This window comes from Vallitalea sp. (assembly GCF_025211055.1).
Lineage (GTDB): Bacteria > Bacillota > Clostridia > Lachnospirales > Vallitaleaceae > Vallitalea.
Map to the genome: position 1 here is coordinate 1 of NZ_JAOARO010000057.1, position 57,671 is coordinate 57,671.

General features: G+C 30.5%; 57 protein-coding genes, 1 pseudogene and 1 CRISPR repeat array (1 of these 59 running past the window's edge). Of the genes and pseudogenes, 5 read left to right on the top strand and 53 right to left on the bottom strand.

Annotated features, from left to right (window positions below):
* Positions 1-266 precede the first annotated feature (266 nt).
* The 14 genes from N4A55_RS07170 to spoIIIAA form a co-directional block, all read right to left on the bottom strand.
* Positions 267-710: a divergent PAP2 family protein gene (locus N4A55_RS07170; RefSeq protein ID WP_293754907.1), complete on the bottom strand. Its 444-nt coding sequence runs from the start codon at positions 708-710 to the stop codon at positions 267-269.
* 10 nt (positions 711-720) lie between these two features.
* A complete protein-coding gene (locus tag N4A55_RS07175) occupies positions 721-1,617 on the bottom strand; it encodes a polyprenyl synthetase family protein (RefSeq protein WP_293754908.1) in 897 nt (298 codons plus the stop codon).
* Positions 1,618-1,656: 39 nt separating this feature from the next.
* Complete coding sequence (xseB, locus tag N4A55_RS07180) at positions 1,657-1,848, bottom strand: exodeoxyribonuclease VII small subunit (protein WP_293754909.1); 192 nt, start codon at positions 1,846-1,848, stop codon at positions 1,657-1,659.
* Positions 1,841-3,061 (bottom strand): exodeoxyribonuclease VII large subunit, encoded by a 1,221-nt coding sequence (gene xseA, locus N4A55_RS07185; RefSeq protein WP_293754910.1) that lies wholly within the window; start codon positions 3,059-3,061, stop codon positions 1,841-1,843. The genes xseB and xseA overlap by 8 nt, the downstream gene beginning before the upstream one ends.
* Before the next feature lie 14 nt (positions 3,062-3,075).
* On the bottom strand, positions 3,076-3,471 hold the full coding sequence (gene nusB / locus N4A55_RS07190) for a transcription antitermination factor NusB (protein ID WP_293754911.1): 396 nt from the start codon (positions 3,469-3,471) through the stop codon (positions 3,076-3,078).
* Between the two features lie 173 nt (positions 3,472-3,644).
* Entirely contained in the window at positions 3,645-4,019 is a 375-nt protein-coding gene (locus N4A55_RS07195; RefSeq protein WP_293754912.1) for an Asp23/Gls24 family envelope stress response protein, read from the bottom strand.
* A 182-nt stretch (positions 4,020-4,201) separates the two neighbouring features.
* Positions 4,202-4,996, bottom strand: a complete 795-nt coding sequence (locus tag N4A55_RS07200; RefSeq protein ID WP_293754913.1) for a SpoIIIAH-like family protein — start codon at positions 4,994-4,996, stop codon at positions 4,202-4,204.
* Positions 4,997-4,998: 2 nt separating this feature from the next.
* A complete protein-coding gene (locus N4A55_RS07205; RefSeq protein WP_293754915.1) occupies positions 4,999-5,601 on the bottom strand; it encodes a hypothetical protein in 603 nt (200 codons plus the stop codon).
* A gap of 46 nt (positions 5,602-5,647) precedes the next feature.
* The gene (locus N4A55_RS07210) at positions 5,648-6,265 is read right to left on the bottom strand and encodes a stage III sporulation protein AF (RefSeq protein WP_293754917.1); all 618 of its coding nucleotides are present in this window, start codon (positions 6,263-6,265) and stop codon (positions 5,648-5,650) included.
* A 27-nt stretch (positions 6,266-6,292) separates the two neighbouring features.
* On the bottom strand, positions 6,293-7,453 hold the full coding sequence (locus tag N4A55_RS07215; RefSeq protein ID WP_293754919.1) for a stage III sporulation protein AE: 1,161 nt from the start codon (positions 7,451-7,453) through the stop codon (positions 6,293-6,295).
* A 47-nt stretch (positions 7,454-7,500) separates the two neighbouring features.
* On the bottom strand, positions 7,501-7,887 hold the full coding sequence (spoIIIAD, locus tag N4A55_RS07220; RefSeq protein ID WP_293754920.1) for a stage III sporulation protein AD: 387 nt from the start codon (positions 7,885-7,887) through the stop codon (positions 7,501-7,503).
* 67 nt (positions 7,888-7,954) lie between these two features.
* Complete coding sequence (spoIIIAC, locus tag N4A55_RS07225) at positions 7,955-8,149, bottom strand: stage III sporulation protein AC (protein WP_293754922.1); 195 nt, start codon at positions 8,147-8,149, stop codon at positions 7,955-7,957.
* A gap of 45 nt (positions 8,150-8,194) precedes the next feature.
* Positions 8,195-8,716, bottom strand: coding sequence for a stage III sporulation protein AB (locus N4A55_RS07230; RefSeq protein ID WP_293754924.1), 522 nt, complete (start codon positions 8,714-8,716; stop codon positions 8,195-8,197).
* A 17-nt stretch (positions 8,717-8,733) separates the two neighbouring features.
* The gene (gene spoIIIAA, locus N4A55_RS07235) at positions 8,734-9,690 is read right to left on the bottom strand and encodes a stage III sporulation protein AA (RefSeq protein ID WP_293754926.1); all 957 of its coding nucleotides are present in this window, start codon (positions 9,688-9,690) and stop codon (positions 8,734-8,736) included.
* 152 nt (positions 9,691-9,842) lie between these two features.
* Between spoIIIAA and N4A55_RS07240 the strand changes: the two genes are divergently transcribed.
* Complete coding sequence (locus N4A55_RS07240; RefSeq protein WP_293754927.1) at positions 9,843-10,964, top strand: YibE/F family protein; 1,122 nt, start codon at positions 9,843-9,845, stop codon at positions 10,962-10,964.
* A gap of 54 nt (positions 10,965-11,018) precedes the next feature.
* Here the strand turns inward: N4A55_RS07240 and N4A55_RS07245 are convergent, their stop codons facing one another.
* The 24 genes from N4A55_RS07245 to N4A55_RS07360 form a co-directional block, all read right to left on the bottom strand.
* On the bottom strand, positions 11,019-11,627 hold the full coding sequence (locus N4A55_RS07245) for an HD-GYP domain-containing protein (RefSeq protein WP_293754928.1): 609 nt from the start codon (positions 11,625-11,627) through the stop codon (positions 11,019-11,021).
* Between the two features lie 411 nt (positions 11,628-12,038).
* The gene (gene efp, locus N4A55_RS07250; protein WP_293754929.1) at positions 12,039-12,596 is read right to left on the bottom strand and encodes an elongation factor P; all 558 of its coding nucleotides are present in this window, start codon (positions 12,594-12,596) and stop codon (positions 12,039-12,041) included.
* 149 nt (positions 12,597-12,745) lie between these two features.
* Positions 12,746-13,813: a M24 family metallopeptidase gene (locus N4A55_RS07255; RefSeq protein ID WP_293754930.1), complete on the bottom strand. Its 1,068-nt coding sequence runs from the start codon at positions 13,811-13,813 to the stop codon at positions 12,746-12,748.
* A 44-nt stretch (positions 13,814-13,857) separates the two neighbouring features.
* Positions 13,858-14,289 carry a type II 3-dehydroquinate dehydratase gene (aroQ, locus tag N4A55_RS07260; RefSeq protein ID WP_293754931.1) on the bottom strand — a complete coding sequence of 144 codons (432 nt, stop codon included), beginning with the start codon at positions 14,287-14,289 and terminating at the stop codon, positions 13,858-13,860.
* An 18-nt stretch (positions 14,290-14,307) separates the two neighbouring features.
* Positions 14,308-14,811 carry a shikimate kinase gene (locus N4A55_RS07265; protein WP_293754932.1) on the bottom strand — a complete coding sequence of 168 codons (504 nt, stop codon included), beginning with the start codon at positions 14,809-14,811 and terminating at the stop codon, positions 14,308-14,310.
* Positions 14,812-14,830: 19 nt separating this feature from the next.
* A complete protein-coding gene (gene aroE, locus N4A55_RS07270; protein ID WP_293754933.1) occupies positions 14,831-15,688 on the bottom strand; it encodes a shikimate dehydrogenase in 858 nt (285 codons plus the stop codon).
* On the bottom strand, positions 15,672-16,190 hold the full coding sequence (locus N4A55_RS07275; RefSeq protein WP_293754934.1) for a YqeG family HAD IIIA-type phosphatase: 519 nt from the start codon (positions 16,188-16,190) through the stop codon (positions 15,672-15,674). Before N4A55_RS07275 ends, aroE begins: the two co-directional genes overlap by 17 nt.
* 129 nt (positions 16,191-16,319) lie before the next feature.
* Positions 16,320-18,029 carry a methyl-accepting chemotaxis protein gene (locus N4A55_RS07280; RefSeq protein ID WP_293754935.1) on the bottom strand — a complete coding sequence of 570 codons (1,710 nt, stop codon included), beginning with the start codon at positions 18,027-18,029 and terminating at the stop codon, positions 16,320-16,322.
* 64 nt (positions 18,030-18,093) lie between these two features.
* Positions 18,094-18,564 (bottom strand): hypothetical protein, encoded by a 471-nt coding sequence (locus N4A55_RS07285; RefSeq protein ID WP_293754936.1) that lies wholly within the window; start codon positions 18,562-18,564, stop codon positions 18,094-18,096.
* A gap of 34 nt (positions 18,565-18,598) precedes the next feature.
* Entirely contained in the window at positions 18,599-19,051 is a 453-nt protein-coding gene (locus N4A55_RS07290; protein WP_293754937.1) for a hypothetical protein, read from the bottom strand.
* A 281-nt stretch (positions 19,052-19,332) separates the two neighbouring features.
* On the bottom strand, positions 19,333-19,536 hold the full coding sequence (locus tag N4A55_RS07295) for a hypothetical protein (protein ID WP_293754938.1): 204 nt from the start codon (positions 19,534-19,536) through the stop codon (positions 19,333-19,335).
* Positions 19,537-19,789: 253 nt separating this feature from the next.
* A complete protein-coding gene (locus tag N4A55_RS07300) occupies positions 19,790-24,718 on the bottom strand; it encodes a DNA repair ATPase (RefSeq protein WP_293754939.1) in 4,929 nt (1,642 codons plus the stop codon).
* Between the two features lie 11 nt (positions 24,719-24,729).
* Complete coding sequence (locus N4A55_RS07305; RefSeq protein WP_293754940.1) at positions 24,730-26,748, bottom strand: flotillin family protein; 2,019 nt, start codon at positions 26,746-26,748, stop codon at positions 24,730-24,732.
* Positions 26,749-26,828: 80 nt separating this feature from the next.
* Positions 26,829-27,434 (bottom strand): OB-fold-containig protein, encoded by a 606-nt coding sequence (locus N4A55_RS07310; RefSeq protein WP_293754941.1) that lies wholly within the window; start codon positions 27,432-27,434, stop codon positions 26,829-26,831.
* A gap of 390 nt (positions 27,435-27,824) precedes the next feature.
* Positions 27,825-28,265, bottom strand: a complete 441-nt coding sequence (locus tag N4A55_RS07315; protein ID WP_293754942.1) for a hypothetical protein — start codon at positions 28,263-28,265, stop codon at positions 27,825-27,827.
* A gap of 173 nt (positions 28,266-28,438) precedes the next feature.
* The gene (locus N4A55_RS07320; protein ID WP_293754943.1) at positions 28,439-29,152 is read right to left on the bottom strand and encodes a hypothetical protein; all 714 of its coding nucleotides are present in this window, start codon (positions 29,150-29,152) and stop codon (positions 28,439-28,441) included.
* Positions 29,152-29,307, bottom strand: a complete 156-nt coding sequence (locus N4A55_RS07325) for a hypothetical protein (RefSeq protein WP_293754944.1) — start codon at positions 29,305-29,307, stop codon at positions 29,152-29,154. Before N4A55_RS07325 ends, N4A55_RS07320 begins: the two co-directional genes overlap by 1 nt.
* Positions 29,304-30,116: an acyl-CoA dehydratase activase gene (locus N4A55_RS07330; RefSeq protein ID WP_293754945.1), complete on the bottom strand. Its 813-nt coding sequence runs from the start codon at positions 30,114-30,116 to the stop codon at positions 29,304-29,306. The genes N4A55_RS07325 and N4A55_RS07330 overlap by 4 nt, the downstream gene beginning before the upstream one ends.
* A gap of 13 nt (positions 30,117-30,129) precedes the next feature.
* On the bottom strand, positions 30,130-31,653 hold the full coding sequence (locus N4A55_RS07335) for a 2-hydroxyacyl-CoA dehydratase family protein (RefSeq protein ID WP_293754946.1): 1,524 nt from the start codon (positions 31,651-31,653) through the stop codon (positions 30,130-30,132).
* Positions 31,650-32,846 carry a 2-hydroxyacyl-CoA dehydratase family protein gene (locus N4A55_RS07340; RefSeq protein WP_293754947.1) on the bottom strand — a complete coding sequence of 399 codons (1,197 nt, stop codon included), beginning with the start codon at positions 32,844-32,846 and terminating at the stop codon, positions 31,650-31,652. The genes N4A55_RS07335 and N4A55_RS07340 overlap by 4 nt, the downstream gene beginning before the upstream one ends.
* Positions 32,847-32,857: 11 nt before the next feature.
* Positions 32,858-33,622, bottom strand: a complete 765-nt coding sequence (locus tag N4A55_RS07345) for an ATP-binding protein (RefSeq protein ID WP_293754948.1) — start codon at positions 33,620-33,622, stop codon at positions 32,858-32,860.
* A gap of 35 nt (positions 33,623-33,657) precedes the next feature.
* Complete coding sequence (locus N4A55_RS07350) at positions 33,658-35,961, bottom strand: oxidoreductase (protein WP_293754949.1); 2,304 nt, start codon at positions 35,959-35,961, stop codon at positions 33,658-33,660.
* 10 nt (positions 35,962-35,971) lie between these two features.
* On the bottom strand, positions 35,972-36,556 hold the full coding sequence (locus tag N4A55_RS07355; RefSeq protein WP_293754950.1) for a TetR/AcrR family transcriptional regulator: 585 nt from the start codon (positions 36,554-36,556) through the stop codon (positions 35,972-35,974).
* A 313-nt stretch (positions 36,557-36,869) separates the two neighbouring features.
* Complete coding sequence (locus N4A55_RS07360; protein ID WP_293754951.1) at positions 36,870-37,286, bottom strand: hypothetical protein; 417 nt, start codon at positions 37,284-37,286, stop codon at positions 36,870-36,872.
* A gap of 462 nt (positions 37,287-37,748) precedes the next feature.
* Between N4A55_RS07360 and N4A55_RS07365 the strand changes: the two are divergent.
* Positions 37,749-37,907, top strand: a pseudogene (locus N4A55_RS07365) (transposase); the annotation flags it as partial.
* Between the two features lie 216 nt (positions 37,908-38,123).
* Here the strand turns inward: N4A55_RS07365 and N4A55_RS07370 are convergent.
* From N4A55_RS07370 to N4A55_RS07415, 10 genes are all read right to left on the bottom strand, one after another.
* Complete coding sequence (locus N4A55_RS07370; RefSeq protein WP_293754952.1) at positions 38,124-38,591, bottom strand: peptidoglycan-binding domain-containing protein; 468 nt, start codon at positions 38,589-38,591, stop codon at positions 38,124-38,126.
* 702 nt (positions 38,592-39,293) lie between these two features.
* Complete coding sequence (locus N4A55_RS07375; RefSeq protein ID WP_293754953.1) at positions 39,294-39,806, bottom strand: GNAT family N-acetyltransferase; 513 nt, start codon at positions 39,804-39,806, stop codon at positions 39,294-39,296.
* The gene (locus tag N4A55_RS07380; protein ID WP_293754954.1) at positions 39,775-43,128 is read right to left on the bottom strand and encodes an amino acid adenylation domain-containing protein; all 3,354 of its coding nucleotides are present in this window, start codon (positions 43,126-43,128) and stop codon (positions 39,775-39,777) included. Before N4A55_RS07380 ends, N4A55_RS07375 begins: the two co-directional genes overlap by 32 nt.
* The gene (locus N4A55_RS07385; protein WP_293754955.1) at positions 43,125-43,301 is read right to left on the bottom strand and encodes a hypothetical protein; all 177 of its coding nucleotides are present in this window, start codon (positions 43,299-43,301) and stop codon (positions 43,125-43,127) included. The genes N4A55_RS07380 and N4A55_RS07385 overlap by 4 nt, the downstream gene beginning before the upstream one ends.
* A gap of 640 nt (positions 43,302-43,941) precedes the next feature.
* Positions 43,942-44,247 carry a transposase gene (locus N4A55_RS07390; protein ID WP_443083825.1) on the bottom strand — a complete coding sequence of 102 codons (306 nt, stop codon included), beginning with the start codon at positions 44,245-44,247 and terminating at the stop codon, positions 43,942-43,944.
* Positions 44,248-44,642: 395 nt separating this feature from the next.
* Complete coding sequence (locus N4A55_RS07395; RefSeq protein WP_293754957.1) at positions 44,643-44,846, bottom strand: DUF3791 domain-containing protein; 204 nt, start codon at positions 44,844-44,846, stop codon at positions 44,643-44,645.
* Between the two features lie 160 nt (positions 44,847-45,006).
* Positions 45,007-45,252 carry a hypothetical protein gene (locus N4A55_RS07400; protein WP_293754958.1) on the bottom strand — a complete coding sequence of 82 codons (246 nt, stop codon included), beginning with the start codon at positions 45,250-45,252 and terminating at the stop codon, positions 45,007-45,009.
* A 469-nt stretch (positions 45,253-45,721) separates the two neighbouring features.
* Positions 45,722-46,927, bottom strand: coding sequence for a hypothetical protein (locus N4A55_RS07405; RefSeq protein ID WP_293754959.1), 1,206 nt, complete (start codon positions 46,925-46,927; stop codon positions 45,722-45,724).
* The gene (locus tag N4A55_RS07410) at positions 46,924-47,562 is read right to left on the bottom strand and encodes a hypothetical protein (RefSeq protein ID WP_293754960.1); all 639 of its coding nucleotides are present in this window, start codon (positions 47,560-47,562) and stop codon (positions 46,924-46,926) included. The genes N4A55_RS07405 and N4A55_RS07410 overlap by 4 nt, the downstream gene beginning before the upstream one ends.
* A gap of 579 nt (positions 47,563-48,141) precedes the next feature.
* A complete protein-coding gene (locus tag N4A55_RS07415; protein WP_293754961.1) occupies positions 48,142-48,948 on the bottom strand; it encodes a serine/arginine repetitive matrix protein 2 in 807 nt (268 codons plus the stop codon).
* Positions 48,949-49,522: 574 nt separating this feature from the next.
* Here N4A55_RS07415 and N4A55_RS07420 point away from each other — a divergent pair.
* From N4A55_RS07420 to N4A55_RS07430, 3 genes are all read left to right on the top strand, one after another.
* The gene (locus N4A55_RS07420; RefSeq protein ID WP_293754962.1) at positions 49,523-50,053 is read left to right on the top strand and encodes an RNA polymerase sigma factor; all 531 of its coding nucleotides are present in this window, start codon (positions 49,523-49,525) and stop codon (positions 50,051-50,053) included.
* Positions 50,054-50,058: 5 nt separating this feature from the next.
* A complete protein-coding gene (locus N4A55_RS07425; protein ID WP_293754963.1) occupies positions 50,059-50,277 on the top strand; it encodes a hypothetical protein in 219 nt (72 codons plus the stop codon).
* Between the two features lie 319 nt (positions 50,278-50,596).
* Entirely contained in the window at positions 50,597-50,890 is a 294-nt protein-coding gene (locus N4A55_RS07430) for a transposase (protein WP_293754964.1), read from the top strand.
* 677 nt (positions 50,891-51,567) lie between these two features.
* Here the strand turns inward: N4A55_RS07430 and N4A55_RS07435 are convergent.
* From N4A55_RS07435 to N4A55_RS07455, 5 genes are all read right to left on the bottom strand, one after another.
* On the bottom strand, positions 51,568-51,825 hold the full coding sequence (locus tag N4A55_RS07435; protein WP_293754965.1) for a hypothetical protein: 258 nt from the start codon (positions 51,823-51,825) through the stop codon (positions 51,568-51,570).
* A 337-nt stretch (positions 51,826-52,162) separates the two neighbouring features.
* Positions 52,163-52,777, bottom strand: coding sequence for a hypothetical protein (locus N4A55_RS07440; protein ID WP_293754966.1), 615 nt, complete (start codon positions 52,775-52,777; stop codon positions 52,163-52,165).
* 51 nt (positions 52,778-52,828) lie between these two features.
* The gene (locus N4A55_RS07445) at positions 52,829-53,353 is read right to left on the bottom strand and encodes a hypothetical protein (RefSeq protein ID WP_293754967.1); all 525 of its coding nucleotides are present in this window, start codon (positions 53,351-53,353) and stop codon (positions 52,829-52,831) included.
* A gap of 137 nt (positions 53,354-53,490) precedes the next feature.
* Complete coding sequence (locus N4A55_RS07450) at positions 53,491-54,222, bottom strand: Fic family protein (protein WP_293754968.1); 732 nt, start codon at positions 54,220-54,222, stop codon at positions 53,491-53,493.
* A 61-nt stretch (positions 54,223-54,283) separates the two neighbouring features.
* Positions 54,284-54,643: a CRISPR direct-repeat array (repeat unit 30 nt; unit sequence ATTTCAATACAACTCTTGTTAAGGTTCAAC).
* A gap of 318 nt (positions 54,644-54,961) precedes the next feature.
* Positions 54,962-57,671, bottom strand: partial view of a cellulase N-terminal Ig-like domain-containing protein gene (locus N4A55_RS07455; protein ID WP_293754969.1) — the 3' portion only. The gene runs 251 nt beyond the window's last position; 2,710 of the gene's 2,961 nt are visible here — the last part of the coding sequence; the start codon falls outside the window, past its right edge — the gene reads right to left on this strand; its stop codon occupies positions 54,962-54,964.

Genomic DNA, 57,671 nt, shown 5'->3' on the forward strand with positions numbered 1-57,671 from the left:
GGGTCCACGCCCACATGCCATTGTGGATCGCCCTTATGTCTTAACTCCCAGCATAAGCCCGCGACTGGGCGTCACCAGCCAACACCAGGAACTTCATCGATATGCCCTTTTACGGATTTTTAGGCCCGTCTTCAAGATTAATGGTACCAACTAGGATACTGCATCTTTAGTATATCCAATAATATATCATATTTAAGAATAAATCAAGTATCATTAATTAACAAATTTATAAATCTATTATTTAATTTTACCATTTTTATTATAATTTAATTGATTAATAGAGCTATAACAATACCTAAAGCAGCTCCAACTAATACTTCCATATATGTATGTCCAAGCAACTCTTTTAACTGTCCATCAATCTTTAATCTGTAAGACCCTAATGCTTCAACAATGTTATTGATTGCTTTTGCTTGCTTCCCTGCGGCCATTCTAACTCCTGCAGCGTCATACATTACAATAAAAGATATTATCATCAATCCTCCGAATACAGGATCATTATACCCTAATAATTCACCAACTGAGAATGTCGCTGCCATAACTGAGGCTGTATGAGAACTAGGCATCCCCCCAGAACCCATAATTCTATCCATTCTAATTTTCCTTGTTTTTATTAGACATGTAAAGAATTTAATACCCTGTGAAACAAACCAAGCAATAATTGCAGCTAATAAAACTCTATTCTCTGTAATAGTATAAAAGTTCTCCACCAAATACACCTCATTTTTTTCTGTTTCTCAGATAAAAAATAAATTCTTTCAAAAATTCTTTTTCACTGCTATCAAAACTATTTAGATTATCTAAGGCTTCTTCAATTAATTCATTAACTATCTGCCTTGATTCATCAATACCTTTTATAGTTACATAAGTATTCTTTCCATTCTTATTATCACTACCAACTTGTTTTCCTAGTTCTTCTGTTGTACTAACAATATCTAGTATATCATCTTGAATCTGGAATGCTAATCCAATACATCTACCAATCTTTCTAAAATTCTCTACTTTTTGCATGCTACCATTAGCAAGTATTGCTCCAACAGTTAGAGAAGCTTCTATTATAGCAGAAGTCTTATGTATATGAATATAATTAATAACATCCATATTAATATTGTTTTGTATAACATCTGCTACTTGTCCACCAATCATTCCTTTTACTCCAGAGGCTTTTCCTATTTCTTTACAAGCCTTTAATTTCTCCTTAGCTTTTAACTTATTATCTTTTAAACAAGCATCAATCATTATTTCATAGGCACTATTAAGAAGACTATCTCCAGCTAGAATAGCTATATCTTCACCATACTTTTTATGACAAGTCAGTATGCCTCTTCTATAATCATCATTATCCATCGCAGGTAAATCATCATGAATCAAAGAATATGTGTGAATCATCTCCATAGCTGCCATAAATGCATCTATCTCTTTTATATTATTACCGCCACATATTTTATATGCCTCCATCATCAATATAGGGCGTATTCTCTTTCCATTAGCCATTAGGCTGTACTTCATTGCATTATAAACAACATGGTCATATGGTGAAGTGTTTTCTGGCATATACTTCAATAATATCTTTTCTACCACTTTCTGTTTATCTTTTAGCTCATTACTAAAATTCATTACTCTGTTCATTTCCTTCCGTAAAAAACATTACACAATCTAGTTTTCGTTTTGTATAACTTCGATTTCTTTCTCTACTTTATCAATCTTATTATTACATTCTTTTAAAAACATCATGCCTTGTTTATATAGTTCTAGACTTTCTTCAAGAGTTGTTTCTCCTGACTCCAATCGTTTAACTATTTTTTCTAGGCTGTCCAAATTCTCTTGAAAAGTTAATTTATTACTCATAGCTACCCCACTTTCCACTTTCTATATTCTTAACTTTAGCCTCTATTTTTCCATCATGTAATTGTATTAATAGAGTCTCTCCCATATTAACATCTGTTATACTTTTTATCTGACCATTAATATTTTCTATATAAGAATAACCTTTTTCTAAATTGGTTATTGGAGATAACACGCTTAATTTATTTTGTAATAGACTTACATAGTTTTTATTATCATTAATTAATTCCTTAATTCTTCTATTCAATCTATCTTCAAATTCTGTTATATATTGTCTTTCCTTTAATACTCTCATTGATGGACTATTAAAGTCAAGTTTTATTTTATTTAGTTGGGTAGCTTTTATACAGGATTCAATTTTATTATTTATAATATTTGTAAGCTTGTAATTATATTTTTCTAATATACCATCTATTTCATCAAATGCTGGTATAGCAAGTTCTGCTGCTGCTGAAGGGGTTGGTGCTCTAAGGTCAGAAGTAAAATCTGATATTGTAAAATCTGTTTCATGTCCTACAGCTGATATTATTGGAGTATTGGCTTCATAAATAGCTTTTGCGACTATTTCTTCATTGAAAGCCCAAAGATCCTCTATAGAACCTCCCCCTCTACCAATAATAATAACATCAACATCAGTAACCCTATCAAGATATTTTATGCCTTTTACAATATTATTTGTAGCTTCCTCTCCTTGAACAAGGGATGGGTATAACACAATTCCTATATATTTATTTCTTCGTTTCGCTACATTGATTATATCACGAACAGCCGCTCCTGTATCAGAGGTTACTATACCTACTCTTCTTGGATATCTAGGTATCATTTTCTTATTATCCGAATCAAAATATCCTTTTATCTGGAGGTTCTCTTTTAATATCTCAAATTTCTTATATAAGTCTCCCATACCATCTGATTTTATTTGCTGTACATAAAGTTGGAATGTCCCAGCTCTTTCATATACTGAGATATAACCTCTAGCAGTAATGTTAATTCCATCCCTTAACTCGCATTCTATAAAATCACGATAGTTTTTAAACACAACACAGGATATTGCACTATTGGTATCTTTCAACGTGAAATATACGTGTCCTGAACCGTGTATCTTGCAATTGGAAACTTCACCTTTTATCCAAATATCATTAATGACATAATCATTTACAAATATTTTCTTAATATAGGCATTAACCTGTGATACTGAAAAAATACTCTTTTTCATTAATATCACCCCGGTTAGTTTACAACTTTGGCGAGAATTCCATTAACAAATGATGGTGAATGATCCCCGCCATATTTCTTAGCAATTTCTATTGCTTCGTTTATTGCTACATTAGTAGGGATATCTTCGTCGAATTCTATTTCATAGATAGCAACTCTTAGAATACTTACATCTACTTTGGACATTCTACTTATGGACCATTTCTCAGCATTCTTATTAATCATTTCATCAATAGATTCTAATTTTTCAAATATAGATATAGCTTTATGTTTTATATATTCTCTAGCAGTATCACTTGTTTCAAGCTCGTTAAGATATACTCCTACTCTATCAGTAAATCTTTCTTCTTCATTAAATTCAATAGCAAATACTAGTTTAAAAATATGCTCTCTCATGATCCTTCTGTTCATAATGTACCTACCTCCTGGGATTAAATATATATTGAATAAATATTTTTATTACATTTTAATACCCTTAAATATAAATATTTAAGGGTATCTTTATTATACTATATTTAGTTAATTGTACAAGCAAATATTTTAAAAATTATAGTTATAACCTGTTATAGTGGTTATAATCCTATCTATTTGCTTTTTTCTACGTTAACACCAGCTACTCTTATGTTAATCTCATCCACTTCAAGTCCTGTCATAGTCTCTACTGCATTCTTAACCTTTTCTTGAACATCATTAGTTACTTCAGGAATACTGCTTCCAAAATCAACTATCAATGAGAGTTCAAGTGAAACATCTTTTTCACCAACATCAACTAAAACACCTTTTGCCAAGTTCTTTTTACCAAGCATCTCAACTAAATCGCCAGTAAAATTACCTACCATACCAGCAACTCCCTCTACTTCTGTAGCTGCTAATCCAGCGATTATAGCAATAACTTCATCTGCAATATGGACTTCTCCGACTTTATCTTTTTCGTGTATTTTAACTGTCTGTCTATCCATTAATTAATCCTCCTATCTCAGCTATATTTTATTATATGAATTCATTAATGCTATTTTTAATAAAACCATTTCTAGGTTAATTATAACAAATCTTATAGGTTTTGCAAATTATTTTTTCTAATAATTTTAGGCTTCCATGTAGTGTTCCTTACATAAAAGCCTAATATGGTTTCTATATATGTTTATTGTGCTTTAGTAACATCTAATAATGTGATTACAATATTTTCTGCGTCAACTCCTGTTTGTCTCCTCACTACATCTTCTACTTTTGCAAGATCTGCTTGTGATAGTTCTTTTGCATTAATTACTACATCAACTTTATCATCAATCATTCTTACAAATACATCTTTGAACCCTTTAGCTTCTAAGATAGATTCGGCAGCAGCTTCTTTTTCAATTCTATCTTGAAGGTCAATCATTTCTTTTACTGCTTCCACTTTATTTTCATCTTTCAGATTTTGATTGTCTATTACTAATAGATATCCTTCTTTTAATTTTGAATAATCTTGTTCCCTATCAATTTTAGCTTGTAAGAAATAACCTGCTTGTAATGTATTACCACTTGTCAAAATAGCTTCTCCTACATTACTATCATTTTTTTCAGTAGAAGTTTCTTTTGCTTCTTCTTTTTTTTCATCCTTATTATCATTTTCTGGAACAGCTGAAGTAGGCTCAGTTGTTTTGTTCTCTCCTTGTTTCTGTTCCTGTTTTTGCTCTGGCTTAATATTATTTGATGATTCTTGTTTAGATACATTATCTGCATTTTCTTCAACTTTTGCATCAGTATTGGTATTCTCACCATTTGGTACTAATGCTTGTGATGTTGTAACATTATCTTTTTTCTTTTCTTCACTTTGATTATTCAATACTTCTTGTGTAGGAGTACCATCATTTTCTGTAAACTGAAGATATCCCGCTATCGCAATCATAATAACCAAAGCAGTTATTATAATTTGATTTTTTTTAAAAGTTTGCATAATTATTCCCCCTTAATTTGAACCATTTTCATTACTTCTATTTTATGCATAGGAACGTCTAATAATACTTTAGCCGCATTAATTAAGTTTTTTTTAACAAGTATATCATCACCGCCTTCAGCTATTATTACAACGCCACTAATCTCTGGTTCAAGCTCTTTTAATATGATTGGTTTAGTAGAACCATCGGAGTTATTAATCAGTACAGTGGCTTCTTTAGAATCTGTTTGAATGTTTTGTCTTGTTCCACCTTCACTATCTACTTCATCGGATTGTGTTTGTGAACTAGGGGTATCTTTATTTATAATTATTTCACCGCTTGTTTTTAACATGATTATTACTTCAACTTTACCCACTCCATCAATATTAGTGAATTCCTTCTCAAGTCTTTTTTCAAGTTTTTCTTCATACGTTTGGGGATTACTTGCCTTATATGTATTAGGTGCAATGATACTATTATCTACCTTCGTATTATTACTTGGTTTAATAAGATTTTTTGAAAATAATAGAAGCAATAATCCTGTCAAGAACATAATGAAGAGAAAGCTTATTCTTTTTTTATCTTTTTCAGCCTTATTGCCTTTTGTAAAAAAATCAAATTTCATCTTTATCCTCCTGTACTTATAGGTTAAAAACAAAGTGTAAAAACAGTTAACATGTCTCTATAGTAATATGTATATTATTAGAGGACAATTTATAGAAGTTTTTAATTATTTTTTTTATTTTTTTTTCTAATAAAATATTTTCAGATGACCTTAATGTTTGATTATTATTAGATTCTCCAATGAGAACTTTTTCTATTTTTACTCTTTCTACCTGCGGATCTTTCTTTTCAATATATTCACTATTCACTGTAAGATCTATTTCTTTTATAGCACCGTAATTTTCATTATTAATATCTTCTTCAATCTCTACTGAAACATTTTTTATAGAGATTTTTTCATCTTCTAGTAGTCCTTTTACATGATTAATTATCTTTTCTTTATAAATTTTCAAGGTTATTTCATTTTGAATTTCTGAGTATTTGTTTTCAGTTCCCTGGGTATCCGTATAATTGATATTAAACTGATTTTTGATAACATCCAAATTGAATTGTTCCATTATCCCATTATATTTGATTATTGGGTTTATTATTATAATTATCAATATAATTCCAGAAAACAATCGAAAATATTTCTTCATATTTCCATCAGGTATTAGATATTCCAATATCTTAGCTAACAATAAAAAAATAACTATGTTTCTTATAAAACTATAGAATGCTTCCATATTTTCATTCCTTCATTTAATAATATTTTATCTTATGTAAGCTGTAATACTTGTTGCATTCAAGATTATCGTTATTGTGATTATAAATAAAAAAGCGGTAATAATAACTATTCCAAGTAATATGAAACATATATCTCCAACATTGGATAAACAATTAACTATACGTTTATCGGATATTGGCTGAATTATGGCAGATGCAAATTTATATAATAAAGTCACAACAAGTATTTTTATTATTGGTATTAGACATATTACAATGATAATTATCAAAGCTACTATACCTATTCCATTTTTAATTAGAACTGCACACCCTAGAACTGTATCAGCTACACCGCTTAATGTAGTTCCCACAAAAGGAATAGCCGATACTGCAACTTTGACAGATTTATTAGCTATACCATCTATAATAGGTGTTGTAAAACTCTGCATGGTAAGAACTGCCGCAAAAACAATGACAAGTACCTTGATCCCCCAGTTAACTATGTTTTTGAATAGTTCCACCATCTTGGATAGAATACTTTCTTCTGTAATGCTGTTAATTATTTCAAGAACAATAATTATATATACAAAAGGCACTACATATTTTAGAATAATGTTTTCTACCATTCCTATTATCATTAGCATTATTTGGCTATAGAGAAAAGTTGAAGTATAATTCCCCGACAAAGCAGTAGCAGCAAATAAGCTAGGTATCAAAGTTTTAATAAAGGTCTGTAGATTAGATATTACTTGAAGCGCTATAGTATTCAATATATTGTAAGATTTCAGTATTATGGTTGACATCAATAAAAAAACAACAAAGTAGCCAACTTCTCCTACATATTTATTATTAAAAGCAGTAGTAAAATTAGTGAATACTGCTGCTATTAAAGCAATGGCAATAAGTTCTATTATTAATTTTATATTGCCTTTTACTTCTATGAAGATATTATCTAACACTAATCCAAACATATCATTGAAATTAAGGTCCAAATCTCCGCTAATAACTTTGTTGAATGTTTCCCTGAAGTTAATCTTCAACCCATTTTCATTACTAAGTATTTCGTCTACTGCTGATTGAATATCATCATACTCAATAACTCTTTCCTGCTCTGCTAATATACTATCTACTTCTGATGAAGCAAATACACTCATAGATGATAATTTTAAAGCTATAACTATTATCAATAACCATCTAATTCTTCTCATAGTATTCTCCTAATTTATTTAAAACTAATTGACCCTTAAGTAGTAATCTATATTAAGATATTAGTTATCATATTAATGATTGATAGTATTACGGGCATGGATATAATTAATATCATTATTTTCCCTGCCATCTCTATTTTACTTGCTATTGCTTGCTGTCCAGCATCTTTACATAATTGTGCACCAAATTCTGTTATGAAGGCAATTCCCAGTATTTGCAGTAGTATCTTTATATATATATCATTTATGTTGATTAAACCTGTAATTCTAGTTATCAAATCCAGTATTACTCCTAACTTATCAATAACAATAAAGAAGATAACTATACTAGCTGCAATACCTATATAAATACCAAATTCAGCATTACTTTTTTTTAGTACAACTATTAATATAGTTGATACAATACCGATAATAACAACTTGTACAGCTTCCATCAAAACATTCCTTTCAGGTTACCTATATACCATCTATACATCCATTTCAATAAGTTCAATGTATTTTCTACAATTGAAACAACGTCTGTATTTTTTCAAATAGTTCACTTATATATTCCACAATCCAATAAAGGACAACAACTAATCCTGCTAATGTAGTTAACATAGCTTGTTCATCTTTTCCTGCTTTCGTTAATAATTGGTTGAGTACTGCAACCACTATTCCAACTGCAGCTATTTTAAAAACAATAGATATATCCATTATTACCCTCCCCTCAGAATAAGGCACATTAAAAATTATCTTTTGCTATATAAAAAGTACAATAACCAATATACCTCCTAGAACTCCAAGACTTCTATATAATTTATTGTACTTAGCATCATCTTCCATCGTAACTTTTATTTCTTCACCTATTTGCTCTAGGAGCAAATTGATATTATTATTCTGCATTTCTTTATCTAGATAGCCTATATTTTCACTGAATATCATAATATTTTTTATATCTGTAGGATTCAAGTAAGTCCTTTTTAATATTTCTTCAGCTTTTTTTTTCCATACTTCTGTTAATGTTTTTCCTGAATTGAGTTTTAGTTCTTCTGATATGGATTTAAAAAAATCAGCTATCTCATGGTCAAATCTTTTACTGATATCCTCTAAGGCTTCGGGCATTGGAGATAATGAGTAATTGATTTCACCTCTTAACAGAATTAGCGCCTTTTTTAATATTCTAAGGTCATTGCTTCTTCTTATGTAACTTTTACTATAATAAAAACCTAAAAGTGAAGATGATATAAGTATTAGAGTAGCACCTAATATTTTTACAACCATGAAATAACCCCCTTTACTTAATTATCAACAACAATACTTATCATTTTGCCCTGCTTATCATATATCTTCTTTACATCACCAACTCCATTTTTACTTTCTAGAACAATAAAACGTTCTATTATATTCTTATCTATCAATTTTTCCAGTATAGGTTTATTCTTGACTTCAACCAGTGATGATCCATGTACAGTACATATCATCTTGCAACCTGCATTGATAACAAAATCTATGGCTTCTATATCTTCACTGCTCCCTATTTCATCTACAGCAATGACTTCTGGAGACATTGACCTTATAAGCATGAGCATACCTTCAGTTTTTGGACATCCGTCAAGTATATCTGTTCTGATTCCTACATCATTTTGTGGTATACCTCTATAGCAGCCTCCTATTTCGGATCTTTCATCAACTACACCTATGGTTATTCCTGTGTTATTACTTACACCATTTGAGAGCTGTCTTACTATATCTCTTAATAATGTTGTCTTACCACATCTAGGAGGAGATATTATTAGAGTATGATATATTCTGTTTTCTTGAAATATGTAGGGTATAACTTTGTTGGCACAACCTTTTATTTCATGTGAAATCCTGATATTTATGCAGGTTATGTTTTTAATAGTCTTTACTCTATTATTCTCTACTACTACCTTTCCTGCCAACCCAACACGATGTCCCCCATCAACGGTTATATAGCCATTTCGCAGCTCGTCCTCAAAGGCATATAACGAATAGTTGCTTATGAATTCCATAGTATCCTTTAAATCTTTTTCAGTTATGATATAAGCTCTTTTGCTACTTGTTACTAACTTATCTTGGTTTAAAAAGTATTCTTTGTTATCTATTCTTATAATAAGAGGTTTATTAACTCTCAATCTGATTTCTTGCAATAAGTCCAACTGCTCTTTCTTTAATAAGCCGAACCATCCTCGAAGATTAGTTGCTAATATTTTTTCAACAGTTTCTTTTTTCATCACTTGTCCACCTTTCTTAAAACAATATATGCTTGGACAAACTTTTTTATGATAAGAATTTTGTTTAATCATAAACAAACTTAATATCTCATATATTATATAAATCAAAGTAACTATCAACAATTCACTACCCGATAAGGAGCAAATATGTTATGAGAATAATCTATTTATTGATGTTATGTTTATTTATAATAAAACCTATTGATGTTAATTGTACTGAAGAAATAAGCTATGAATGGAAGTACATACATGGAAAAGTCATATCCGTTATAGAGGATACTGTTGATAAAGAAAATTGCATGAGATATCAAAAATTACTGGTGAAATTAACAGAACGAGACTTGACAGGTCAAGCAGAGATTGAAAACGTGATTAATACGGCTTCAATTTATAAAATTGTCGTCAAACCAGGGGATGAAATTATTATTGTATGTAATCAGACAGGTAATACCATAGAAAATGGCAGGGTATATTCTTATGCTCGTGATAAGTATCTAATTTACCTTTTATTAGTTTTTATAGGCGCATTATTACTCTTTGGGGGCAAAAATGGATTCTACTCCATTATAAGCTTGACTATATGTGTTTCTTTAATACTTTTTGGCTTCTTTCCATTAATAATGAAATCATATAATCCAATTATAGTGGTCAGTGTTATAAGCATCATATCTACTTTTATTACATTATCTGTTATTGGCGGTCTCAATATTAAGACATATGCAGCTATTATTGGTACTATAGGCGGAGTGATTGCAGCAGGTTTGTTAACATATTATTTTGGGGCTCTAACACATATTCAAGGTATTGGTGATGAAGATGTTGAACTCTTATCATATTTTACTGAAGGGTATAATCTCAATTTTCGAGATTTGTTGTATGCGGGGATTATTATAGGTGCTCTTGGAGCTATTATGGACGTTAGTATGTCTATTGCTTCTTCTATGGGAGAGCTTTATGAGAGTAATCCTAGAATCGGTAAAGACAAACTTTTTTCTGCGGGTATGCGAATCGGTAAAGATATAATGGGAACCATGTCCAACACACTTATATTGGCTTATGCTGGTAATTCTATAAGCATGATTTTAGTATTTTTCTTGTATAACAGGTCACTAGTACAATTTATTAATTCTGACCAGATAGCTGGAGAGATATTAAGGGCATTGTGTGGTAGTATTGGATTAATATTCAGCATTCCAGTAACTTCTATCGCCTTTATATCCATTAGTAAAAAGCGGAATAATTATATTAAACCAAAAGTAGTTTATAGAAAATAATTGAATATGGAATTAAATAAGGGGCTGTGTAATATTTCCACAGCCCCATTCATTTCACAAGCTCTTTTCCCATTTACTCCATAAACTTTCAATACTATTAACTAAATATGGGTCAAATTGTATTCCTTTATTGGATATTACTTCTTTATGGCATTCATTCCAAGATAAACTTTTTTTATACGATCTCTTAGAAATCATAGCATCTATAGAATCACTTATAGCAATTATTCTTGATGCCAATGGTATTTCCTTTTCTTTTAACCCTTCTGGATATCCTTTTCCATCCCATCTTTCATGATGATATAATACTATGATAGCTATGTCTTTAAGATTCTTAGATTTCATCAATATGTCATATCCCATTCTACTATGATTTTTTACAATATTATATTCATAAGGTTGTAATTTACTTGGTTTATTAAGTATATTATCCGGAATACCGATTTTTCCTATATCATGTAAATGACCAGCAAGATGTAAGTCTTCCAATTCTTTTTTTCCAAGCCCATATTTTTTTCCTATATCATATGCCATATGTGCAACCCTATCAGAATGACCACGTGTATATGTATCTTTTGCTTCTAATGCTCCTATTAAACATTCTATAATATCATGATAACGATGGGATCTTTTTTGTCTTAATCTATCAAAAATATCAATCACTTCTTTCTCATTGGTCTAATAACTTATAAAAGATAAAATACTTGTCCAAATAAACTTATCATATAACCTTTTTATATATGTCAGGAATATAATTGATAGTAATTAGCAATTTCAATAATAGTATAGTTTATATTGTTAAATATGTCAATAAATACCAAAATCTCTTACAGATAAATCAGTAATTGATATTACAAGTAAGTCAGAAAAAATGTTTTGTTCTGACTTGGCTTTTGCAAAATAGTATATGTATATGTTGCACTTGAATAATCTTCAATATAATCACAAAACACTTTTTCTTCTAATGGGCAATAACTACTGGCTATATTGTAATTTTTATTACGAAAACCAAAAGGTGTGTAAAGAGCAAAAAAATAAAAGCCTTATTGGCTTTTATCTATAAATCAAGTGATATTATGCTCTTGATAAGTATTCACCTGTTCTTGTATCGATTTTTATCTTATCTCCGATGTTAACAAATAATGGAACGTTAACACTAGCACCAGTTTCAACTTCTGCTGGTTTTGTAGCTCCAGTAGCTGTATCACCTTTTACTCCTGGTTCTGTATGAATTATATCTAATTCTACAAATAGTGGTGGCTCAATTCCGAAAACTTCTCCTTCATGGCTTAAGATTTTAACCATATCATTTTCTTTAACAAATTTTAATGTATCGCCTATTTGATCGCTATTAATCGCTATTTGGTCATATGTTTCACTGTCCATAAAATGGAATAAATCGCCATCAGTATATAAATATTGCATATCCTTCTTTTCAATATGCGCTTTTGGCATTTTTTCAGTTGGTCTAAATGTTTTTTCAATTACTGAACCTGTTTTTAGGTTTTTAAGCTTAGTTCTAACGAACGCTGCTCCTTTTCCAGGTTTTACGTGTTGAAATTCAATAACAGTGTATATTTGATTTTCATATTGAATTGTTAGACCGTTTCTAAAATCTCCAGCTGATACCATATATAATTTCCTCCCTAACTTTTATCTTTTATAGTGTAAACTAATACGGAATTTTTTTCAATAGTTTTATAATAATTATTAAGATTAATCCACAAAACTCTGCTGTGTAATATACTTATATAACTTATTATAGATAGTATATAGTATAATTATACTAATTCAATTAATTGTTTTGGGGACGATACGAAGTTAATTAGTCCATCTTTGGTTACGCATACTAGGTCTTCTATTCTTACGCCACCAAATCCAGGCACATATATTCCTGGCTCTACAGTAACTACCATATTTTCTGTAAATACATTTTCATCACCGTATGAGAATCTTGGCTCTTCATGTATGAATAATCCTACACTATGACCTAATCCATGCCCAAAGTATTCTCCATATCCTTTATCTGTTATAATATCACGAGCTACTTTATCTATATCTTTACCTACACATCCAGCTTTTATAGCTTCTAGGGCTTTTAGCTGAGCTTCAAGTACTATATTGTAGATTTCCTTTTGTTTTTCACTTGCTTTGCCTACAACAAAAGTTCTTGTCATATCAGAGCAGTAACCTTTGTAGATACAACCAAAATCAAGTGTTACAAAATCACCTTCTTCAATCTTTTTATCAGAAGGCTCAGCATGAGGTTTTGATGAATTAAGACCTGATGCTACGATAGTATCAAATGATAAGTTCTCGGCTCCATTTTTCTTCATACAGGTTTCAATTTCTAATGCCACTTCTTTTTCTGTAACTCCTGGTTTAACAAATTTTAGTATGTATTCATAAGCAAGATCACCAATAGAAGCAGCTTTCTCAATACATGTTAATTCTTCTTCGTCTTTAATCATTCTTATTTTTTCAACAGTATTACCAATAGGTAATAGTTCTATATTCTTCAATCCTTTTTCATATGTAACGAATTCCTTATAGGATATTGTTTCGTCTTCAAATCCTATTGTTTTTGCATTATCTTTGTCTATGATATCATTCAATATTTCTAATAACCCACTCTTTGTGTAATCTATTATGTCAAAGTCAGGACTCTGCTTATTAGCCTGTTCAGTATATCTGAAATCAGTTAAAAGTTTTTTCGTGTTTTTTGATATATATATGTATGCGTTAGAACCAGTAAATCCGCTAAGATATCTTCTATTATAATTGTCTCTAATTAGTACCGCATCGATTTCTAAGTCATCTAGGCTGTTTTCTAATTTTTGTAATCTCATTCTTATCTTCCTTCCTATTTTTATCTTTAGCTAAGTTATATAGTCTATAGTGATACTATCTTTTCTAGTGCAATAATATAACCATCAAGACCTTTTCCATATATTTGCTGTACACATACTGGTTCAATTACTGATACATGACGAAATTCTTCTCTTTCATAGATATTGGAAATATGGATCTCTATGGTTTTTATATTAACTGATGCTATAGCATCTCTTATTGCGTAACTATAGTGTGTATAAGCACCTGGATTAATGATAATGCCATCAACTTTATCAAAATAGCATTGTTGAATCTTATCAATAATCTCTCCTTCCGAATTAGACTGAAATACATCCACTTCAATATTTAATGAGTCAGTAGTCTTTTTAATCATTTCTACTAAACCATTGTAGTCTTTACTGCCATATACACTTTTCTCTCTAATCCCAAGAAAATTAAGATTAGGACCGTTAATAACTGTAATTCTCTTCATAGCATCTTCCTTTTTTAATTATAATAGTGTAATTATCTCTTCAGCAATACTTTCTACATCTTTACCAGAAGTCTGGATAATAATATCTGCCGAACTTAAATATTTGTCTTCTCTGGATTCTAACATCTTGGATATCTTTGTGGCATAATCTTCTGTTTGTAACAAAGGTCTAGTATCATCATTTTTTACATTATTAAGAATGTGTTCAACATCTGCATGTAAAAAGATTACTTTACCTATTTTTTTTAAAAGCTCTCTATTATTTTCTCTTAGCACTATACCTCCACCAGTTGATATAATGCAATTATTTTTATCTACAAGTGTTTCCAATAATTTGGATTCAAGATTACGGAAATAGTCTTCACCATCATTATAAAATATATCTTTAATACTTCTTTTTTCTTCTTTTTCAATTTCTGTATCAGTATCTATAAAATCTCTATTAAGTATTTTAGAAAGTCTTTTTCCTACTACCGATTTACCACTACCCATAAAACCTACTAATAAAATATTTTCTTCCATTGATACACTCCTTTTATCCCTATTGATTAATCAAATCAGTCATAACTTCTTTTAATATCTCTTCTTTGATACTGATATCATTCCAAATTTCATATGATTTGACCCCTTGATAGAATAACATTTGAAAACCATTTAATATTTTCATTCCGTTTCTTTCAGCTTCTTCTAGGAATTTAGTCTTACTTGGATTATAAATCAAATCTACGGCTATATGAAATTTTTTATAGAACTTATCATTTGTTATTGGATTATCATACACATTTGGAGACATTCCTATAGGTGTTGTCTGAATAGCAATATCAAAAGGTGATATTTTCTCAATTTCATCTAATCCTAGTACTTCAGTTTCGACATCGTAATATTGTCTTATATTATTAGCAAGTATTTCGCCTTTTATAACAGTTCTATTAATAATAGTTATTTTTTTGCATTTTTCTCTAGCACAAAGCATTCCTACAGCTTTAGCAGCTCCCCCTGCTCCTATTATAACGATTTTACTATTTTTCAGCTGTATGGAATTATTTATTAGAGATATATTAAGTCCTTCTGCATCTGTGTTATAACCAACATATCCACTCTCAGTATATTTCAATGTATTGACTGCTCCTATTTGTTCAGCAAGGGGTGTAATCTTTATTAGATTATCCATTACTTGCTCCTTATATGGAACAGTTATATTGAGTCCTTGAATGTTAAGTGCTCTAGCACCTTCAATTGCCTTATCTAGCATACCGTTATCAACTTTGAAAGGCACATATACATAATTCATATTTAATTTAGTCGCTAAAAGATTATGGATACTAGGTGAAATAGTATGTTCAATAGGATTACCAATCAACCCTAATATTTTGGTATTTCCATTAATGTTTTGATTCATTCTTTTTTACCCTCTTTAAGTAAGCTTTTATGATTTTCTTTTCAGTATTTCTTTTTATTTTTGTTATCCATTCTTCTTTTTCTGCAATAGGTACAACTAGTATGGTTTTTATTTTTATTCGATTACCACCATAGATGTCAGTGAATATTTGATCTCCTACCAAAACTGTATTTTTCTTGTTGGTTTTAATTGCCTGCATGGCTCTTTTAAGATTTCTAGTCATTGGTTTTAGTGCCTTATGAACAGCAAATACCTTTAACTTTTCGTTAAATGTAGTAACTCTGATTTTATTGTTATTAGAAACCAATGCTACTTTAAAACCAATCTTTTTTATATCCTCAAATAAGTCTATTATCTCTTGATTAGGGTGTTCCATATCATATGGAACAAGTGTATTATCTATATCAAATAATATTCCTCTATAACCTTCATCATACAATTTTCTATAATTTATTTGTCTAATTGAATCAGTGTACTCTGATGGAAAGAATCTCTCTAACAATTATATCACCCTTAAATTTTATTGAATTATAGTGTTATATCATTATGATTATATCAATATAAATACAACAATACAAGTTTTTTAAAAATAATCCATTTCTGAAATTATGAAAGACACCCTTAAGGTGTCTTAATCATAAATAGTAAATTCGGTCATTGCATCATCAAGTTCTTTAACTATTTTATTAAGATTTTGTGATTCATGTAAGATTGCTTTTTCTCCTTCATTTACTTGATTAATTTCTTTAGTAATTCCATTAACCGAACTAATTGTACTTGCCATCTCTGAATTAGTTTTTAATATGGCTTTTTCCATCTCCCCACTAGCTTTTGCTTGATTAGATGTCAATAAGGATATATCATTAGATGCATTTGATATAGTTTCCATAGAGGTTAATACTTTTTGTATTTTATTAGCCGTTAAGGAAGATTGTTGATTAGTTTTGTTGGATAGATTAGAATTATCTAGTATTATTTCATTAAATTTAGATAATTCTTCAATTATGGAATTAGATAATGCTGATACATTATCAGCTTCTTTGTTAGTTTCTTCTGATAGCATCCTAATCTCTTCTGCTACTATTGCAAAGCCTTTTCCAGCTTCGCCTGCTCTTGCAGCCTCAATAGAAGCATTAAGTGCTAATAAATTTGTTTGAGAAGCAATATGAGTTATAGTTGTTACAAATTGTTGTATGTTTTGTATATTGCTAGACAAAGCATTGGCTTTTTTAATAAGGTTATCTGAGGAGTCTACTACTTGATTTGATAAATCAAGTGTGGATTCTACATAATCTACTATTTCATTTGCATAAGTAGTAGCAATATGTACTTGCTTTGAAACATTATCAGTTTCAACAGCAGCATCATTAGAACCTTGTGATATTGAATTAATCATAGCCAATACCTCTTCAGTTTGTTTTCCTAAGTGATTTACTTGTACAATAACACTGTTTACATAATCTTCTACGTTATTAATATTTTTACCAGATGAATAGATAATATGATTAAACTTTTCAATACTACTTTTTATATTTGACGTTGTGTCAGACATAGTTATATGATATTTTTCCATAAAAGTATTTAATACATTTTTAATTACTGAAAGTTCATCTTTAGAATTATCTTTAAATCTATAAGAGATATCTAGTTTTTCGCCTACGTTCTTAATATCATTAACCAATTCTTTTAGTGGAACTATAATAGATAGACTTGTGGCAAAGCTAATTATTATAGCAAATATAACTACAAGAATAGTTGAAGCAATTGTATAATTAATTGATAATTCAACACTATCAAAATATATTTTTTTATTAGTTTCAGCAGTTTCTTCACTATATTTTGCTATACTCTCAATACCACTGATTACATTATCGGCTTTAGTTTTTGTATCTTGTTCATTTAAGAACCTAATTATTTCCTTATCTCTTTTACCAGCACGCAATTCTTTAGCAAGCTTATGAATGACTTCTTCGTATTGGACAAAGGCAGTTCTTACTTTTGATAATAATGCTTTATTCTCAGAAGTATTAGCTGTTTTTTCATATTCATTTAATGAATTAGTAACTTTATCACAGTTATCAGTCATAGCTTGAATGAATTTCTCATCACCTGTTGTAGAACGATAGAAATTAATTATTATTTGATGCATATAGAAATTTGCTTTATCAGCTGTCAAAATACCGTTAGTTCCTTCATTAACAATTTTAGTTACTTGTTGGTTTCTGTGTCTATTATTACTTATTTGTAATAATGACATTGCACAATATAATATTGTAAACAGTAAAACAACAATAATAAGTCTGTTCCTAATACTAGTCCTTCTTAAGAAATTAAAATTCATCCTTAGTTCTCCTTTAATCTAATAGTATTTAAATAGAATACAAATAGCACATAATCCTGTTTTTCTAATTGTATTTTTTTGGATATAATTGCAAATCTTTTGTATCGTCACTATTATCCGCATAGACATTTACGTTATTATTATTATCTATACTGATACTAAAATGAGTATAACCACCTTTTTTCATTTTTATTATTGGCAATTGGTTTATTTTAAAACCTTTTAATTCTTTTATTAATGCATTTATAAATCTATCATCTATATCCTCTGAATTTACAATAACTTCTTTATTAACATTCAACTTATCTATAAAATAATTTTTGAATTCATCATTACTTTTTATTATATTCTCAGCTGCATGACCTAAAAGCGTTGCATTAGATATATCTGTATTTCTTTTTAATTTGTATATTTTATTAATCTGTCTAGGAACAAAAATAGCGATAAGTACAGTCAGTATAACTATTACGACTACTGCTTCTACATAAAAATATGTACTTTTATTCTTTAGATAATTACCCAACCGTTTCTTCATATGTAATGTCCTCCATTAAAATTCCCTCCTTATACTATTCTTCAGCAAGAGATATTTTAAATTCTTCAGATTTTCTTCCTAATTCATTATTATATACTACTACCCATAAATATCCAAGACCATCTGAAAATTCTTCTTGTTTTAATATAAACTCTGCTTTATCATCCTCTATAGAGCCTGAAGTTACTAGCTGTTGATATTCACTGTTATCACTTCCTGATGGAACAAAATATACTTCTGCATCTGTTGAATTACCATCTACTGATGCTGTTAATTTGGTATTGTTATAAATAGTTATGAAACCAGATTCATCTTCTAATAATTTATTTCCTGACTCATCTTCAAATAATATGTTTTCTATATCTGGGGGTTGTTGCTCTAGTAATTCTTTGTATAGTGTCATATATTTATCGTTATTATTAGACGAACATGCAGTCAACGATAATACCATAGTTCCTATGGTAACTATTTTTTTTAATGTGTTCATGTACTCTCCTCCTAATAATTCTCATACAGTCCTTAATAACTTATAGAATCCTTAACCTTATATATAATTAATTAACTCCCAACATACTTCAGATTATATTATCAAGTTCATAATAAAATAGTTTTGCCAGTTATTACTGATTTTAATAATAACTGCTATAGTATTATAAAGGATAATATAACATATTTTATAATACTATAGCAGTTATGTCAAATTATGGATTTTAATTTGTATACTTAATTATAGCTTTTATTGCTAATAGCTGGAATTATCTTAATTGTTTATTTATTTATTCCATTATATTTTAGTAACTTTTTTATAATTGATATAGAGTCTACCATCTTATCTTCTGGAACATTCTCTTTTAGTTTATTGATAATAGCTTCCGCATATAGTTCAGTTAATATATTGTTAATTTTTTTTTTGCAATCGTTTTCTTTATTGTCAGGGAATTTCATTATGACTTTGATATCTTTTTTGTTCAAAGAAATACTCCTTGTTTATATGTGTTAATAAATATATATGTGGTAGATAGTGAACTAATTAATAAAATATGATTTACTCACTGCTACATATTCCCATATACTATCTACACTCTGTAGTTCAGATTATATAATATTTAATTTGTTGTATTATAAAATAAAGTGGGGTTGTCGGATAATACATTTTTAGTAACATCCCAAAAAAATATTATCTGACAACCCCTTCTTCTGATGAATCTTTTTTTAATATATTAACTTAATTTATTTTACTTCCAGATAAGATATCTTTAATCATTTCTATGTTGTCTGTAAGATTACTTAAAACTCTTACAGCTTGACCTAATTTGTCATCGCCTTTTATAAGTTTATTCTTGAGGAATATAGATTTTATTTCATCAAGACGTTTTTGTTCTTCACTATTCAGGCAACCGACAATTTCTTTCCACTTGAGCATGTTAGCTTCGGCATCAGAGGTTAGTGTCTGGGAATCATTTTCGTAACTTGCCAGTATTTTATGACTCAATTCTTCGTCATTCATTATAGGTACAATCTTTTCTGCTATTTTATTCATGTTTCTATAAGAACCTTGAAGTTTGAAAGGTGGTTCATTTCTATATTCATCAGCCATAGCTGCAGAATAAATGTATTCCATGTTAACTTTTAGAACTATATCTCTGACTCTAAACAGTTTTTCTATAACACTAGTGTACTCATTAAGTTCATCTATGGAGTAATTGTTCTCAAGATTAACAGTTTCTCTTTCAGCTCCGTTAGCTAACTCAATAAGACCATATATATCTTTTTGACTCCTGCTTGAGAGTTTACTAAGTACAGGATTAGAGGTTAAACTGTTTTCAATGAAACTAAGCTTGAAGGCTTCTTCGTTTTCTCTAAGCATATCTCCAAGATTATAGACATCAGCTCTATTAGAAAGCATATCTGGTATCTTGAATTTTTCACCACTTTCGGTATAAGGATTACCTGCCATTACCACCGCTACTTTCTTACCTCTTAGATCATATGTTTGCCCAATACCATTATATACTCCTTCAATCTTTCTTTGTCCATCACATAATGATATGAATTTCTGTAAGAATTCTGGATTACAGTGCTGGATATCGTCAACATATATCATGACATTATTTCCCATCTTAAGTGCAAGATTGAGTTTTTTGAGTTCATCTCTGGCACTAGTATTATTTGCTTTTCCTGGATCTAATGATGTTACATCGTTACCAAGTGAAGGACCATTAACCTTAACGAGTATAATACCAAGTCTACTTGCTATATACTCCATCAAAGTAGTCTTACCATATCCTGGTGGAGATACTAATAATAGCATTCCCATTAGGTCAGTCCTCTTATTTTCTCCTATGACACCTATCTGCTTAGCAAAATTGTCTCCAATAAGAGGTAAATATACTTTATCAATCAGCTTATTCCTAACGAAAGATGAAAGGACTTTTGGCTTGAATTCATCGAGATTGAGTTCTGTTTTAAATTCTTTGATAAGTTCCTTCTTGATATCTTGGAATTTGATATAGTCATTTACATTAACTTCACTATAGTATTTTAATTTATTCATAAATCTAGTATAAGCTAAATTGTATGTTCCTTCGTTAATTACATAATGGCTACCAACTAATTCGGTTATGGTTATCTTGGAATCCACATTGATAACTCTACCTAAATTAGCATCGTTCTCAATTAATAATACAATTACTTCATCAAGTAACCCTGCCAATTCATCCTCATCTATACCTTCAAATCCATTAGTCTCTATTCCATAGGCATTAACCCATTCTTTTATTAGATAAAAAAGACCTTCTATATCATCTTTACTATTTTTGACAGATAGTTGAAATGTTTCTAGGGCATTTTTCTCTCGTAGATAACTAATAAATCCATCATATGTTTTTTTAGCTTCTCTGCTGACTACGAAATCTTTATTTTTCATGATTTCCTTACAGAGATATTTGGCTGCATCAGGTATATTCTTGCTATCAAACAGTACTACATTGTTATAGGTGTTTTCAAGTTTTTCTACTATATAAGGTATATAGCTCTCCAAATTAGGTGATGTATTAAAATATTCACTGACTTTAGCTAATTCTCTTAACCTTAACGTCAATAGTTTTTTCGTATCAGCATCTATTAACCTATTCCAAAATAATCTAGCCAAAGCCCTAACCTGACTACTATATATTAACAAGTCTATGTTCTGATTAAGTTCAAGTAATGCTTTTAATATCTTAGCTGCATCACTATCATGTACCCCTTTGGTATAGCCTTCTTGATATCGTGGTTCCATATATTTTTGAACAATTTCCACCAATTGAGTTTCACTTTTAGAGTATAGCCCATCCAAGCTTTCATACTGTTTAGTATTTGCTGCTCTAAATACCAAATAAGCAAGGTATTCACCTCTATATACATCTCTATTTTCTGATACAATACTTTGTGAAAAAACATGTTCATATCTACTTATATCCTCATAAACCACTTTATCCCAGAAATCAGTACCTGTTATATGATAATATAATTCATCATCTTTTTGTACAATAGACAAATCAATGGCTGTTGTGTTAACTGAAAAATGATGTTGTCCTAATTTTATAACATTTTCACCATTAACATAAAGTTCTTCTTTATCCTTTAATTGACGGATAGCATCTTCTTTTAATTTTTTCAGTCTTGAACTAATCTCATCTGCCTTGACATTGTCTCCTAATTCTCTTAACTGAGAAATAATATCTCTAACCTTCTCAGCCATAATGTCAGTAGCAAGATATCCATTAATCTTTTCCACTGAATCATAACCACCTAGCCTGTTGGTTATTCCTTTTATGATACGCTCTGAAGAGTTAACAAGTCCTAGTATACGTTTATTCAACTTATCTATCAATGCCTGCTTTTTACTCTCAAAAGCAGTATATAATTCTTCTCGTTTTTCACCTAGCTTATCTATATATTCATCAAACTCAGCGAATTTACCTTCTAATTCTTGTATCTGGACCATAACTTTATTAAGATATTGATCGCATTTTTCTACTGTATCAGAGACATCAAGATAATTAACTACAGCCCTGCTAAGTAATTTCATTTGTGAATTAAACTGAGTAGTCATTTCGCTTTTCGTAAATTGCTCAACTCTGGTTTTTAATCTTGCTTTAGCATTGTTGATTAGAGAAAACAAGGATGAAATTTTATCAATGATTTCTGTAGTCATAGTTGGGTCTTCAATCTTAAAATTACTTACAATATCTATCAAAAGTTCTAATTCAGCACAAGTTTCATCAATCTTTTCCCAGAGTTCTTTTCCCTCTTTTGATTTGTTTACCTTATCAACACTATCTTGTAATTCTTTTACTTTATCAGCGTAAGGTTTAAGACCTTCAGGCTTAATTATGAACTCAACACATTTTTTAGAGAACTCCTCATTCTTCTCTTTAACTTTCACATCTAATGAATCAACGAATGGTATATCTGTATATCTTAGGTCTCTTAGTGAAACAATCTTACCTCTAAGATTTCTAATATCAGCTAATACCTTAACATATTCATTTATACTATCAAATGTACCATATTCCAGTTTTTTGAGAAGTTCTTCTGCCTCATCTGAAACACTGCTTATTTGCTTCTTTGTAGCTTTTTTGATTCTTACTACTTTTTCGAATTCACCAATAGCAAATGTTGATGTCTCCTTTATAGATATAAGTACTTCTTTTAAGTTATATACCTCTTTTTTATCAAGCCAGAAGTAAGAATCTATTAATTGTTCCGATTCTTTTACAATATCAATATATATACTCTGATAGCTCTCGCCTTTTTGAATGAGTTTATATACTATCTTACATTCAGCCATACAGTTTACAATATCCTTATTGCCGATGTTAAATAAGATAGAGTCATTTTTACTCTCACTTACATAATTTTTCCCAACATAAGGCGTTTGCCATATCTGTATCATATGATTTTTTCTAGGCTCTTCTTCATTTTTGAATACTATCATCTCACCATTATTAAAATGTGAGTATCCACTACAGACAATAGGTGTATCTATTGTTTGTTCAATTATGTTATATGAATATACTAGATATATACCGCTATCAATGTTATAAAAGATATACTGATAATCCTCTCCGTTAGATGAGCTAATCATCTGATCAAAAACTGAATTATGTGCTGGTACATCAAATACTTTATATTCACCGTTCTGAAGATAATAACCCTGTGGGAATATAAGACCATGATTTCCAGGCAGGAGCATACATGTATCTTTTATGGAATCAATCCTTACAACATTTTTCAACTTATTGTTGAATATGAAATACCTGTAATCATTCTCCTTGTATGGCTTAATCTTAAGTATTATTATCTGGTCTAAATCCGCATAAAATATTTCAGCATCATCAAGATTCTGGTCCTTATCCTCAACATCTTCAGAATATATCCCTTTACCTGTTTCTGTATTATCTTCTACTTTTATTGTCAAGTCTCCACCGATAGTTTCTACAAAAACTTTATCAAGAATAGAGACATGTGGATGTATACCTGTTCTTTGGTCATCTCGTGATGCTTTAACAAACTTGAATTCGTTTTTCCCAATAAATTTAACTTCATGGTCACTTCTACAATCTACATATGTTAATCTTCCATCTTCTATGAGCCACTTGAATACTTTGATGTCTGTAGCATTTTTCCCGGTCTGGAAAACCATATAGAAGTATGGTTCAATTATAGTGAATTTAGCAAAAAACGTATTCTTATAATACTTGTATAGTTCATCAAAATCTCTTAAAAACTGTTCATCACCTATTAACTCAAGTGTCTGTTTCTGGAATGTACGATCTTTATACTGATAAATAGAAAATACATCACTAAGTTCCACCCTGGATTTTAGTCCGATATGAACATTGTAACCAAAGATAAAGAAGTCATCCACTGGTGCCATATCTCTAGGTATACAATTATTCTCGGTTATAATACGTTCACTTCCAAGAAGCTTTGTTTCAATAGAACCAAAGACTTCTTTTCTAACGGAATTAAGTTTGTGGACACGTTCTTTTAAATCAGTTCCTTGTTTTACAAGCCTGTTCTTAATAACTTCATATGTACCATTTTCCATATCGTTATTATCATTTTTAGTTTTTATATTTATATCTTTATTATCTTTAACATCCAATATCATCTACCTCATTTACGTGTAGTTTCCATCATTTTTGCTGGCAAGTCAGCAACTCCTGCCTTATTAACAGTATCTAATAGTTTACCTAACATTGTTTTGTCTTCACCATTAGCATTTTTCATCATTTTATTAACAGCTCCAGCTATTGATAGATTCTTTAAGTCTTCAGATGATAAGTTAAATCTACCTACTAATTCTTGTAATTGTTTCTTGAAGTAATCTGGGTCTCCTGTTATAAATGTTTCTTTTATATCACTAAGTACTTCACTATTATCAACTAAACGGTCATATGATTTACCTCTTGTAATGGAACCAACAATTTTATCAAAGAACATAGTTTCGCCACCAACAATATCAATCTTAGCTGATTTGAGTGCTTCTGTGATAACAGCTGCTTGTGAACTCGCTATATCTTTTTGGATATTGATATCTGCAAGTGCAATTTCTTTTTCTTTTTCTAGTTTGAGTTTGAACTCTTCATGTTCTTTTCCTACTTCGTCTAATGCTTTCATGCTAGTAGCTTTTTCTTTGATTCCTTCTGCTTCTGCCAAATATTTTTTCTTCAAGATATCTGCTTCAACATTTCCTTCTTTTTCTTTTACATCAATCTTAGCAGTTTCTCCTTTTGCCTGTGCTAAAGCTTTTGCTTCGATAACTTTTGCCTCAGCTATACCACTAGTTGATTCTTCAAGTACCTTAGCATCAACAATTACTTTTATGGATTCTGCTTCTTTTTGTGAAGCTTTTAGTTTTGCGTCTGCATCAATGATTGTTTTTTCTGCAATTCTCTCAGCAGCTTGTTTTGAAGCTTCTGCTGTCTTAACTTTTATAATGAGATCCTTCTCTGATTGCTCTTCTGCCTTTTTGATTGCTACAGTTTTATAACGATCAGCTTCAGCTATTGCACGTGTATCTTTTATCTTCTCTTCTTCAACAACAGTATCTTTCTCAACTGCCACTCTTTCTCTTATAACTGACTGTATGTCTTTCTTTTGAACTTCTACCTCTTTTTCTTTTTCTATAGTTGCAAGTTCAACTAACTTTTCTTTTTCAGTTCTTTCTAGTAATCTTTTTCTATCTACTCTTTCAGCCTCAACCGCTTCTGTACTTTCTTTTGCTTTCATAGCCACAATAACTTGTCTTTCTTTATTTTGTTCAGCAACCTCTATCTCTTCTTCAGTTTTAACTCTTGCCATTTCTGACTTGAATCTCTCTTCTTGGGCTACTTTTTCAGCTTCTGCTGTTTCTCTAGAATTAATAATCGCAATTTCTCTTTTTTGTTTTGCTTCAGCTTCTGCATTTTGTTTCTCAAGTTCTAATATAGCCTCTCTTGCAGAGACATCCTGTTGTTTTATAGTTTTTTGTTTATCTCTTTCTATTTGATTAGCTAAGATTCTTTGTTCTGCTGTAAGTTCAGTTATTTTTTTGATACCTTCAGAATCTAGGATATTATCACTGTTTAGAAGGCTAACATCTGTCTGCTCTAGATAATCTATAGCAGCATCATCCATAACATAACCATTTAGATCTGTTCCTATAATCTGTAGAATTTCATTTTTGAAAGTCTCTCTTTCAGTATATAACTGAACAAAATCAAATTTCTTACCAACTGTTTTTAATGCTTCTGAAAACTTGGCATCAAAGAATTCCATCAAAGTTGTTGGATCAGATGCTTTTTGACAACCTAATAACTGAGCAACTTTCAATACATCTTCACGTGTTTGATTAACTCTAACAAAAAAAGCAACCCTTATATCAGCTCTTAGATTGTCTTTACAAATCAAACCATCTTTTCCTTCTCTTGCTATTTCTACTCTTTTAACTGAGATATCCATTACTTCATATCTATGAACTATTGGTACTACAAAAATACCACCAAAACATACTATTGGACCACCAACACCATTTCGTACTATGACTTTCCCTTGTTCTACTTTGTGATAGAATCTTGAAAATAGTGCAAGTAACCCACCAACAACTATTACTACTACTCCTATAATGGCTAATACAATTTGAACTGAATACATTTTAACACTCCTTATTTTTTACTGAGATATTTTAATTATTGAAACTAATATTCCTTTTAATAGAATTGTAGATTTTTAATTTATAAATCTAACTTGACAATGTAATATATATCTTTATTTGTGTCTTTTCTGCTGACAAATGCAGCTTCATCCTTATTAAATGACTCTTCCTCATACTCCGATTTAACATTAATTATTATTGAAGCACCATCTCTTTTGATTTTAGCTTGACCTAGACGTCCATCATTCACATCGCACATGAGTATGCATAGTTGTTCAAGTACTTGTTTGTCTTTGTTATCTTGCATATTGCTATACTTAAATATACCTTTTAGAGGAATGGTTTCATACTTCGTCAGGAATATACTGATTATCATGGCAGGTATCAGTAATATTCCATTCAACAGACCTCCTACTGCAACAAAAGGTAAGTAATATATCAACATTGATATAATCCAAAAATTCAGTATAAATATGCTTATAATTAACATGAAAGGTAATTCTCCTACATTTAGAAACGCTAAAATTGCATAGAATGGACCTGAATTATCAGCACCTATGTCCATATCAACATCCAGAAAGTCAAAATCAAATGCACCAATAATAACAATAATCCAGTACAACAATACTACTCCTAATAAAGCTGTAGGTATAATATTTACTCCCGTAACAGCATTTTTTAGCAACTCCGTTATAATCCCCCCTTATAGAACTTGTAATCATTACCAAGTTGTTTTTTTTACAACACATGGTCAATTAGATATATTTAAAAATATGTGCGTGTAGAACTAAACACTAATAATATATATTATATATGTAATTCTATTACCAATTCTAGATATAGTCAAGATATAATAGTGAGTTAAAACTTTGTTTAACATATTATTATTGATATTAAATTAATGGAATTTTTGCATTAAGTTAGTATTGTCTTCAAAACTAATTATATATGCTAGATATTATTTTTCTTTTTCACTACTTAATCTTATCTTAGAAAAAAATATAGTATTTATGATAAAATTAAAGCCTACCATAAGGCAGGCTCGTACTAAAGTAAATCTAATTTATCTTTTTTATTAATCCATATCAAAACATAATTCGTATGGTTCTGCTAAATTTCCGCTATCATAATCTACACGTACATATACATAATCATTTTCATCTACATAAGTTCTGTAATTTTCACTACCATCACAATTGGATATTTTTGTTAATATATCCTCTGATGAATCATAGATATAAAAATCTATATCTATATCACTACTAGCTTCATCAAAATAAAGATCTATATCCATCTCTCCAGATGTAGTGGCAACAAGTTTAAAATAATCAGTATCATCATAATCATTTACAGTTCCATAAACATATGTATTACTTTCATAAACATTATATTTATCCGCATTTTCCATAGTATCATTATATTCATCTTCAATATATTCTCTATAAGCTGCATTTGCAATAATTCCTTGTGATAAAATCAAACTTCCAGCTAATAATAAACCTAATACTTTTTTCATTTTATTATCCTCCTTAATTAAATCAACTTTAGTACAATGTATACAATACACTTATTCAACTAAAAAGTCTGTCAAACATTGTATGTAAAGTTCGCAATATTTGACACATTTATATTATTTGTAATATTTATTTTATTTAAGATAATGTACTGTTTTTCATTAAGTTTACTATATTATTTCATATTACTTTTAAAATGTAATTCTCTCATTCCTTCTACTTCATCACAAATTGGTTTCAAATCACAACTGCTACAATCAAGATTCATGTTATTCAGTACATGATTAAGTGTAAGGGTAATCTTATTGATCTTTTTTGCATTCTCAGCAAGTTTTTTATAAATAGGTATATTTAATGTAATAAAAATGATTCTTACAGCCCTAATAAATTTAGCTTGTTTATATTCATTAATAAATGAATTACCAATATTCTTAAATGAAATCCCGTCAGCTACTGCACTTTTTGCAACTCTTACCTGTTCACGATTATCCATTGCTGAAGCTCTCATCATATAGCCTTTTAAGTTCATATTATATTTTATAAATTCTAATTCTTTAATAGCTTTATAGGATGATTCATCATCTCCTAGATTATCTATATCTAAAAAAACTATTCTTGCAAAGGAAATATCTTCTTTTATCTTATTCAAGTCCTCACCATATAACAGAATTTCATCTTTATTAATGAAGTTATTAGATGAAGTTACACATTGATAATTAACTGCTGATTTAAAACTTCCTCCTAATTCAAATTGTGAATCTTTTTTCAAAAGAATTTCATTACTATGTCCTATCTTCCAAGTAAGATCATCTGATACAGTAAATCTTCTAGGGGTATATGGGGTTAGTACATCAATTGTATCTTTGATAATGCTATCATATAATTTCATTATATTTTTGTTTCCTTTTCCATTTTATCAAACCTCTTATTTAATCCTAAATATATATGAGAAACAAGCTTCATATCTAGATTAAAAAAATAGATAATAAAGAGTAATACAATTAATGCAACAAGAATAATTAAAATCACCCCTAATGTATTCATACGAGATTTCCTCCTTTTGCTAAACCTTTTTGACGTGCATATTCTGCCGCCCCTAATGCCCCCATTAGCTGTGGGTCAGTATCTAATTCAATGACTTTAAGTTTCAAAACACGTTCAATGGCACGTTTTAGCCCTTTGTTTTTCGCACAACCACCTGTTAATGTTATACTATCAGTGGCCCCTGCTTTTTTTGCCATAACAAAACAACGTTTTGCAACAGCTAACTGTATTCCCGCAGCAATTTCATCACGAGGTTTACCTTCTCCTACTAATGAAATCACCTCACTCTCAGCAAAAACTGTACATTGGGCAGTTATTGGAATAACATTTTTGGCTGATAGAGATAGCTCAGAGAATTCTTCTAAAGATACCTCAAAAGCATTAGCCATTCCTTCAAAAAAACGCCCTGTTCCTGCTGCACATTTATCATTCATGGCAAATGTTTTTACAGTTCCATCTTCATCAATGGCAATGCCTTTAACATCTTGCCCTCCTATATCAATAATTGCTTTTACATTAGGATTAGTTATATGAACCCCCATAGCATGACAACTTATTTCAGAAATATTCTCTTTGGCTTGTGGTACTTTGTTTCTGCCGTATCCTGTACCGATTAAATATGTTAAATCACTTATCTTACTTAATCCAGCCTTTTCTATTGTCGTATTAAGGCTTAAACTCGCACTTTCTTGTGAGTTTATTTTGCTTTTTATTATACTACTTGAAACAATGTTGCCATCTTCATCAAGAATAACTGACTTTGTATAGGTAGAACCTACATCACACCCGCCAAATAATAATTTTTTCATTTCTATACCACCTTTACCATGTTTTTTCATCATCAAAATCAACCAATGTTTTATCAACTGGCTCTTCTCTAAAAACTGTCTGCATGTATTTATTAACTTTATTTCTCATTTCTTTTCTTGAGACAGTTCTAGGATCCATTAAATCATGGTCAATCCAAATCAAATGGATACCTCGTTCTCTAGCCTGATCTTCAAACAATCCTGTAAGACCCGCCATAGTTTTGCAAGAAATATGTGTAAACATTAGAACTATATCTGCGTTAAATTCTTCACAAACTCTCCATAATTCATCAAGAACATTTACATATCCTCCGTTAGTATGTCTTCTCATTGTCATTCTCTCATAAGTATGTGCCAAATCTTTTAATGATTCCTCTTTGTCTTCAGTATTAAAGAATTTTGTTGAAACCATACTTTCCATATCAATTACTACATTAATACCCCAACAGTTCTCAGCCCAAGTTGAAAGATTACTATAATAATGTGCAGGAGGCGACCATACTACGGCTCTATGTCTCATTTGTGCTGAACATTTTTCTTTTTTCCTATAGGCTTTCATCATAAGTTTATTAACTTTTTCATCAACTTTTAAGAAGTTCCCGTCCATACTTCCTTGTACAAGAAAAGCATACATTCTAAAGAGTGCTAGACTTGCTCCAGTAATCTGTGGATAATCTGTCTTGTTTATTTCCCATTTTTCAAGTTCATATTCAGCTTCTTTATTATATTGCCTCATGCATCTAAAATAATTATCCCAGTCAAACTTTTCCCCTGTATTATCTTCAATAAATTTGATACAATCCTTAAAATCTTGTACTGCGTATGCTTCCACTTCTTTTTCTAAATATCTCACTGGTAGAGCAAGTGGAAATGTAGGAAGTTTAAAATATCTATCTTGAAAAGAACTTGCCATAACTGATCCATCACAAGGCATACTACTTGTAATGTAGCATTTCCCTATGATTGGATATTCATCAACAACAGATACACCCGCTTCACATGCAGGAAGAGGACATACATCAGCAGGCAACCCATAGTTTTCAATAGCGTCAAGATAAGGAATCATACTAAGTTGGTCTATAACTGAACATTGAAAAACTGGTACTAACTGTGATGGAATACCTATTAGATTAGGAAAACCTGCCATTAGGTGCATTGGCATCATCTCATCAAATAATACTATTTTGTCTGATAGGTCATTGGCTCCGAATCTTTTATCTCCTTTAAACATATTTGCAATTATTTTAGTTGTGTTTTTTATGATGGTATTAAAATGTAGATTGTTTATACGAAGTGCGGTTCCTCTTAATCCTAGAGAATGCCTATCTATAAATGCAGGTGTTGTTAAGTAAGATGACATCCATCTATAATTAAATATCGCTTTTGTAATTCGAATAGGGGCACTAAAGAAAAACTTACTTAGATCTTTCCACGTTATAAGCCAACACCAAAAATCATACATAGTATCTTTAAAACCACGCCATTCTCTACGTTTTAGATATATTTTTCCCGTATATAAATTCCCGATTTTTGTCATGATATTCGTCCTTTCCTCCTAATTTTTTTGATTTCAAGACTTTCAACAAATGCTTGAATTCTTGTTCTAAGTTGTCCTGACGTTCTTGACATATATGGGCGGTCTATTGATAATACAGGATATCCATATTCCTTATTCATTACGTGGCTAGAGAGCGCACGTTCATAACCCCAATAGTCACAGAATTTTATTTGTTCATAGATAATACCATCTGCCTTGAATTTCTTGGCATACTCGTCTACCATCTCACGTCTTTGATTAATTTTATCTCTACTCATATATCGTGGACATTGACTTTGTTCCAGATATTGTCTACAAATTGAAGATAGGACATTCTCACCTTCTTGTAGAATAATTTCTTGTCTGCCTGGAAAAGAACCAAAGCAAAATCTATCTGCAACAATAAGAGCTCCTGAATCTTCTATTAGATAAGTAAGAGCTTCATCATCTATTTCACTTCCTACCATAACGACCCTTGCACGAAATTTCTTTTCTTCATCTCTTTCTCTTGTCTTAATTTCTTCAAGTGTCTCTCGAAGCTTATCTATTATAAGATATTTTGGACAACAGTATGTAATAAGATTAAGTATATGAAATTCATAACCAGTTATAGGAGGATTATCTTCTTTTCTGAACTCTCCTATTTCTGTTATAATCCTGCATACTTCATTATGTTTCTTAACTGCTTCTTTTAGGCTCTTATCGGATATATCAATCCCAAATTTTTCTTTTAAAGGATTCAATACTTTTATTGTAATTTGTTGCACATAATGAGCTACTGCTTTTTCGTCCACTTTATAAGGGACATCTACATGAGAGATGAAAAATCTATCTTTTTCAATTAGTTTTTGCACTTCTATATTCTCCAATGCACGATTCATCTGAGCACAAGCATCAACACCTGCAATAGCATCAACAAAATTATACCCTCCTTCCATTGCACGTTCTAATAACGCCCTACAAAACTCACATGTGTAATTAGACATATAATAAGTTGCAATATCTATTGAACCTGTTTTAGGTGCCCTCATACGAGTAGAAATACAATTATCAAGATTCAATAGTACCTCTGGCATATGAAAACAAGTATATCCAATAATTAATTTGCCTTCATTAGAAGCTTGCCTGATCAAATCATTATGAGCATTTTCTAATAGGCCTTCAAAATAATACAAATGTTTTAAATCTTTCACGAGAATCTCCTTTACAATATATTATATTTTTCTAGTGCTTCTCTAGCCCCAATAACTACTTTAGATTTATCGGGAAGGTTAAAAACACTCTTCCCCTGAATATCAAATGATGCTAGCTCTTTATCTTCTTCTATATAAGAAAGAACATCAATACCACTTGTATTTATATATTCTTTTAGAGTCAAATCACCCATTCGATTGACAATAACACCTATTTCATCATACATGACTAATTCATCAGCTACTTTTTTAATTGTCTTAATTACTTGAGTACCCTTCTTACTTGGATCAGTAATTAGTAAAAGATGACTTACCTTCTCCATAACTCTACGATTAATCTGTTCAATGCCTGCTTCACCATCAATAACTACATAATCAAATTCTTCAGAAAGAATACTAATGACTTCTTTTAGGTAAGAATTTATTTTACAATAGCAACCTTTTGATTCTGGACGACCTATTGCAATAAAAGCAAATCCATCTTTTTCAACAATAGTATCAAATATCCTAAATCTAGCCTCTCCTAAAAGTTCAATTGCATCCTTCGTATTTCCCTCTTCAACATTTTCTACAATAGCTTTTCTAATATCATCAAGTGTTGTTTCAGGTTCTATTCCTAAAGCAGTAGATAGTCCAATGGCTGGATCTGCATCAATTGCTAATATTCTGGCTTCTTTATGAGCTTTTACTAGATTTCTAACAATAGACGCGGATATTGAAGTTTTCCCGACTCCGCCTTTGCCTGCTACTGCAATAATCTTTGCTGTTTTTTCCATGATTTATTCTCCTCCTAATATACCCTTATTTAGATTTAAATGTGTGTTGCTAGATTATATGCAGAGCGAGTTGCCTCAAGTACACGTCCTGCACGATAACTATCTCCAATATTATATAGTTCAGTTGCTAAATGCTGTTTTTGAGCTTTGAAGAAAAGATCTTCATCTGCTCTTGTACCTATAGATAGAACAACAAGATCCGCTTCAAGCACTATGTCTTTAGTCTCTTCACCAATTTTTTTAGCTAATGGATTATGTATGTTATTAGGCAATAATGGCTGCCAAGTATTATATGGATTAGGAACACCTTTTGAAACATTCTTTTTAATATTAACTTTTCCTTTTTCAAATGAAATCACCTTAGCACAATTAATTAGTTCTACATTCCCTTTATTTAAATAATGAATTAGATGCCCTCGATTTGCAGTACATACTCCCTGCATTAAGTTTGGTTGCATCTCAACTACTTTCACATTACGGTTATACTCGTATTTAAGCCAAAATGCAGTTTCACAACCCACTACTCCCCCACCTATAACAACCACTTTGTCCGCATCTCCCATAAGATTAGGATTTGATAATAAGTCAGTTGCTTGTACAGTGGTTATCTTTTCAATTCCGGGAAGTTTAGGAAGAATGTTCTTGCTACCATAAGCAAATATTATAGCATCATATTTTTGCTCTTTTAACCACTTAGTATTTACCTCAGTGTTTAACCTAACTTGGAAATTCGGCATTTTTTTAGCTACTTCAACTTCCTCTTGAAGATACTTCAGATAGTTCCAGAAGTCATATTTAATCTTTGCCACACTACCTGGATTAACTTTACCGCCTATTTCACCACTTTTTTCTATCAACTCTATATTATGACCTCGTTTTGCTGCTGTTATTGCAAATAAAATTCCTGCTGGACCTGCTCCTACCACACAGATATTCTTGATTTTTTCTGGTTTACTTGGTATCTTAGGTATTACGTCTTCAAATCCTGTCCGGGGATTAACTGCACATTGTGGATGTCCACCTTCAATGAATTCATTAATACAACCTTCTTGACACCCTATACAAGGAATAATTCTCTCAATTTTACCAGAATAAGCTTTGTTACACCACTCTGGGTCAGAGAGTAATGGTCTGGCAAGCATAACCATATCACAATCCCCATTTTTAATAGCTTTTTCTGCAATATCAGGATATCCAAGCTTCCCTACAGCTACCACTGGGACTTCTATACCCATATTAGATTTAATGTTATTTGCTTCAAAATATTCTTTTACAATACGTGAAATCTCAAGGAAACAACCCGCTGGCATACTTGCTGGTGGATGTGGAAGCCACCAGTTATCATAACAGCCAAGATCCACATCAAATATATCCACCCCTGCTTTAATTAAATTTTCCATATAGATTAATGTATCTTTTATTCTACGTCCATTTATAAATTTACTTAAAGATTTTGTATTATTCATATGACTACCATATGTTTCATTAAGTGCAAGTGAAAGGTCAATACGATACATTATTGGATATTTAGCTCCAGTTCGTTTTCTTATTTCTTTTATGATGTCAATGCCAAATGCCTGCCAGTCAGAATATCTTCCTAATTTCCTACGATTAAATGCTGTATTCGTTAGTTGTTCTAAAAGATATCCTTCATGTCCGTGGAGATATACTCCATCTAGCCCACATTCTTTTGCATCTATAGCTGCTTGCCCGCAGTTTTTTATAATTTTCTTGAGCTTTGAATCTGAGAGTCTCATACAAGGTAGTCTAGGTATATAAAAATTAGGATTGAAGGATGCTGATACGGGAAATTTTTTTTGATTTATTAAACAAGTTGGAGGTCCAACTCTACCAAGTCCCGGAGTAATCTGAACAAAAATTTTACTTCCATATCCATGAACCCCTTGTGCAAGATCACGCCAACCTGCAAGAACAGAACGAGAGCCATCAATGCGAGGGAATACAGTAAGCTTGCGGTTTTCTGTTACAGTATTATCTATCCCATGACTAACTGGTATTAGACCTGTTGTAAGTAGTCCTGTGCCCCCTTTTGCACGTGCAAAGAAATATTGAAGCATTTTATCATTAGGTCTACCTGTTTCATCACACATATTGAGATTACCCATAGGTCCCATTATAACACGATTTTTAATTGTAATATTATTAATATGTATAGGTGAAAATAATTCATCATATGGGAACAACTCTTTTGTCATACGAGCTGTTCCTCCAGCTGTATTTTCACAATCTTCTTTCACCCATCTTCCATAATTATCAACTAGTTTCTGGACTTCATTATCTTTTTTCAAACCGCCAACTCCTTCATCAATAGTATTCATGATAACTTCTTCATGCTTTAAAACATTGCATATGATTAGATATTACCTTATGACAGTATAGTCTTAAATCGTAACTTCCATTATTCTGACACCAATTATAGATTACCCCACGGGATAGCAAGAGTAATTCACAAGTGATATTTTCAATACTATCCCCTTTTGTTATAGCCCCTTTTTGTTGAGCTTCTTTGACTAGATTCTGTAATCCATGAGGCAAACTACGTGAAGATTTTAGAAAGAAAGATGTACCTTCAGTGATTTGTGTCTTATAAACTTCAGTCATCAGATCAATCCCTATATTGAGTGCATATTCCATTTGATAATCAATATATTCAAGTATTCTTTCAATAGGATCTTTGCTTCTTAGTTTACCGATTATTTTCTCTTGAAAGAACTTATCACATTCCCAATACCCTTCAATAATAAGTCCATGCTTACTCTTAAAGTGATGATAAAATGCTCCTACTGATACTCCTGCTTCCTTACAAATCAAATCAACACTTAATTTATCGTAAGTATATTTTTTACATAGCTCTTTTGCTGTTTTCATAATGCGTTCTTTTGTTTCTATAGCTTGTAGTTGTCTTTTGTTCAAATATTATCCTCCTCTATATTATAATTAGATATTTAATTCACATAATTTATTCGCCGAATCTATTATGTATAATAATATCATATTGATATTTTTTTAACAACCTTAATTATAATAATATTAATTTAATTTATTTAATTTCAGTTTATACTTAATATAAGTTTGAGTTTTATGAATTTTATTCATTTAATTTGAACTTAAAGTAAGTATTTGAATAATAGCTTATCTCCTATAAGGAAATAAGCTATTATTGTGTGTACTAATATTATTAAAGTGCATTGTAATTAAAAAGTAATATATAGATTTTTTGTATTTTCTATGATTCATCCACAAAATACTTTTCAAATATAATTGGATTTATTGGATTAACAAGTTTATACCACTTAGTATTATCTCCAACAGTTATTTCAACATATTTATTATCATATATTAATATCCAATTTTCTTGCGTAGAAATACTATAGTAAGTTTTATAAGATTTTTTTTTATTAATAATAAGTCTTCTGACTTTTTTATCTTCTAGATTTTTGAAGATATCATGAACATCTTTTTTTGACGTTATTAATACACTATTAATTTTTGGGTCATACTTTGATAGATAACACTTAACATAGTTCTCTTTATTTATTACTTTGGAAAATGAAGTTTGTTCAATCCAATGAAACAGAACATATGTACCTAATATTGCTACGAATATACTAATAATTAATAAATTAATTTTCCTTTTTCTCATTTTTAACCTCTTAATATACTTTTCCAGCTGCATCTAATTTTTGTGTATTTTCTTCATATATTTTTCCTTTAATTAATTATTATATTTTGGTTTAATTATTAATAGTTTTAAATATTTATATTAAAGCTGCAGCATTAATAACAATTTAATAAATACACTTTATGTTATAATTTAAATATAAATTTAGGTACTTTTATTAATTATACTATTATTTTGTCAATATTTCAATTGTATTATCTATTTTTTTAATTTATCGACAAATATTTCAATATTATATTATTAGTAGATAATAGACTTGTATAAATTGTGAATAATTAGTCTATACCCTTAAAAAAATTATGGAGGATTTAGATTTTTCTAGTTTAACAGCTAGATATTCAACTAAGGGAAGAAAGGCTATATCCTATTATAATGTATGCTGTATTGCTTTATGCAAATATCTTCAAAGATTACATGAAGAAAGATATAAAAGGAAATGATAAATTCAGACGATTTAATTATCGCACTTTAGAAAAAGTATATAAAGAATTTATGCTCTACACAATGGCAAGAAATCTAAATAAATATCATCGTTTTATAATGGGTAAGATTCAAAAATTTGAAGGTAAAACAGTAGCATAGTAAAAAGGTTATCTAAAATAATGGGTAGCTTTTATTGTGATGCGTAAAAATATTTTTAGAGAGAATAAAAAAAGACAAAAAATAAAACCCATAAATTTCATTATCGATTTTAGATTTTGATTTTTATGGGTTTGCTGTTTATTATTTAGAAGTATCGAAAAATGGTATTTTCCGACAGCCCCCTATTGTTTATGTACTAATCAGTGCTATAGTTGTTTAGTTATTAATAAGATAACGCCAAGTTTCTGGACCTACTATACCGTCATTCTTAAGTTTAGGATATCTTTTTTGAAATCTTATTACTGCATCTTCTGTTATTTCATCAAAATCACCATCTTCTTTTATACCTAATTGGCATTGAAGTGCTCTTACAGCATTACTCTCTTCACCCCTTTGTAACGTTACTATTAATTTTAGCCAAGTTTTTTCTCCTACTATACCATCTCTTTTTAATCCTCTTGCTGTTTGGAATCCTTTGATATTTCCCTCTGTTCTTTTACCATAATCACCATCAACTGTTATTCTATATCCTTTAGATTTTAAAAGATATTGAATAGTTTTTACATCAGTTCCCCTATCTCCTTTTTTTACAACTTTCCAAGAAGCTGCATTAATTAAAACGCTACTTGATAATACAGTAACTAAAACTAAAAGTGTACAAATTAATCTTTTCTTTTTTTTCATATTAAATTCCTCCTTGTATTAAATAAATTTATATACTAATTATTTTACTCTTTGCCCAATAAAAAGTCTGTCAATTATTAGCACTAAAATGCGCAAAAAAGGACAAGCTTTTAACTTGTCTCTTAAATAATGCTTTAATATATATTTTTTCCTATTTATGCGGATGAAAGTATTAATATAATATCAATAATAAATATTCTAAATATCAACAACAGCCTTATACTAGCTAGTAGATGTATAAATATTATAGTGTAGTGACTTCAAATTATTCTTAGAATCAACCTAAATGTATTCATGCTTTCTATACACCTACGACCGTCTTGTACAGTATACATTATTTCATTATATTAAGGAATATTTTTCATGAATAAGTCTGATATATAGTTATTACCAGTTATACATTACCTACTTCCATTAAACTCCTTATACAACTTACTAAGAGCCTTCTTCTCAATTCTAGAAACATACCCTACTGTCAAGGAAGGGCTAAAAAATATTAGTGTAAATATTTCTGTATTCCCTAAAAATTTTATTTACCAAGGTACTATTGTTACCGTCTATAATTTTCACATCTAACATATTAATGTAGCAAGATTAAAAAAATCCCACCCCATTCTTCATTACAGTTTATTCAGAAGTTTTACCACAAGCAAAGCTTTATTTCTTACTAGATTTTATATACAAATTCATTCTTTTTATAACTTATAGACATATTTGGTATTGAATTATATACTTTCCTAATTCATCATCAAAGATTTTTTCTTTATAAACCCCTTGATTTTTTTCAATAACACGTATAGACGCTTTATTATCTTTATCACAAGTTAAAAGTACTTTTCGTATTCCAAGTTTATGGGCTTCAACTAAACCAAATTCTAACAGTTTAGTTCCATAGCCTTTTTTTCTACAAGTAGATTTCACTTCATATCCAATATGCCCAAGCTTCATTAAATAATCATTATTAACACGATGTCGTATCCTAATAACCCCAACTACTTCTTCGTATTCATTAATTAACCAGAAACTACTACATGGTACCCATTTCGCTGGAAGATTAATACCTCTACTTTCATTTATAATATTCTGGAGATATTTATCAAAATTTTTTTCGGCTTCTTTATAAAGTTCATATGACTCATATCCTGTCATTTTAACATCAGTAATAAATTTTAAAAACGATTCTTTATAACTTATTGTAGGTTCTATTAACTTCATTTTCACATATCCTCTCTTTCTTGTGAGTAAAATTTAATATATCTCTAACGGACTTTTTAAATAGTTCTGTCAATCTTATTATGGTTTCTCTTTTATATTCAAAAGTATTATAAAAGAAATTAAGTTCAAATTTACCTTCAATTATAGACCCAATAACTTCTAGAGAATAAGGTCGTACTAACTCATCACTAATATTCCTTTTAATTTTGAAATCAGGTTCCACAAATTTATCACTATACCTATTATCACTATGACCTAGCTCACCTAAATAGTTAAAACCTATTTCAGGATTCAAATAATAATTTAATTCTTTCTTTAAATACAAAGGTGTTATGTATTTTAGAATTCCATAACCAATACCATTATCTGGGACTGTGTCTAAAATATTCTCAACAACTTTTATTATATGACTCATGTTATTTGTTTTAGGTAGTTCCAAAATAACTGGAAATAAATTAGTGAAAAATCCAATTGTTCTACTTAAATTAATATCATTAAAAATTTCTTCTCTCCCATGGCCTTCAAATTCTATACAAATTGTTTGTAATTTTTTCCATTCTTTTAATGCTAATCCAAATGCAGTAAGTAGTATAGTTTTTATATTAGATTGATAAAACTGAGAAGAATCTTCTATGATTTGCCTTGTAGTCTTACGCTCAAAAGTTATAGTCACTAACCTAATATTCTTTTTGCGTCTCATATCTTTCTTAATTTGATAATCCTTTGGTAATATATCTATCTTCTGTTCAAGTATATTTCCCCAGTATTTTTTTTCATCTAATAATTTAGTGCTAACTGAATATTCCTTTATTTTATCCATCCATTTCTTAAATGAAGTAGTCTTTTTGGGTAGTTGTATCTTTTGACATTGTTCGATTTGTGTATAGATAGCTATAAAGTCTTCAATTAATATCTTCCATGATACAACATCTGCAACCAAATGGCTTATAGTAATAAATAAATATTCATAATTATTAGTCTGTTCTCTGAATAAAACCACTCTTACCAAGGGACCACTTTTCAAATCCATAAGATGTTTACCGTCCATCTCAAATTGAACTCTTTTTTGAAACTCTTCATCCGTATCGGTTAAATACTCTATTATTTCAAAATCATATAGATTTTCTTCTAATCCTCTATTTTTTATTTTTGTCTTACCTTCAGAGAAATCAAAGCTAGCTCGCAGATAATCGTGATGTTCTATAATTTTTTTAATGGTTTCATCTACAATCTTTGGTTTAAATCCATCTTTCTTACATACCATATCAGATAAATTAAAATGATTAATATTATGTACGTCATATTCAATTAGCATTCTTTGAATTGGATTTATAACTACCTCACCTATTACTAACCCCTGCTCATCTTTTATTTTATCTTCCGTAACAATGTATTTACTAAACTCTTTGATCGTTGGATGGAGAAATATATCATTATAGTTAGCTTTTAAATTTAATTTACTCATTTCAGCGTAGATTGCAATAGCTTTTATTGAATCACCACCAATATATTGAAAGTTATCATTAATACCCAAAGATTTTTTTCCTAAAACTTTTTCCCATATACTAACCAATTGCTTCTGTAATTCTGTTTTAGCTATTTCATGTTCCACATCTAATTTAATTTTGATAGCATTTAATTGGTGTACATTAACTTTTCCAGTTAATGTTAATGGTATCTTATCAATGTTTACAATGTAAGTTGGAATCATATAATTCGGAAGTATTTTTGCAAGGAATTCTCTAATCCCCAGTTCATTTACTTTATTACCTACTTTAATGAAAGCACAAAGAAATTTCTCTCCTTCTACTTTACGTTTTATCACAATAGCTTCTTTTATTTGGGGATGCTTTAAAAGATTACTCTCAATCTCTCCTAATTCTATCCGATAACCGTTCAGGCTTATTTGATTGTCAACCCTTCCACAGAATTCTATTAATCCATCAGGAGTCATTCTTGCCAAATCACCCGTTTTATACATTCTTCTATTTTTTAAAAATGGATTCTTCAGAAATCTTTCCCTTGTCAATTCATCAAGATTCAAATAACCTCTTCCAACGCCTTCTCCTGAAATATAGATTTCACCCACTACATCATATGGTACAGGTTCTAAATTGTCATCTAATACATATATTTCCGTATTATATATAGGCGTTCCTATAGACACTGTTCTTTTATTACATTTCTTAGGATTAAATATATAATCCATACATCCTACAACTGTCTCAGTTGGTCCATACTCATTATGGATTTCTATATTTTGGCCAAAATTATTATAAATATCCTTAGCTAACTGAGTTTCTAATTCTTCTCCTCCGACAATTATTCTTTTAAGTTTTGAATTTAGTGTTTTAAAATCTCTAATGAGCTTTAAATGCGAAGGTGTAAGCTTTATTATATTTACACGATTTTCTTCTATTATTTTCTTCACCAGATTCTCATATTGCTCTCCTTTATATATAATTATTTTATTTCCTGTTATTAAAGGTGTAAAAATAGAGGTTACAGTTAAATCAAATGAAATAGACGTATATAAGGGGAATGTAATACTTTCATTTTTTACATATTGATCTGCCGCATACCAAATATAATTTCGTAATCCACAATGTTCAATCATAGTACCTTTCGGATTACCAGTTGTTCCAGAGGTATATATAATATAAGCTAAATCCTGTGGATTTGTATCTATATTTAAGTTACTATCTTTATCAACATAAGATTTTTCATCATCTAATCTTATTACCACTTTATTTCTTTCAGATAATAAATCCATTTGTTTGTTAGTTAGAACTACATCACAATTACAATCTTTCAATATATATGGAATTCGATTATAATATAAAGGGTCTATGGGTAAATAAGCAGCACCTGCTTTTAATATACCTAATATTCCAATTATAGTCTCTATACTGTTTTCCATAATAATACAAACAATAGAATTTGCTTTTACGCCTTTATCTCTTAACAACCTAGCCAATTGATTAGCTTTACTATTTAAAATATGGTTTGTTATTTGTCTACCATTATCTTCAATAATAATCTTATTAGGCGATTCGTTTACTTGCTCTTCAAAAAGTTGATGTACTAATTTATTCTTAGGTAATTTCTTCTTTGTATTATTAAATTTATATAATATATTATTAATTTCATTTTCATCAATAAGTTTTAATTCATTAATATTAATTGAAATATTATTTAAAATGTTTTTAGTTATCCTTTCAAAATATATTGCCATTCTTTCTATTACTTTTTTTTCAATAAAAATACTATGATTGAAATAAAGAATAATTTTATCATTGATTTTTTTGTACCTAATCATCATCTTATAATTATCTTTTTGTATGTTCTCAAGATTTCATAAAAACCCTCTTGTATTCTACTACCTCTTCCTTTAAGTACCACTGGATATAATCTAATATTAGATTGCAAATACTTCTTCCATTTAAAGTATATAACCTCGGATACTCCTGCATAAGGCAAACAAAATAATATCATTGTTCAAACTCCTTTACGGATTTTTTATAAGATATAATAATTTATTTTTATTAAATAATGCATATATATTTTAATTACATTCTAAAAAACAATTATTCAGTAAAACCTCTATGCTACCACGCATTTTTTATTATCATCATTTCTTTGAGTCACTAAACACTGTATCTACCTCTCTTCTTTCAAATGGTTCTACATGAATATCACTTGCTCTATACCGAACTACCTGTTTAATTATTCATCCTTTTATTCTTCCTTATCTATTTTATTATTCCAAAAATCTATTTGATATTCTTGTTTTATTATTCAATTACTACAATTGCCTGCTGTTGTTGTTTTCCTAATAGATATTATTAGCTTCTGCTATTTGATTATTGACGTTTAGTAGAAAAAATAATTTTTTACTATTAATAATGAACCATCACCTATTGCTATGTACAAATTATTATTTTTGTAACCTAACTGGCACTAAATGGTGTTTACGATATTTCTCCACTTTTCCACCTTTTGCCTTTTGTACTATCTGTGGTTGCTGACTAACCCTATAAGATCTGTGATACTTACCCACTTAAAAGATGTGTATCACAAACACTATTACCATCACTCTCTATAAGAAGCTCTTATCTCCTAGCTCCTTCTTCCATTACCTCTTTTGCTGCTCTTGGATATACTTCATTGCATCTTCGGTGATATTCACCCAAAATACTCTACTCTCTTTGCTTCCTTGATTAGGATGTTTGTCAAATACCATCAAAGTACTTTTCCCTTTAAGATTCCTAAAAATTCGTGAAACAGTACGTTTACACATAAATACGCATGATCTTGACAATACTACTCCTTCTATTATCTCAACTCTTTTATACTTACATAATTTCTTAAGGATCTTCCTCACATCTGCTTTTACTTGACCATTCATTACTTTACGTCTGTACTTTAAAATAAACACGATATGATACTATCTTACCATAGCAGGCTTTTTATTAATATACGTAACAACTACTGCTTACTTTATTCTCCCCATCATAGGTATGAGATCAATATTTTATATTATATTAATAGTATAAATATATAGATTAATTTGTCAAGTCTTATTATAGATTTTTTTGTAATTTATACAGTTTTTATAACTTTATTTAATTTATTTATGTATTATTTGTAATTGTATGTATTACTATTTATCATCATTTATCTTTGATTTAATAGTTAAAGTTCTGTTGAATTTCATTACCAAAAAGCTTTAAATAGCTTTTCAAACACTTATTTCTAAATTATCAAAACATACCCTACTGTCAAGGTAGGGCTAAAAAAAGATCCAGGCAAATAAATTAGCCTGAACCTTTTTGTCTAATTAACTCGTGATTCTATATATCTATCAATATCTTTAACAATATATCCATCTCCAGTCATATGGAGTATATCATAGAATTTTTTAATGTAATCAAATACCTCATTTTCATCAAAAATCGCTAAAGCGTCCTTACCAGTCATATTATGAACCTGTTTATAATTTTCAAGGCAAAATACTGTAAAATGAATTATTCTATCCATATCTTATCACCTCATACTTGTGGAAAAGTTATCTTTCTTTATAATCAATAATGCTATATTCAACTTGAATTATCTTCATCTTCATATTATATTCAGCTCGTTAATAATTATTAACTATAGTATACCATATAATACCAGAGTACAACATCAATTAGGTATCCTAAAATATATCCTTAAAATTCCAAACAATACCCAACCGACCTCTATGATCTATCTCAATACAATCAATAAATCCATCAACCATTTCTCTATTAAGCTTCTCAAAAGGAGAGTATCTATTAAATTCTTTTGCTATAACCTCACTATCGTCTACATTAGATTGTAATACCTCCATATCCTGAGTAAGTGCTTTTATCTTATCATCTATTATCGTTTCTTTTCTTTCATAAGTTCTCTTCTCTTTCATAACTTTTTTTCATCTATCATGTTCTTAACACATTAGATCTCTTTTATTTTTTGACTGATACGGAATAATTACTAAAAAATCAATATAATTGAAAAGAGGTTGTGGAGAACAAAAATCACATTTTCCCGACAGCCCCTTATCAGATTATTTGATTTAGTCACTAAGCCTTGTTATAAGGCATTTACAAATTTTATTACTCTGACCATATCGATTAATAAAATATTTCCTTCCAAGTTTGTGACCTAATCGGCTCTCTTAACTTAGTAAATCTTAGAAGCTCAATCACTTTCAAGTCGATTACCTAACCCCCTGTTTAAGATTAAATAATATAACCTATATTGCTCCAAACTTGCTACTGGCTTCTCATGTTGTTGATTTAACCAGATAGGATTTTCATCTATTAAACTATATGCTTTTTCCTAGCCGCACCACAAAAAACTTTACAACTCCCTTAAATGTTTTGACACAATTAGCTCAAAATATCCTTATAATTCATATATAAATCATAAAGATTTAGACTTTTTGCATTGCTTGAATCAGAAAGCCGAATTAACAAATCATTTAATAGCTTAATTCGCTCCTCATGTTTTTCAAGCATCTCAACATTCTCGGGGTCTTTGTCCATATTTTTGCTTCTAAGCCCCAATACTATTTTTTTACTTCGCTCAATTTGATATGTAATATTGTCACTTAGACTCTCCTTTGTAAGATTGTCTACATCAATTTCTGACACTAAATTATCAACTTGAGTTACTTCATATTCAACAAAATTATGAGCATAGTAAAAAACTTCATCGTCAGAATTAAGGAACTCTTGTTGACTTCTTTCAGAAATATTTAGTTTTTCTACTTTAGAGGCAAAATCTTTCCTGTAAATAGTTTCTATACCATATGCATTTTTTTCCTCTGCGGTCATAGTTTCGGGATTCATTATTATACTTGTTTTCCCAGGACCACCAGCTTGAATGTTTCGATACGTTGTTCCTGCTTCTAATAGTTCATATCCAGGACCAATTAAGTAATAATTTGAGGACATTTGAACTGTCTCATTTGGCTTGACATCAACTATAAACCAGAAAAATTGTCCTACATCTGATTCGTCAGAACTCCAATACCAATTTCTATATGCCCTATAAGGATCTGATATTTCGTCATCAGTAGTATTTACAAACGCACTTATTAACCCAATAATTGACCACGCATATGATGCACCAAGGTGATTGATTGCAGTAATTGCAAGACCAATCACTCCATTTGCAACTGCACCATAATCTGGATTTGTGCCAGATTCCGGTGCAGAACCCAAGTATTCAGAACTACTATTTGTCCATACAGATGCGGCACTTTTATTTGACGTTAAATTGACATCCATAGCCGCCACTCTTATCAAGTCTGCATCCGATCCACTTCTCCAGTCAGCTGAACCTGTCCCAGCAAATCTATAGTTGAAAGCCCATTTTTCTCTTGAAGAAGACCATTCTGCTCCCATATATGCAATTGAACTTGAAACATAAATGTCTGCCCATGACGGATAACCATATGCTGTAGTATCACTTTTTTCCGTTGAACGAATAATTGTATCTGAAACCGCAAAAGCATCCATTCTAAATGTACTAAACACTAAACTGCAAATAAGAACCATACTTAAAATACAATATTTTCTATTTGACTTCATTTAACTTCTCCTTTCTTAATTAAGGGGTTGATTTCAACAACAATTTCATCGTAACCAATACCCCAAATAATGTTCCCATTTTCGTAGCTTGCACCACACTCGATACCAAATTTGAGTTCATTAATTGTGTTAATATCATCGTATGGATATGAAAAATCAATTACCACTGTTCCATCTCCGCCTTCAGATTGTTCCTGATTACGAGAGCGCCCAATTTCAATTGCTGATCCATACTCAACATCCTCATTTCCTGTAACCCAAAAATCGATTAAATCGACATTGTTGATAGTTTCCAAATCATCTGGATAGGTACATAACATATCATCTAAATAGCAACCATTAGGAATCTGAAAAGCTATCCCACCCCAATCAGTAGCATCAATACTAACCAATGCTACAATTTTTATACCAAGTATATTCTGCTCCTTTTCATATATTAGGATCGAACCATTTGCTGATGTTTCCGATTCATCTAACACAACACTAAAATCACTATTGCCATATAGTTGAGAGAAATTAGTATTATTACTAAAATCAGCGTCACCGTTTCTACATCCACTAAAAAAAATAAAACTACACATAATATAAAGACAAATAATAATGCGCGGCATTACTTTCATAACACTCAATTTCATAATACCCCTCCTAACATGTTATTGTGTTTTTTGTGTTTTTTATTTAGCATTTTAGTAGCAATAAGTATATGGTAATAATTAAACACTCTGTGATAACGGAATACCCTATGAATGAACTGGCACCGTTGCATTTCTGGAAGATATTGATAGATCTGTTTTAGCGATTGAAGTATATTTATATGTAGTTGGTGACTGTATTTTCAAGCGATGTGGCATACACATCCATAAATCGAATACATAACATTGCAACTACCAAAGCAATAGTAGCACGAATTTTTACTTTTTATGATAACCAATCCTCCTTTCTTTCGTTATTAGAGATTTACAATCATCCCTATAACCTCTAAAACGATAAAGGAAAATTTTTGTGACTTGATTTTTTTGATTTTTCAATATTTTAATTATTTTTTCATTTTAATCATTTCCGCCTTACTATTACCGATTAAACTATATCTATATTCGCCATTGCTCCAACTTAACGAGTAGCGTCCTTTGTTATAAACAATCTAGTCTTCGTTGTTGTTAATACTGATAATTTCTAATTCGCTGTTCTCAGCATTAATCCCTAAATCAGCTCCATCAAGTGTCGCTTCTATAAATGAAATTATTTCGCCATGCTTCATCACCTACAAAATATATCTTACTTCGTGTAAAACCGTCCCCAGTAGTGGAGAATACCATCTTAGACACTTCAAATTCTCCTGATATACTGGGATGGATTACCTTTATTTTTTGAGAGTGTTTTATGAAAGGGGCGGATACCGTTACAAGCTCCCAGAGTCCATCAGCAAAGGTTAAATCTATGATGTTTACAGCATATTCAAACTCATATACCTTACTTTGACTTGGTTTCTCTCCCCAGTAAAATATCTTATCTGCAAAGAAGAAGAGCTCCTTTATTCTCCAAAGGTTATGAATTTCCTCAATAACATCAATAACACTCTTCCTGAATATAGGGACTATACTCTTCTTTGGGTACACCTTGGATGATAGCTTATAATCTTGTATGCCTGCTTTTTTAAGGCTGTATCTAAGAATTTCCTGTGGTGTAGCTTCAAGGAATGTATTGGTGATGATGGTCTCCTCGAGCTTAATCATGTCATCCTTTAGTATGATTTCATTTTGAGAACTACCTCCAGTATTCACAGGATCATTAACATATCCTTTGAATACATCATCTAAATTACCATCATAACCAAGCTTGACAACCGCTTCATCCAGCTTGCTTAATGTCACCTTCTCGCCCAATTCCTCTGTAAAACTTACCTTCGCCCAGTCAAAGTAAGAAGCTTTAGAGGAGTATACTTCAACCTCAATACCTTTATCAAAGGAGTAAGAGCCTATATCTGCCTGTATCTCTGGATAGAATAAATCTTCATTTTTCAATATCATCACCACCCTTAATATGGAACATTGCCACACCTCATCCTGTAAGAATACATATCAACCGAATAATCATCTACAGCAGGGGAGGCTGATGTCTTATCTTGAATCCTTGGAGCTTTCCCACGACTTGGAAGATAGCTTTTATAGTCATCATTGAGCTTAATCTCTGCTTTACTTGTAGTTTTCTTCTTACTACCGCTTGAAGCGTTACCTGATGAGCTCTTTGTCGCTGTAATGGTAATAGGGATGTACTCCTTTTGAGAAGCTTAACAGAGAAATGGTTGAGGTATTTATTGACCGTATTGAAATAGACCATAGAGGTCGATTGGGTGTTGTTTGGAATTTTGAGGATATATTTTAGAGTTTTCTTTCTAATAGGAGGCTTTTTATTTTAAAATTTTTTAATAGGAAATAATATAGACAGGAATTAAGTGGTAGGTGTATAATTTATACAATGTTTAGTTAAAAGATAATATTCGGAAATCTATAAGTTGGGCAACAGAATTAAGTTCTTTAATACAAATGATATTTATACATTGACTATGGTAAGGTTACCAGAGAGGAGTATTTGAATATGCTTGAAACCGATGAGGATAAAGTAAAGATAATACAAATATATGAAAGATACGAGGGACTTGTCTTTTATATTGCTCATGATTTTTTGAGAAATCAACAAGATGCCGAAGATGCCACACATGATGCTTTTTTGAAAATAGCGAAAAATATTGATTGCATAGAAGAAGTTTTAAGTCACAAAACTAAGGGGTTTGTCGTTATAGTAATTGAGAACGTATGTAAGGACTTTCTGAAAAAGAAGAAAAAAGTTAAGTTGACAAGTCTTGAGCAAATGGAATATGGTTTGGCAACCGATGAAGATGTGGAAACGTCTGTCATTGAAAGTATAACGGCAGAAATTCTCCGTGAAAAGGTAGATGAGTTAGAGCCGATCCACCAAGAGGCACTTATGCTCCGTTACTTAAAACAATTATCTTATGATGAAATGTCAAACATTCTCGGACTCAAGAACTCTGCTGTAAGAAAACGAGTACAGCGGTCAAGAGATATTCTTGCAAAGAAACTGAATGAAAGGGACATAGAGAGGTAATTATTTTGAAAAGTAAAAACGATGCTTTAACCGATAAAGGTAGAAATTTGATCAAAGTTATGGAAATGTTTGAAAAGGATTGGATAGCAACCTATCCTGATGAATTGGAACTTGCAGGAAAATTTACCTATTTCAAAAGACATAATAAAAAAATGAATATAATGTTAAAAATTTATGATAGTTGGTTCTATCGTGTGCTACTTGCATACCCAAAAGGCAGATAGCAGCCGTTATTATCGCTGTGTTAATTGGATTCAACATGACAAGGGTTATAAATGTTTAGGCAAGGGTATTTGTTGTAAATTTCTTTTGTTGAGGGTATAAAAAATGTTCGGATGTACTCTTTCCGAATGATTTCGCACCAAGCGAGATGGATTACTACAAGCCGAGCTATGTGCCCACTGTGTAGTAAATACCATAGAAGGTATGGATATTAAGTTTGATTTGATTACGCAAATGGTAATGGTGATGCTAGAGACAACTTAAGCTCGTAAAATCCTGTGTTTAGTGTATAATATAATTACTAACAAGGAGGATGACATAATGGGTAGAACTGTCAAACAATATAATGCTGAATTTAAACAGGATGCTGTTAATTATTACTTTTCATCAGGTAAGAGTCTTACACAAGTTGCCAAAGACCTAAAACTAAGTACATCAACTTTAAATGGGTGGATTAAAAAAGCTAGAGATAATGATGGTAATGTAAATCATAGGGGTTCTGGTAACTATAGTTCAGATGCAGAGAAAGAAATCGCTCGCCTTAAAAAGGAGTTAAGAGATTCCAACGACGCTTTAGAAATATTAAAAAAGGCTATAGGCATACTGAACGATTAACTGAATCTCTCTATCAAGAGACAACGAAAACTTCAAAGAAACGCAAGATTTCAGTTAACAGTGTGCTTAAACTATTAGGCGTTTCTAACAGTTCATTCTTGAAAATATCCTTATAGTCTTTCATTGTGTCTATAGGTCTATTTACTATTTCAACCAACTGATCTATACTATAAAATGCTGAAGTGTCTTTAAAAAAGTCACCAAATGTATCTGGTGTAAATGGTAAAATGTACATATTGACATTAACATGTATACAAAAAAGAGAGAGAATTTATTATTTCAGCTCTCTTTTTCGTTTGTGAGGCTTCTTTATTTTCCGACAGCCCCTTTTTGTCAAGGTACCGATGGTTTACCATGTACGTAAATATTTGCACCTACCAATTTATCCATGCTCTTCAATTTTCATTTCTTTCACCAAATTTTCTTTCTCCTTACTTCTACCTCATATAAGAGTATCTTCAGAACCTCATCTTCCCCCAACAAAAAAGGCGACCCCAAAAGCCGCCACTACATTCATCTATTATGAAACTCCCGATTTAACTTATTCAAGGCTTTCTTCTCAATCCTAGATACATACCCTACTGTCAAGGAAGGGCTAAAAAATCGAGTTTTAAACTTTTAATCTTGTTATAAATAAAAAGAAAGGAGCACTATTAGCATCCCTTTCCATAGTTTCTTTACAAGTAATACGTTGGAAAGACGATGAAGATTCCAAATATTATAAACAAACTTCCAAAAATAATTGTAAATAATCTAGATTTTTTATTGTCTCTCGAGACTATAAACAATCCATTAAATAACTGTTGGCACCCCAATAGTGTAAATATTATTGGGAATGCTACCTTTTCACTTACTACACCCAATAAAAAACCTATAGGAAATAGTACTGCAATTATTGAAATGGCAACATAAATAACTCTATTTCTATCTTTCATAGTAGATACCTCCCTTATAAAAGCTATATACTATACTATCAATTATCCCATCTAAATAAGACTTCGTCGTGTCCATTACAATTTCAATATCAGTCATTTGCATCTTGTACTATCTCCTCTCCAATTTATTAAATCCAAGTAATTTAATATGTTTCCAATCTCATGACCAGCGTTATTTATTTCTTATGTTGGTTATTTAATTCACCCTTGTTTCTATATATCTTTAACAAGCACGCCACCTATTACTTTCCTCTTCTCACCATCTACGCTTATTCTATAGCATGTATAAACGATTACTATTAAAGCGGTATATGTTGTTTTATGTGCAGTAAATGCATCATCCTTGATAAAAATACCTTAGATCAAGTTTATCTTCTTGATTAGTTAGAAAGGATAAATGTGCATGAGCAAAATATTCTTCTGGATCATCCTCAATATCCGTAAAACTATTCGCCTCTCTTGCCATATATAAATAACCATCAAAATCTGAAGAAAGCATAATCCATTTACTATAGTTCCTAACGGTAAGCTTATTTTTAAAGTTCCAATGGTACAATTTATCAAAATTATACTTCGGTATTTCCAGTTTAACTAATCTTCCCTTAGTATACTTACGCATATCTAACAACTGACTTAATTGTTTTTTAGATATGTGTGAATATCTGTAATTGCTAATCATAATGTTCTTATGAAATTCTGCACCTAGATAATATTCGTGAAACTGCTCACATTCCTTAGACTCATCAAATACCAAAAATATGCTATTATCAATCTTAATGTTTGCTACTACTACCAATAAGTTGCATAGGAATCTATATCCTTCTGCATTGGCTAGTATACAACTATTATCATTTGGCGTGTATAAACTTCTAAATTGTTTTGGAACATTTGCTACTTCATATATTCTATAGATCGTTGATTTTATTATTAATTCTCTATATACAAACTTCATATACCGATACTCTCCTAATCTCTATTCAGCAGATGTTAATACTGCATGTAACTATTCTACCCATTCTAATCTAACATTGGATATTTCAAAATAAGGAATACCTCTACGCTCTGCATCTTTCTCGAATAAATCATGATAATCTTTGATAAATTTATACTCTTCGCCATCATTTCCATTCGTGAAATATAGATTGTAGTCTTTTACTTTACCTTTTATTATTGCTACTTGATAAGTTGTAAAAGTATTAGTAAATCCACCATCACCTTTTATTGATTTTTCAAGTTGCTCAAGACTATCTAACTCTCTTATGTACATATCTTCGCTATGAACACAATAATCAAATAGTATAAAATCACCATATATAATTTCTTCACCTGCAAGTGGTTCTTCTCTTTTTCTAAAATAGTAACAATTATTATATAGGTTGAGAGGATTTCTTAATTTCTTATTATTTTGACCTATGATATCTACTTGTTTGTACATATAGTTAAGCCAATCTTTGATATCATAAGTCTCTCCCTCATAAATCTTATGCGTTATTTTAGAAGCAAGTTTCTTAAGTTGAATACTATTCATTGAATTCTCCTTTCAGCATAAGTACTTTACCATTAGCATGAAAAGTAGTAATCTACTCTAATTTTATCAATTTAAAATCCACTTCAGAATAGCCCTATGTTAGATAAATTAAAAGCCTCCTATAAGAAGGAGACTATTTATCGTATTAGATTTAAGTATATATTCAAGCTGTTTTCTACTTCTTTTTCAACCATAAATATAAAGTCACCATAGTCACCTGTTGTATGTGCTTTATCGAGTGCTGCATAATACTTCATTCGTTCATCATTCTGTATGACTATAGGTGGATAACCACTCTTCATCAATTCGAAATTTAATAGTAATCTTGCAGTCCTTCCATTTCCATCTATAAACGGATGAATCTTAACGAAATCTCCATGTACTCTAGCAGCTCTCTCAATTGGATGCATCTCCTTGGCCCCTTTGGACGTATACCATTCTATAAATCTATTCATCTCATCATTTGAGACGAGATAATCTGGAGGTATATGCTTTGCTCCCGATATGATAACATTTTGTTTTCTGTATTGCCCAGCATTTGCATCATCTATACCTTTTAAAACTAAACGATGTATATTCTTTATCTGCCACTCTGTTAAATCTTCTTCATTCTTCACAATTTCTTCTACATAAATTATGGCATCTTTGTGATTAATAACTTCTAGATGTTCACTTAGCCTTTTTCCACCTATTGTTATACCTTCAAGTACAACTTTGGTTTCGATCAATGTAAGGGTATTTCCCTCTATAGCATTTGAATTATAAGTCCAATCTAATAGTAATTTGTCTCTTATACTTTGAACAGTATATGATGGCAATGGTCTCAATGCATCCAATTTTTCTTTCATTTTTGTAGCTTTTTCAAACATATTTTTCACCACCACTATCTTTTTCCTTTATTCTCTCTGTCTATGACTTTCCCAACCTTCAATTTCAATACAACTCTTGTTAAGGTTCAACTCAGAAACTACAAACAGAGTTACATAATGTAATAAAATTTCAATACAACTCTTGTTAAGGTTCAACTTTAGTAAGAACACATAATAGTGAACCTGCTAAAATATTTCAATACAACTCTTGTTAAGGTTCAACAATCTCTTTAAACTTTCTATTAACTGACTCATTTAAAATTTCAATACAACTCTTGTTAAGGTTCAACCTAATATCTAATATTGAATAACCGTTATCTACAAATATTTCAATACAACTCTTGTTAAGGTTCAACTTAGCAGAATGTCAAACAGCAGGAGAGATAGGAAAATTTCAATACAACTCTTGTTAAGGTTCAACAACATAAACTCTACATTCCCTACTCCTATATTAAACCACAAACACCCTAAAATATCAACTTTTTCTTATTTTTTTCCACCCTCATCCCACAAAAATTTTTTCTCTCTTAAAACAACTGCAATCTCCCTTATTCAGCATCTTACAGCTTTTTTCAGAATCTTCATACCTGGAAAAAAATCATATCCCTAATCCTCCATAAAGTTGCATCAACCATATCTAACATACCAACATAAAAAATCAACTTAAAAGGCCACCAGCAAAAACCAGCGGCCTTCTATTATCTAATCTTACTCACTAATCACTTTCCATTTATTACTCTTACTCAACCAATCCTTGTTCATAACCTAGATGCAGACTATGTTCATTGCATTTCGCAGAAGCATATACCGTATAAGGCATTACTTTATTTCCTCCTGTAACATTAAGAATATAGTCCTTAGTCTCTCCAGATGGTACTTGAACGTCCAACTCTCTTTGTTCAAGCGAAACACCTGCTGATGATAATTTAATAGTAGTATTAACATCTTCAAAACCTTTATTAGCTATAGTTAATGTTACTGTACCTGCTGTATTCTTTGATATCTTAGGAGTTGTAAGAGAAAGCTCAACATATTTAGCGAAGTCTATATTTATATCCATCTTACCAGCACCCATTGTTTCAATATGCTTAGTTATTGTTTTACCTGAATAAGTGACAGCAACAATACCTTTACAATTTAGTGGCAATTGAGTAATAGATACATTACCAGTATTATCTGTCTGATAGTTATAATCTTTATCAAGAGTTACTGTTACTTGGGCAGGAACACCAATATCATTATTATATGAATGAACATTCAATTGATAATTGGCTTCAATCTTAGCAGCTGCACCCACATAAGGATGACTATGAGCTACCCAGTCTTCTTGCCCACCAGTAATATCAGGTTTATCAGCTATTTTTTCAATAGTGTAAAGAGTCCAGTTCCTTCCGGATTTAAAGCCATTAATAACTCCACCTTTTATACCTTCTCCACCGGTATTATAATATGATTCCCCTACTTTGTTAATCAAACTAGCAGATTTCCATTTATTATTTCCTTGAGGAATTCCTGGATTTAATCCTGTATAGAAATTAAGGTCAGATGCAGCTAACTCTGATAAACTATTATCATTCATAAAACTAGCCAAATCAAGAAGATCTCCGGCCATTTGACCATAATGTCCAGTCGCACCATGAAGTAAGTTCATAAAAAATTTCACACCACCGTGTTGACTATCTTTATATACACTTATTGGATGTATACCTAAAGGATTAAGTTCAGCAGATTTTTTAACATAGTTATCTGAATATGTCTTAACAACATTGTACCAATCGGCAGCTTTTTCATGCTCAGGTCTTAGGGTTAGAAGATTCATGAACCCATTGACTGATAATGGATATATATTACCCATGTGATAACTTCCTGCTTGTGCACTTTCTACCGATAACGCTTCATTATCTCCTTCAAACTCATAGAATGTTCCATATACACCTTCTATTGAATTCTTCCAGTCAACAAACTGCCTTTCACTAACTAAATCCGCAAATTCAATAGCTTTATTCAAATATTGTTCATCTTGAGTTGCCTTATATAATAGAGTACAACTATATACGAATAATAATTTTTCCCTTGTCTTTAATGTCAAAGGCTCTTGCCAGCTAGAATCCTTATCATAGAATTTCTGTGAAAACTCTAACCTATTGCCCCATCCACTTGGTACACTTTTTGGATTCCTCCTATACTCTTTTACACTTGGATTCCATAATGCTTCTGCATATTTAGTACTTGGATCGAAGTCTACTTTTTTAGCTAGTTGTAGTTCTTCCTCTAATTTATATGGTCTATAAGATGCACAAGTATAAGCCTTTTTAGCGGCACTCAAATAAACCTCCGCTAATGAAGCATCATATTCTTTCACTACTTCATAAGCCCTAGTTAATACAAAGATACCATAAGCCATATCATGCCATGTATAAGTATTTCCTGCCCAAGCACAGCCATCATGCTCAGTATTAACTAAAATACTATGTGCAAAACGCCCATTAGTTGCTGGATCATCAGTTGTCCTCTGACAAGCTACAATATAATCAGCACTTAACTTAATATAATCTTTCATCCTTTGCTTATCTACTTCACTGAAATTAGAGTCTTGAAGGGTATATAAATCAAGAAGTCCAACTAAAGTCATACCAACAGATTCTATTTCTGCAAAATTTGACATGCAGTCTCTATATATCCCCTGAGGATGTGTTCCATCAGGAGTAAGCCATTTACCTTTAAATCTAAGGTTACCATTCAAATATGTATTAGGTTCACCATGATTATGACGTGAATCAAGTTGATCTAGAGCTATTGCTACCATTTCATAATTAACTAGAGCATCTTCAGCTATTTTAATAACATTACTCTTTTCATCATCTACCTGCACATAGAAATCACCACTTATTTTAAGCTGTGTAAAATCTAGTTTCCACCAATGAGAATTCCATTTTTCACCCCAATAGGTTACAGGCCCAGTAAATACTACCTCGTCAGTCTCTGCATTTTTCACTTGAAACTGGGTGCCATCTTCTACTTTGGAGCTTGATTCATCACGAATATAAGCATGTTTATAAGCATTAGGTTCATATCCAAGTTGTGATGTCAACAAGTTATATAATTTAAGTTCTCCAGCAGGTTCATAATCAGCTGATATAAAGTCAAAGGTAACTGTTCCTGTCCCAGCTTTGAATAATCCCATTTTTCCAACATAGTGATCGCTATTTTCCACCTGTATACAAGGTGTTGTCTCGTTGTTAAAATATACTTGAATATTATTTCCCGTAGCTACCACTTTTAATTTATATGGAACTAAGAAATCTATTTTTCTATCTGCTGTTGCTAATATTTTTGTATTACTACCAGTTGAAAATAATTCAACTCTTTGGATTTTGTTTGTTTTATGCAACAATGCAATATATCCATTAGTATGATCGTCACTCATATTTCTAAAAAGTAGACCACCT

Bases quoted from the DNA above. Each gene is read 5' to 3' on its own strand.
- N4A55_RS07175 (WP_293754908.1), bottom strand. From the start codon at position 1,617: ATGAATTTTAGTAATGAGCTAAAAGATAAACAGAAAGTGGTAGAAAAG.
- xseB (WP_293754909.1), bottom strand. From the start codon at position 1,848: ATGAGTAATAAATTAACTTTTCAAGAGAATTTGGACAGCCTAGAAAAA.
- xseA (WP_293754910.1), bottom strand. From the start codon at position 3,061: ATGAAAAAGAGTATTTTTTCAGTATCACAGGTTAATGCCTATATTAAG.
- nusB (WP_293754911.1), bottom strand. From the start codon at position 3,471: ATGAACAGAAGGATCATGAGAGAGCATATTTTTAAACTAGTATTTGCT.
- N4A55_RS07195 (WP_293754912.1), bottom strand. From the start codon at position 4,019: ATGGATAGACAGACAGTTAAAATACACGAAAAAGATAAAGTCGGAGAA.
- N4A55_RS07200 (WP_293754913.1), bottom strand. From the start codon at position 4,996: ATGCAAACTTTTAAAAAAAATCAAATTATAATAACTGCTTTGGTTATT.
- N4A55_RS07205 (WP_293754915.1), bottom strand. From the start codon at position 5,601: ATGAAATTTGATTTTTTTACAAAAGGCAATAAGGCTGAAAAAGATAAA.
- N4A55_RS07210 (WP_293754917.1), bottom strand. From the start codon at position 6,265: ATGGAAGCATTCTATAGTTTTATAAGAAACATAGTTATTTTTTTATTG.
- N4A55_RS07215 (WP_293754919.1), bottom strand. From the start codon at position 7,453: ATGAGAAGAATTAGATGGTTATTGATAATAGTTATAGCTTTAAAATTA.
- spoIIIAD (WP_293754920.1), bottom strand. From the start codon at position 7,887: ATGGAAGCTGTACAAGTTGTTATTATCGGTATTGTATCAACTATATTA.
- spoIIIAC (WP_293754922.1), bottom strand. From the start codon at position 8,149: ATGGATATATCTATTGTTTTTAAAATAGCTGCAGTTGGAATAGTGGTT.
- N4A55_RS07230 (WP_293754924.1), bottom strand. From the start codon at position 8,716: ATGGTTGTAAAAATATTAGGTGCTACTCTAATACTTATATCATCTTCA.
- spoIIIAA (WP_293754926.1), bottom strand. From the start codon at position 9,690: ATGAAAAAAGAAACTGTTGAAAAAATATTAGCAACTAATCTTCGAGGA.
- N4A55_RS07240 (WP_293754927.1), top strand. From the start codon at position 9,843: ATGAGAATAATCTATTTATTGATGTTATGTTTATTTATAATAAAACCT.
- efp (WP_293754929.1), bottom strand. From the start codon at position 12,596: ATGGTATCAGCTGGAGATTTTAGAAACGGTCTAACAATTCAATATGAA.
- N4A55_RS07255 (WP_293754930.1), bottom strand. From the start codon at position 13,813: ATGAGATTACAAAAATTAGAAAACAGCCTAGATGACTTAGAAATCGAT.
- aroQ (WP_293754931.1), bottom strand. From the start codon at position 14,289: ATGAAGAGAATTACAGTTATTAACGGTCCTAATCTTAATTTTCTTGGG.
- N4A55_RS07265 (WP_293754932.1), bottom strand. From the start codon at position 14,811: ATGGAAGAAAATATTTTATTAGTAGGTTTTATGGGTAGTGGTAAATCG.
- aroE (WP_293754933.1), bottom strand. From the start codon at position 15,688: ATGAATCAAAACATTAATGGAAATACCAAAATATTAGGGTTGATTGGT.
- N4A55_RS07280 (WP_293754935.1), bottom strand. From the start codon at position 18,029: ATGAATTTTAATTTCTTAAGAAGGACTAGTATTAGGAACAGACTTATT.
- N4A55_RS07285 (WP_293754936.1), bottom strand. From the start codon at position 18,564: ATGAAGAAACGGTTGGGTAATTATCTAAAGAATAAAAGTACATATTTT.
- N4A55_RS07290 (WP_293754937.1), bottom strand. From the start codon at position 19,051: ATGAACACATTAAAAAAAATAGTTACCATAGGAACTATGGTATTATCG.
- N4A55_RS07305 (WP_293754940.1), bottom strand. From the start codon at position 26,748: ATGTATTCAGTTCAAATTGTATTAGCCATTATAGGAGTAGTAGTAATA.
- N4A55_RS07315 (WP_293754942.1), bottom strand. From the start codon at position 28,265: ATGAAAAAAGTATTAGGTTTATTATTAGCTGGAAGTTTGATTTTATCA.
- N4A55_RS07320 (WP_293754943.1), bottom strand. From the start codon at position 29,152: ATGAAATTATATGATAGCATTATCAAAGATACAATTGATGTACTAACC.
- N4A55_RS07325 (WP_293754944.1), bottom strand. From the start codon at position 29,307: ATGAATACATTAGGGGTGATTTTAATTATTCTTGTTGCATTAATTGTA.
- N4A55_RS07330 (WP_293754945.1), bottom strand. From the start codon at position 30,116: ATGAAAAAATTATTATTTGGCGGGTGTGATGTAGGTTCTACCTATACA.
- N4A55_RS07335 (WP_293754946.1), bottom strand. From the start codon at position 31,653: ATGACAAAAATCGGGAATTTATATACGGGAAAAATATATCTAAAACGT.
- N4A55_RS07345 (WP_293754948.1), bottom strand. From the start codon at position 33,622: ATGGAAAAAACAGCAAAGATTATTGCAGTAGCAGGCAAAGGCGGAGTC.
- N4A55_RS07350 (WP_293754949.1), bottom strand. From the start codon at position 35,961: ATGAATACTATTGATGAAGGAGTTGGCGGTTTGAAAAAAGATAATGAA.
- N4A55_RS07360 (WP_293754951.1), bottom strand. From the start codon at position 37,286: ATGAGAAAAAGGAAAATTAATTTATTAATTATTAGTATATTCGTAGCA.
- N4A55_RS07370 (WP_293754952.1), bottom strand. From the start codon at position 38,591: ATGAAAAAAAAGAAAAGATTAATTTGTACACTTTTAGTTTTAGTTACT.
- N4A55_RS07375 (WP_293754953.1), bottom strand. From the start codon at position 39,806: ATGAAGTTAATAGAACCTACAATAAGTTATAAAGAATCGTTTTTAAAA.
- N4A55_RS07380 (WP_293754954.1), bottom strand. From the start codon at position 43,128: ATGATGATTAGGTACAAAAAAATCAATGATAAAATTATTCTTTATTTC.
- N4A55_RS07385 (WP_293754955.1), bottom strand. From the start codon at position 43,301: ATGATATTATTTTGTTTGCCTTATGCAGGAGTATCCGAGGTTATATAC.
- N4A55_RS07395 (WP_293754957.1), bottom strand. From the start codon at position 44,846: ATGGATAGAATAATTCATTTTACAGTATTTTGCCTTGAAAATTATAAA.
- N4A55_RS07400 (WP_293754958.1), bottom strand. From the start codon at position 45,252: ATGAAAGAGAAGAGAACTTATGAAAGAAAAGAAACGATAATAGATGAT.
- N4A55_RS07405 (WP_293754959.1), bottom strand. From the start codon at position 46,927: ATGAAGTCAAATAGAAAATATTGTATTTTAAGTATGGTTCTTATTTGC.
- N4A55_RS07410 (WP_293754960.1), bottom strand. From the start codon at position 47,562: ATGAAATTGAGTGTTATGAAAGTAATGCCGCGCATTATTATTTGTCTT.
- N4A55_RS07420 (WP_293754962.1), top strand. From the start codon at position 49,523: ATGCTTGAAACCGATGAGGATAAAGTAAAGATAATACAAATATATGAA.
- N4A55_RS07430 (WP_293754964.1), top strand. From the start codon at position 50,597: ATGGGTAGAACTGTCAAACAATATAATGCTGAATTTAAACAGGATGCT.
- N4A55_RS07435 (WP_293754965.1), bottom strand. From the start codon at position 51,825: ATGAAAGATAGAAATAGAGTTATTTATGTTGCCATTTCAATAATTGCA.
- N4A55_RS07440 (WP_293754966.1), bottom strand. From the start codon at position 52,777: ATGAAGTTTGTATATAGAGAATTAATAATAAAATCAACGATCTATAGA.
- N4A55_RS07445 (WP_293754967.1), bottom strand. From the start codon at position 53,353: ATGAATAGTATTCAACTTAAGAAACTTGCTTCTAAAATAACGCATAAG.
- N4A55_RS07450 (WP_293754968.1), bottom strand. From the start codon at position 54,222: ATGTTTGAAAAAGCTACAAAAATGAAAGAAAAATTGGATGCATTGAGA.